The organism is Olsenella sp. An188 (assembly GCF_002160255.1).
Classification (GTDB): Bacteria; Actinomycetota; Coriobacteriia; order Coriobacteriales; family Atopobiaceae; genus Thermophilibacter; species Thermophilibacter avistercoris.
Genome location: NZ_NFKF01000003.1, coordinates 1 through 56004 on the forward strand (window position 1 = coordinate 1; position 56004 = coordinate 56004).

The 56004-nt window shown below is 67.6% G+C and carries 50 protein-coding genes and 3 pseudogenes (1 of these 53 only partly in view); 31 read left to right on the plus strand and 22 right to left on the minus strand.

The genetic code is table 11. The features are described 5' to 3' along the window. The 4 genes and pseudogenes from B5F23_RS09685 to B5F23_RS09920 form a co-directional block, all read left to right on the plus strand. Positions 1-266, plus strand: a pseudogene (locus B5F23_RS09685) (PTS sugar transporter subunit IIC); the annotation flags it as partial. 162 nt (positions 267-428) lie between these two features. Further along, positions 429-728: a PTS sugar transporter subunit IIB gene (locus tag B5F23_RS04070; protein ID WP_446723473.1), complete on the plus strand. Its 300-nt coding sequence runs from the start codon at positions 429-431 to the stop codon at positions 726-728. A 17-nt stretch (positions 729-745) separates the two neighbouring features. Beyond that, on the plus strand, positions 746-1090 hold the full coding sequence (locus tag B5F23_RS04075) for a PTS lactose/cellobiose transporter subunit IIA (protein ID WP_206392248.1): 345 nt from the start codon (positions 746-748) through the stop codon (positions 1088-1090). A 158-nt stretch (positions 1091-1248) separates the two neighbouring features. Continuing rightward, positions 1249-2300 (plus strand): annotated as a pseudogene (locus tag B5F23_RS09920) (DUF1848 domain-containing protein). A 3-nt stretch (positions 2301-2303) separates the two neighbouring features. Here B5F23_RS09920 and B5F23_RS04085 read toward each other — a convergent pair. Further along, complete coding sequence (locus tag B5F23_RS04085) at positions 2304-3188, minus strand: LysR family transcriptional regulator (protein WP_087352074.1); 885 nt, start codon at positions 3186-3188, stop codon at positions 2304-2306. A 114-nt stretch (positions 3189-3302) separates the two neighbouring features. Here B5F23_RS04085 and B5F23_RS04090 point away from each other — a divergent pair, with 114 nt between their 5' ends. After that, positions 3303-4355 carry a YeiH family protein gene (locus B5F23_RS04090; protein WP_087352076.1) on the plus strand — a complete coding sequence of 351 codons (1053 nt, stop codon included), beginning with the start codon at positions 3303-3305 and terminating at the stop codon, positions 4353-4355. Positions 4356-4447: 92 nt separating this feature from the next. On the opposite strand, the gene B5F23_RS04095 is transcribed toward B5F23_RS04090, so the two are convergent. The 3 genes from B5F23_RS04095 to B5F23_RS04105 form a co-directional block, all read right to left on the minus strand. After that, positions 4448-4891 (minus strand): MarR family winged helix-turn-helix transcriptional regulator, encoded by a 444-nt coding sequence (locus tag B5F23_RS04095; protein WP_087352078.1) that lies wholly within the window; start codon positions 4889-4891, stop codon positions 4448-4450. A gap of 143 nt (positions 4892-5034) precedes the next feature. Further along, positions 5035-5505: a flavodoxin gene (locus B5F23_RS04100; RefSeq protein WP_087352080.1), complete on the minus strand. Its 471-nt coding sequence runs from the start codon at positions 5503-5505 to the stop codon at positions 5035-5037. Positions 5506-5662: 157 nt separating this feature from the next. After that, on the minus strand, positions 5663-5920 hold the full coding sequence (locus tag B5F23_RS04105; protein ID WP_087352081.1) for a hypothetical protein: 258 nt from the start codon (positions 5918-5920) through the stop codon (positions 5663-5665). A gap of 121 nt (positions 5921-6041) precedes the next feature. Between B5F23_RS04105 and B5F23_RS10020 the strand changes: the two genes are divergently transcribed. Continuing rightward, a complete protein-coding gene (locus tag B5F23_RS10020; protein ID WP_087352083.1) occupies positions 6042-6890 on the plus strand; it encodes an ElyC/SanA/YdcF family protein in 849 nt (282 codons plus the stop codon). Between the two features lie 25 nt (positions 6891-6915). Here B5F23_RS10020 and B5F23_RS10025 read toward each other — a convergent pair whose 3' ends face one another. Further along, entirely contained in the window at positions 6916-7050 is a 135-nt protein-coding gene (locus B5F23_RS10025) for a hypothetical protein (protein WP_275083202.1), read from the minus strand. 194 nt (positions 7051-7244) lie between these two features. Then, a complete protein-coding gene (locus B5F23_RS04115) occupies positions 7245-7835 on the minus strand; it encodes a tRNA (cytidine(34)-2'-O)-methyltransferase (RefSeq protein WP_087352085.1) in 591 nt (196 codons plus the stop codon). Between the two features lie 362 nt (positions 7836-8197). Here B5F23_RS04115 and B5F23_RS04120 point away from each other — a divergent pair, with 362 nt between their 5' ends. Continuing rightward, on the plus strand, positions 8198-8617 hold the full coding sequence (locus B5F23_RS04120) for a peptide deformylase (protein WP_087352087.1): 420 nt from the start codon (positions 8198-8200) through the stop codon (positions 8615-8617). Between the two features lie 57 nt (positions 8618-8674). Here B5F23_RS04120 and nth read toward each other — a convergent pair whose 3' ends face one another. Continuing rightward, complete coding sequence (gene nth, locus B5F23_RS04125; RefSeq protein ID WP_087352089.1) at positions 8675-9337, minus strand: endonuclease III; 663 nt, start codon at positions 9335-9337, stop codon at positions 8675-8677. Between the two features lie 199 nt (positions 9338-9536). On the opposite strand from nth, the pseudogene B5F23_RS10075 reads away from it, so the two are divergent. The 3 genes and pseudogenes from B5F23_RS10075 to B5F23_RS04135 all read left to right on the plus strand — a co-directional run. Next, positions 9537-9779, plus strand: a pseudogene (locus B5F23_RS10075) (class I SAM-dependent methyltransferase); the annotation flags it as partial. Between the two features lie 34 nt (positions 9780-9813). Then, the gene (locus B5F23_RS09930; protein WP_241145788.1) at positions 9814-9957 is read left to right on the plus strand and encodes a hypothetical protein; all 144 of its coding nucleotides are present in this window, start codon (positions 9814-9816) and stop codon (positions 9955-9957) included. A 427-nt stretch (positions 9958-10384) separates the two neighbouring features. After that, entirely contained in the window at positions 10385-11908 is a 1524-nt protein-coding gene (locus tag B5F23_RS04135) for an aminotransferase class I/II-fold pyridoxal phosphate-dependent enzyme (RefSeq protein ID WP_087352094.1), read from the plus strand. A 2-nt stretch (positions 11909-11910) separates the two neighbouring features. Here B5F23_RS04135 and B5F23_RS04140 read toward each other — a convergent pair whose 3' ends face one another. Together B5F23_RS04140 and B5F23_RS04145 are read right to left on the minus strand one after the other, a co-directional pair. Further along, on the minus strand, positions 11911-12246 hold the full coding sequence (locus B5F23_RS04140) for a hypothetical protein (RefSeq protein WP_087352096.1): 336 nt from the start codon (positions 12244-12246) through the stop codon (positions 11911-11913). Further along, a complete protein-coding gene (locus tag B5F23_RS04145) occupies positions 12239-13573 on the minus strand; it encodes a Y-family DNA polymerase (RefSeq protein ID WP_087352098.1) in 1335 nt (444 codons plus the stop codon). The genes B5F23_RS04140 and B5F23_RS04145 overlap by 8 nt, the downstream gene beginning before the upstream one ends. 143 nt (positions 13574-13716) lie before the next feature. Between B5F23_RS04145 and thpR the strand changes: the two genes are divergently transcribed. Beyond that, complete coding sequence (gene thpR / locus B5F23_RS04150; RefSeq protein WP_087352099.1) at positions 13717-14244, plus strand: RNA 2',3'-cyclic phosphodiesterase; 528 nt, start codon at positions 13717-13719, stop codon at positions 14242-14244. A 131-nt stretch (positions 14245-14375) separates the two neighbouring features. Here thpR and recQ read toward each other — a convergent pair whose 3' ends face one another. Further along, on the minus strand, positions 14376-16286 hold the full coding sequence (gene recQ / locus B5F23_RS04155) for a DNA helicase RecQ (RefSeq protein ID WP_087352101.1): 1911 nt from the start codon (positions 16284-16286) through the stop codon (positions 14376-14378). A 450-nt stretch (positions 16287-16736) separates the two neighbouring features. On the opposite strand from recQ, the gene B5F23_RS04160 reads away from it, so the two are divergent. The 3 genes from B5F23_RS04160 to B5F23_RS04170 all read left to right on the plus strand — a co-directional run bounded on the left by B5F23_RS04160 (position 16737) and on the right by B5F23_RS04170 (position 19465). Beyond that, the gene (locus tag B5F23_RS04160; RefSeq protein WP_087352103.1) at positions 16737-17480 is read left to right on the plus strand and encodes a sigma factor; all 744 of its coding nucleotides are present in this window, start codon (positions 16737-16739) and stop codon (positions 17478-17480) included. Continuing rightward, positions 17477-18355 (plus strand): anti-sigma-I factor RsgI family protein, encoded by an 879-nt coding sequence (locus B5F23_RS04165; protein ID WP_087352105.1) that lies wholly within the window; start codon positions 17477-17479, stop codon positions 18353-18355. Before B5F23_RS04160 ends, B5F23_RS04165 begins: the two co-directional genes overlap by 4 nt. Positions 18356-18484: 129 nt before the next feature. Next, the gene (locus tag B5F23_RS04170) at positions 18485-19465 is read left to right on the plus strand and encodes a PepSY domain-containing protein (protein WP_087352106.1); all 981 of its coding nucleotides are present in this window, start codon (positions 18485-18487) and stop codon (positions 19463-19465) included. A 298-nt stretch (positions 19466-19763) separates the two neighbouring features. On the opposite strand, the gene B5F23_RS04175 is transcribed toward B5F23_RS04170, so the two are convergent. The 3 genes from B5F23_RS04175 to B5F23_RS04185 all read right to left on the minus strand — a co-directional run bounded on the left by B5F23_RS04175 (position 19764) and on the right by B5F23_RS04185 (position 22950). After that, the gene (locus B5F23_RS04175) at positions 19764-20510 is read right to left on the minus strand and encodes an energy-coupling factor transporter transmembrane component T family protein (protein WP_087352107.1); all 747 of its coding nucleotides are present in this window, start codon (positions 20508-20510) and stop codon (positions 19764-19766) included. After that, positions 20507-22303, minus strand: a complete 1797-nt coding sequence (locus B5F23_RS04180; protein ID WP_087352108.1) for an ABC transporter ATP-binding protein — start codon at positions 22301-22303, stop codon at positions 20507-20509. The genes B5F23_RS04175 and B5F23_RS04180 overlap by 4 nt, the downstream gene beginning before the upstream one ends. 80 nt (positions 22304-22383) lie before the next feature. Further along, the gene (locus tag B5F23_RS04185) at positions 22384-22950 is read right to left on the minus strand and encodes a hypothetical protein (RefSeq protein ID WP_087352110.1); all 567 of its coding nucleotides are present in this window, start codon (positions 22948-22950) and stop codon (positions 22384-22386) included. A 512-nt stretch (positions 22951-23462) separates the two neighbouring features. Here B5F23_RS04185 and B5F23_RS04190 point away from each other — a divergent pair. The 3 genes from B5F23_RS04190 to B5F23_RS04200 all read left to right on the plus strand — a co-directional run bounded on the left by B5F23_RS04190 (position 23463) and on the right by B5F23_RS04200 (position 26333). Then, positions 23463-24254, plus strand: a complete 792-nt coding sequence (locus B5F23_RS04190; RefSeq protein WP_087352111.1) for a 7beta-hydroxysteroid dehydrogenase — start codon at positions 23463-23465, stop codon at positions 24252-24254. A gap of 750 nt (positions 24255-25004) precedes the next feature. Continuing rightward, positions 25005-25454 carry a MarR family winged helix-turn-helix transcriptional regulator gene (locus B5F23_RS04195; RefSeq protein WP_087352113.1) on the plus strand — a complete coding sequence of 150 codons (450 nt, stop codon included), beginning with the start codon at positions 25005-25007 and terminating at the stop codon, positions 25452-25454. Positions 25455-25487: 33 nt separating this feature from the next. Beyond that, complete coding sequence (locus B5F23_RS04200) at positions 25488-26333, plus strand: DegV family protein (RefSeq protein ID WP_087352115.1); 846 nt, start codon at positions 25488-25490, stop codon at positions 26331-26333. A gap of 298 nt (positions 26334-26631) precedes the next feature. On the opposite strand, the gene B5F23_RS04205 is transcribed toward B5F23_RS04200, so the two are convergent. Next, positions 26632-27177, minus strand: a complete 546-nt coding sequence (locus tag B5F23_RS04205; RefSeq protein WP_087352117.1) for a TetR/AcrR family transcriptional regulator — start codon at positions 27175-27177, stop codon at positions 26632-26634. A gap of 136 nt (positions 27178-27313) precedes the next feature. Between B5F23_RS04205 and B5F23_RS04210 the strand changes: the two genes are divergently transcribed. Beyond that, positions 27314-28015, plus strand: coding sequence for an ABC transporter ATP-binding protein (locus B5F23_RS04210; RefSeq protein ID WP_087352119.1), 702 nt, complete (start codon positions 27314-27316; stop codon positions 28013-28015). A 3-nt stretch (positions 28016-28018) separates the two neighbouring features. Further along, complete coding sequence (locus tag B5F23_RS04215) at positions 28019-31522, plus strand: FtsX-like permease family protein (RefSeq protein WP_241145789.1); 3504 nt, start codon at positions 28019-28021, stop codon at positions 31520-31522. Positions 31523-31551: 29 nt separating this feature from the next. Here B5F23_RS04215 and B5F23_RS04220 read toward each other — a convergent pair whose 3' ends face one another. The 3 genes from B5F23_RS04220 to B5F23_RS04230 form a co-directional block, all read right to left on the minus strand. Continuing rightward, positions 31552-32325, minus strand: a complete 774-nt coding sequence (locus B5F23_RS04220) for an amino acid ABC transporter ATP-binding protein (RefSeq protein ID WP_087352121.1) — start codon at positions 32323-32325, stop codon at positions 31552-31554. Next, the gene (locus B5F23_RS04225) at positions 32318-32971 is read right to left on the minus strand and encodes an amino acid ABC transporter permease (RefSeq protein ID WP_241145790.1); all 654 of its coding nucleotides are present in this window, start codon (positions 32969-32971) and stop codon (positions 32318-32320) included. Before B5F23_RS04225 ends, B5F23_RS04220 begins: the two co-directional genes overlap by 8 nt. A 75-nt stretch (positions 32972-33046) precedes the next feature. Further along, positions 33047-33916: a transporter substrate-binding domain-containing protein gene (locus B5F23_RS04230; RefSeq protein WP_087352123.1), complete on the minus strand. Its 870-nt coding sequence runs from the start codon at positions 33914-33916 to the stop codon at positions 33047-33049. A gap of 313 nt (positions 33917-34229) precedes the next feature. Here B5F23_RS04230 and B5F23_RS04235 point away from each other — a divergent pair, with 313 nt between their 5' ends. Next, positions 34230-34808 carry a manganese efflux pump MntP gene (locus B5F23_RS04235; RefSeq protein WP_087352125.1) on the plus strand — a complete coding sequence of 193 codons (579 nt, stop codon included), beginning with the start codon at positions 34230-34232 and terminating at the stop codon, positions 34806-34808. Positions 34809-34837: 29 nt separating this feature from the next. On the opposite strand, the gene yihA is transcribed toward B5F23_RS04235, so the two are convergent. After that, positions 34838-35425: a ribosome biogenesis GTP-binding protein YihA/YsxC gene (yihA, locus tag B5F23_RS04240; protein WP_087352128.1), complete on the minus strand. Its 588-nt coding sequence runs from the start codon at positions 35423-35425 to the stop codon at positions 34838-34840. A 335-nt stretch (positions 35426-35760) separates the two neighbouring features. Here yihA and B5F23_RS04245 point away from each other — a divergent pair, with 335 nt between their 5' ends. Further along, complete coding sequence (locus B5F23_RS04245; protein ID WP_087352129.1) at positions 35761-36573, plus strand: fructosamine kinase family protein; 813 nt, start codon at positions 35761-35763, stop codon at positions 36571-36573. Between the two features lie 30 nt (positions 36574-36603). Here B5F23_RS04245 and B5F23_RS04250 read toward each other — a convergent pair whose 3' ends face one another. Continuing rightward, positions 36604-38259, minus strand: coding sequence for an OPT/YSL family transporter (locus tag B5F23_RS04250; protein ID WP_087352131.1), 1656 nt, complete (start codon positions 38257-38259; stop codon positions 36604-36606). A gap of 104 nt (positions 38260-38363) precedes the next feature. Here B5F23_RS04250 and B5F23_RS04255 point away from each other — a divergent pair, with 104 nt between their 5' ends. The 4 genes from B5F23_RS04255 to B5F23_RS04270 all read left to right on the plus strand — a co-directional run bounded on the left by B5F23_RS04255 (position 38364) and on the right by B5F23_RS04270 (position 44120). Beyond that, positions 38364-39164, plus strand: a complete 801-nt coding sequence (locus B5F23_RS04255; protein ID WP_087352133.1) for a type III pantothenate kinase — start codon at positions 38364-38366, stop codon at positions 39162-39164. Positions 39165-39172: 8 nt separating this feature from the next. Beyond that, the gene (locus tag B5F23_RS04260; protein WP_087352135.1) at positions 39173-40240 is read left to right on the plus strand and encodes a LacI family DNA-binding transcriptional regulator; all 1068 of its coding nucleotides are present in this window, start codon (positions 39173-39175) and stop codon (positions 40238-40240) included. A gap of 115 nt (positions 40241-40355) precedes the next feature. Beyond that, entirely contained in the window at positions 40356-42839 is a 2484-nt protein-coding gene (locus B5F23_RS04265; protein ID WP_087352137.1) for a phosphoketolase, read from the plus strand. 384 nt (positions 42840-43223) lie between these two features. Beyond that, positions 43224-44120 carry a ribokinase gene (locus B5F23_RS04270; RefSeq protein ID WP_087352139.1) on the plus strand — a complete coding sequence of 299 codons (897 nt, stop codon included), beginning with the start codon at positions 43224-43226 and terminating at the stop codon, positions 44118-44120. 400 nt (positions 44121-44520) lie between these two features. Here the strand turns inward: B5F23_RS04270 and B5F23_RS04275 are convergent, their stop codons facing one another. Together B5F23_RS04275 and B5F23_RS04280 are read right to left on the minus strand one after the other, a co-directional pair. Beyond that, on the minus strand, positions 44521-45501 hold the full coding sequence (locus B5F23_RS04275; RefSeq protein WP_087352141.1) for a serine hydrolase: 981 nt from the start codon (positions 45499-45501) through the stop codon (positions 44521-44523). Between the two features lie 72 nt (positions 45502-45573). Continuing rightward, positions 45574-46473 (minus strand): serine hydrolase, encoded by a 900-nt coding sequence (locus tag B5F23_RS04280; protein WP_158096115.1) that lies wholly within the window; start codon positions 46471-46473, stop codon positions 45574-45576. Positions 46474-47041: 568 nt separating this feature from the next. Between B5F23_RS04280 and B5F23_RS04285 the strand changes: the two genes are divergently transcribed. The 5 genes from B5F23_RS04285 to B5F23_RS04300 all read left to right on the plus strand — a co-directional run bounded on the left by B5F23_RS04285 (position 47042) and on the right by B5F23_RS04300 (position 54501). Then, positions 47042-47719, plus strand: a complete 678-nt coding sequence (locus B5F23_RS04285; RefSeq protein ID WP_087352145.1) for a TetR/AcrR family transcriptional regulator — start codon at positions 47042-47044, stop codon at positions 47717-47719. Beyond that, positions 47720-52438, plus strand: coding sequence for a 2-hydroxyacyl-CoA dehydratase (locus B5F23_RS04290; RefSeq protein WP_087352147.1), 4719 nt, complete (start codon positions 47720-47722; stop codon positions 52436-52438). It abuts the gene before it with no gap. Positions 52439-52790: 352 nt separating this feature from the next. Then, positions 52791-52976 (plus strand): hypothetical protein, encoded by a 186-nt coding sequence (locus tag B5F23_RS09810; protein ID WP_162607513.1) that lies wholly within the window; start codon positions 52791-52793, stop codon positions 52974-52976. A gap of 106 nt (positions 52977-53082) precedes the next feature. Beyond that, a complete protein-coding gene (locus tag B5F23_RS09935; RefSeq protein WP_241145791.1) occupies positions 53083-53457 on the plus strand; it encodes a hypothetical protein in 375 nt (124 codons plus the stop codon). Positions 53458-53682: 225 nt separating this feature from the next. Further along, the gene (locus B5F23_RS04300; RefSeq protein ID WP_158096116.1) at positions 53683-54501 is read left to right on the plus strand and encodes an HAD family hydrolase; all 819 of its coding nucleotides are present in this window, start codon (positions 53683-53685) and stop codon (positions 54499-54501) included. Positions 54502-54767: 266 nt separating this feature from the next. Here the strand turns inward: B5F23_RS04300 and B5F23_RS04305 are convergent, their stop codons facing one another. After that, on the minus strand, positions 54768-55373 hold the full coding sequence (locus tag B5F23_RS04305) for a helix-turn-helix transcriptional regulator (protein ID WP_158096117.1): 606 nt from the start codon (positions 55371-55373) through the stop codon (positions 54768-54770). 408 nt (positions 55374-55781) lie between these two features. Here B5F23_RS04305 and B5F23_RS04310 point away from each other — a divergent pair, with 408 nt between their 5' ends. Then, positions 55782-56004: the beginning of a bifunctional 4-hydroxy-2-oxoglutarate aldolase/2-dehydro-3-deoxy-phosphogluconate aldolase gene (locus B5F23_RS04310; RefSeq protein WP_087352152.1), read on the plus strand. The gene runs 398 nt beyond the window's last position; the window shows 223 of its 621 coding nt (coding positions 1-223); its start codon is at positions 55782-55784; the stop codon falls past the right edge of the window.

The window sequence follows — 56004 nt, forward strand, 5'->3', positions numbered from 1 at the left end:
CGCTCATGGTCCCGTTCGTGCTCAACACCGTCATCGGCATCCTCGTCGGCTACTTCGCCACGGTCGTCGGCCTCGTCAGCCCCACCTGCATCCAGGTGCCCTGGACCACGCCGATCGTCGCCTCGGGCGTCCTGTCCACGGGCGGCGACATCCGCGCGGGCGTTCTCCAGATCGTGCTGCTGGCGATCTTCACGCTGGTCTACCTGCCCTTCATGAAGGCGTCGGAGGCCGCGCAGCGCAAGCAGTTCGAGATAGCTCAGGAGTAGCCGCGTAGTTCCCCCTGCCCTCTGCGGACGGGCCATACCGGCTCGTCCGCAGAGGGTGCCCCCCGGGAGGTGTCCCGAGGGGGTCCCATGTCAAGAAGCGGTGACCGTCATCTGGCGGTCGTCGGATGCAAGGACCGGTATGCCGGTCGGAAAGGACAGATCATGAAGATCATGCTGTGCTGCAACGCGGGCATGTCCACGAGCCTGCTCGTCCAGAAGATGCAGAAGGAGGCCGCCTCTCGCGGCACGGACGTGGCCATCGAGGCCCGTCCCATGAACGAGGCCATGGACCACATCGGCGAGGCCGACGTCATCCTCCTCGGGCCCCAGATCGGCTACGCCAAGGGCGACTTCGAGAAGGCCGTCGAGGGCCGCGTCCCCGTCGCCGTCATCCCGATGGTCGACTACGGCCGCATGAACGCCGCCAAGATTCTCGACGACGTCAAGAAGATGCTCGGCTAGTCAGCTAGGAGGCTGAGATGGAAGACATGAACGAGCTCGAGCAGATCTGCTTCGAAATCATCAGCTACGTGGGCACCGCCAAGTCCTGCTACGTCAACTCGATCGCCAAGGCCAAGGAGGGCGACTTCGACGCGGCGGCCGAGCTGGTCAAGCAGGGCGACGAGGCGTACAACGGCGGCCATGAGGTTCACATGAGGCTGCTTCAGGCCGAGGCGTCCGGAGCGGGCAAGAAGACGCTGCCGCTGCTGCTCCTCCACGCCGAGGATCAGATGGCGAGCGCCGAGACCTGCAAGCTCATGGCGCTGAACTTCGCTGACACCTATCGTGAGCTGCTCTCCCTCAAGGAGAAGCTCGGCTCGTAGGCGTGGCGAGACGTGACCTGCGGGCCGGGGCTGCCGATAACGGCGGTCCCGGCCTTTTCGTGATCCCTGCCCCCTTCGGACGTTTCCGACGGCCAGCCGTTTGGCGCACAATAGGCGACGATACGTTGCGTACTGACCCGACCACGAGGGGCAGAGTCATGGAGTATCGCGAGCTGCCGCACGGCGGAGAGAAGTTCGACGTCATCGGCTTGGGCACCGCACAGCTGGGCGCCACGCAGTCGCCGTTCGGCCAGGCGCTCATCCGCTACCAGTGCCTGCAGCACGCGCTTGACACCCCGGGCGTGGTCTGCGTGGTCCCAGGCGTGCGCGACCGTGCCGACCTGCGCGTCCTTCTTGGCTTCTTCGACGCGCCGGGTGCCGAGAAGGACTGTTTGGTGCTTAACGGCCTGGCTCCGGAGAAGGTGGCCGGGCGCGGCGTCTACTACACCCCGTGGCTGCTGCGTCGCTTTGAGGAGGGCTACGTGCTCGCGCGCAACCCTCTCTTCCCCAACAAGGTGACGCGCTACGAGCTGGATCCCGCCGTCGTGGACTGCGTGGTCTTCTGCTCCAAGGACTACGCGCCCATCCTGCCGCACCTGCACAAGATCACGGACCGTTTCAACACGTACTTCTACTACACGATCACCGCCTACGGGCGCGACATCGAGCCCGGCGTGCCGAGCATCGAGCGGAGCATGGAGACGCTGATCGCACTGGCCGAGCAGGTGGGGCCGCAGCGCGTCGCGTGGCGCTACGACCCGGTGCTGCTCACGCCCACCTACACGCTTGAGCGCCACCGAGAGACGTTCTCGCGTATGTGCAACGTGCTCACGCCGCACATGGACCGCTGCATCTTCTCGTTCGTGGAGATGTACAAGAAGCTCCGCCTCAACATGTCCGAGCTCATGCCGCTTTCGGTGGAGGACATGGACGCGCTCGCGCGGATGCTCGGTGGCATCGCGGCATGCGCGCTGGCTGTCACTGCTTCGAGGCGCGCGACATCGGCGCCTACGACACCTGCCCCAACGGCTGCCGCTACTGCTACGCCAACAAGGACCACCGTCGCGCGGCCGAGAACTACCGCCTGCACGATCCGGAAAGCCCACTGCACATAGGCCATCTGCGTCCGGAGGACACCGTCACGCAGGGCGTCCAGAAGAGTCTACTCGGGCGACCAGCGCACCCTCGGGCTGTATTTACCCTGTCCTAATTGTCACATGGAGCTGCGGCTCCACTCGCGAAGCAGCGCGCGATAGCGGCTTGCGTAGTGGCTGCCGCGCTGCCAGATGAGGGAAAAGTCGTGCTCAAGGGCAAAGTCGACGGGCGTGACGTCCACAAGCGTGCCCGCGGCCAGCTCGTCTGCCACGGCCACGCGGTAGAGAAAGCTCACGCCCGCGCCTGCCGCCACGCACGCCTTGATGGCGGGGATGCTTGCAATCTCTATGAATCCGGCAAAGTCGGTCACGCCAAGGTCGCGCGCTGCGAGATTGCGCTCCAGGATTTCCCGCGTGCCGGAGCCAGCCTCGCGCAGAATGAGGCGCGAGCCAAGGAGCTCCGTGACGCTTGCGGGGCGCTCGCCGGTGGCGGCCACGGCCACAAACGGCTCCGTCGAGAAGCGCTCGTTCTCAAAGACCTCTCGGTCAAACGAGCCCTCCACCAGCGCAAAGTCAAGCTCTCCGCAGTCGATGAGCCCCACGAGCTCTGCGGTGTTGCCGGTGCGCATGAGCAGCCGTTCGTTGGGGTGGCGACGCAGGTGTGCGGCAAGGAGGCCCGGCGCCACAAAGTCGGCCACGGTGCGCGTGCAGCCAAGATGCAGCGGCGGGCGCGCGGTGCCGGAGGGCTGCAGCGCGGCGAGCTCTTCTCGCAGGCGGTGCTCGTCGTTTACGAGTGCGTCAAGCTCGCGGTAGAGAAGGCGCCCGGCGGCGGTGGGCTCCACGCCGCGACCGGCCTTGGCAAAGAGCGCCTGGCCGTAGTGGCGCTCCAGCTGCCGGACGTGCTGCGAGACGGCGGGCTGTGTGATGTGGAGCTCCTGCGCCGCGCGGGTGAAGCTGCCCGTACGGCACACGGTCAGGAAGGTGTGGGTGCGGTAGTCGAGCATGTGGGTCCTTCTCGGCAGAAAAACTTATGGATGCATAAGCAATCGGTGGTAATAGATTATAACTGCAGCATGTAGCCTTGTTGGGAGTTGGAACCCGGCGAGAGGAACATCTGCATGGAGCTCATCAAGGATTTTAGGTCGCTCTGGAGGGGCGTGGCGTTTGCGCTGGCCGTCGCCGTGCCCGCGTGGCTGCTCGGCAAGCAGTTCGAGGTCGTGGGCGGCCCGGTCTTTGCCATCCTCATCGGCATGGCTCTTGCGCTCGTGGTTCCGGGCGAGAAGGGCGAGCCGCTGCAGGCCGGGGTGAAGTTCACGTCAAAGAAGGTGCTGCAGTGGGCGGTGATCCTGCTCGGCTTTGGCCTCAACCTCTCTCAGATCGCGCGGGTGGGCGCCACGTCGCTGCCCATCATCCTCTCTACGATCGCCACCTCGCTCGTCGTGGCCTTCGTGCTGTGCCGCGCGCTCAAGATTCCCGGGAAGATCGCCACGCTCGTCGGGGTGGGCTCCTCGATCTGCGGCGGCTCGGCCATCGCGGCCACGGCGCCGGTGATCGACGCCGACGACGAGGAGATCGCCCAGGCGATCAGCGTGATCTTCCTCTTCAACGTCATCGCCGCGCTCGTGTTTCCCACGCTCGGCGGCGTGCTCGGCCTCACCAACGAGGGCTTTGGGCTCTTTGCGGGGACCGCGGTCAACGACACCTCGTCGGTGACTGCCGCCGCGGCCGCGTGGGACGGCATGCACCCCGGCGCCAACACGCTCGACGCCGCGACCATCGTGAAGCTCACGCGCACGCTGGCGATCATCCCCATCACGCTCGCGCTCGCGCTCTGGCAGCTGCGCCTCGCGAGGCGCGCGGCGGCGGCCGGGGAGGGCTCCGGCGAGGCGGCGGGCACCTTCGACCTCAGGAGGATCTTCCCGTTCTTCATCGTGTTCTTCGTGCTGGCGAGCGTCGTGACCACGGTCTTCTCGCTTCCCGCTGAGGTCACGGCACCGATCAAGGAGCTCTCAAAGTTCCTCATCGTCATGGCGATGGCTGCGATTGGCTTCAACACCAACGTCGTCAAGCTGGTCCGCACGGGCGGCAAGCCCATCCTCATGGGGTTTACCTGCTGGGTCGCCATCGCGTGCGTGAGCCTGGGGATGCAGCACGTCCTGGGGATCTGGTAGGCGCGTCGCCGCCGGCGCCGTCGTCGGCGGCGCTACCGCAGCGAGCAGATTGCGCCCTCGCGCGCCCGGGGCCCTGCAACTCGACGGCGATCTCACTCATGCGCGCTCTCCCGCTCCGCGCGCTCGAAGTTGCCTATGATGCGCTCGAGCAGGCGCGAGAGCTCCTCGCACTCCTCCTCGCTCATGCCCGTGTGCGCGATCTCGTCGACCTCGGCGCCGCAGCGCGCGACGCACTCCGCGGCGTCCCAGCCGGCGTCGGTGAGCCAGATCTCGAGCGCGCGGCGGTCCCCCACCTTCGGGCGCCGCTCGACGAGCCCGAGGCTCTCCATGCGCGTAAGTAGGCCGGTGACCGTGGCGCGGTCCATCGCGCACGCCTCTGCTATGTCGCGCTGGAGGCATCCCTCGGCACCCGCCACGTACTCGAGCACCTTGGGGTGGCCCGGCAGAAGGCCGAACCCCCGCGTGCGCGTGACCATGGCGCGGTGCGACTTGCCAAACGCGACCAGGAGCTGGTGGTGGATCGTATCGAGCTGCACGCGACCTCCTCTTATTATTTTGATAGCAACAGTTAGTATACAAACAGAAGTCTCGAGAGTAAGAGTGGTCCCCTCCGCGCGTGGGCACGGAGGGGCCGTGGGGGCGCCTCGGGGGCGGCGCCCCGCGATCTATCTGGGGGTGTCTACAGGCTTGCGACCCAGTCGCGCAGCTCGTCGAGGCCGGGGTTGCCGTTGAGCATCCTGCCCTCTGCGACCCGGGCCCCGGGGGCGAGCTCGGCCATGCGCTGAGGCGCCCGCCCGAGGCCGCTCCCCCCGCTCGTGGCGAAGGGCACGACGGTCTTTCCGGCGAGGTCGTGGGCCTCGAGGAAGGTGTCCACGATGCGCGGCTCCACGTACCACCAGACGGGGAAGCCCACGTAGACGGTGTCGTAGTCGTCCATGTTGTCGACGAGGCTCGCGATCGCCGGTCGGCACGACTCGTTCGCCATCTCGACGGAGCTGCGGCTGGACTTGTCGTTCCAGTTGAGGTCGGCGGCGGAGTAGGGCCGCTCGGGCACGATCTCGAAGAGGTCCGCCCCTATGGCCTGCGCGAGCCTGGTGGCGGCGCGGGCGGTGGTTCCGGTTGCGGAGAAGTAGGCGACGAGAGAGCTCATGGTGCTCCTTTCCTGCGGGGGGTCGTCGACGTCGTTGCGGCGCCACGTTAGCTATGTACCCGGTTTGCACAATAGATAACGCAACGTCAACAAAATTGCTGACTCGCGACGGGCCGTTTTAGAGGCCGAGCCGAAGGAGAGGGCGGTGCGCCGGGTGTTAGCGCGTCATGAAAAAGAGGGCGACGTTGCTCAGCAGGGAGAGCACGGGCGCCAGGAAGCACAGCAGCGTCCCGGTGATGGAGCAGAGCATGCCGATGGCGGTGGTGAGGCTCTTGCGGTAGTCGGCCTTCTTGGCCTTGCGCGCAAGCACGATGCCGGCGATGCCCACGAAACCTCCCACGACCTGAAGCCAGATGAGCGGGGTGAACGCGGTGACCAGGGAGAGAACGCCGAGCACGATGGACAGGATGTCCATGGAGACCTCCAGTGAAGAGCGCCAGTGACGATCACATCATACGACATGCGCGCCAGTCGGTCGGCTTGCCGGACCTTACAATGGGGCCGACGGAACCCGAACGACGGCGGGGGAGGAAGGCATGACCAACGCTCGACTTGCGGAGGACCTCAACAGGATCGCGGCGTTTCTCGGCGTGCGTGACGTGGCGGAGCTCGTTCCCGACGAGCTCGAGCGGAGCCTCGGCTCCAGACGCGCGGACGTGATGGCGCTCTTTGGCGGGAGCATCCTTGCGGGGGGCGACGTCCTCGCGTCCGCGATGCGGGCCGGTGTGGCGCGCACGTACGTGATCGTCGGGGGAGCGGGCCACACGACGGGGTCGCTGCGCTCTCGCGCCCGGGCGCTCTGCCCGGAGCTCACCCTCGCTGACGACGCGCCCGAGGCGGACGTCTTTGCCGCCTACCTGGAGAGCCGGCACGGCCTCTCCGTCGACCTGCTCGAGCGGGAGTCGACCAACTGCGGGAACAACGTCACGCTGCTGCGGGACCTTCTCGCCCGGAACGGCGTGCGCTGCGACTCGCTCGTCCTTTCGCAGGACGCCACGATGCAGCGGCGCATGGACGCGGTCGCGCGCAGGGAGATGCCGGGCGTGGCGCTCGTCAACTTCGCGACGTACTCCGCGCTTCTCGCCCCGCGCCCAGGCGCGGAGGGGCTTCCCGCCGACGTCGACGACCTCGTGGTGGGGGACGCCCCGCTCGGGATGTGGGACGTGCGGCGCTACGCGACCCTGCTCATGGGGGAGGTGCCGCGCCTCGTTGACGACGAGAGGGGCTACGGCCCGCGCGGCAGGGGGTTCATCGCGCACGTGGATGTCCCGGACGAGGTGCGCGCGGCGCACGCGCGCGTCGCCGCCGCGGTGCCGGGTCTCGTGCGCGTCGCCAACCCCGCCTTCGCCACGAGCCGCGCGGAGGGCGAGGGCGGCCGCGCGTGACGACGTCCCGCGCGGGGCTGCGGCGCTAGCGCGGCACGCGGGCGAGGAGGTCGCGGTAGATGCGCTCGTCCGAGTCGAGGAACACGTCGAGCACCACCTTGAGCTGGCCCATGCGTCCGTTGGCGGCGACGACGGCGACCTTGAGGTTGCTGGTGGTCATTGCGGTTCCTCTCTCTTGCGGTTTTGTCGTCGTCGGTATAGTCTCCCCATTGGGCTCGATTTGAAAGTAGGCACAAAAAAGTGCTGTAAGTACCTAATGGTAACTATTGTCTTTTATCTTGCGGCTTGTTGGACGGAGAGGGGGTGTGGGGCGCTTTTGTCGGGCGCGCCGGCCGAGGCGACGGCCCCTGCGACTCACATCCCGGCAAAGCCGGTCTGACGCAGGGCCTCGTACAGGACGACCGCCGCCGCGTTAGAGAGGTTGAGCGCGCTGATGCGGTAGTCCTCGGGATTCACGAAGTTGCCGCACACGTCCTGAGCGAGGAGCGGCTCGTGCGCGCTCTTCTCGCCGGCGCGCGGGGCGCCCCAGGTCGTCGCGTTGGCGAGCGAGGCGGCGTCGGGGAGCATGGGTATGCGCTCGCAGCCCTCGGGATGGGAGGCGAGCAGCTCCTCCGGGAGGCCGACGCTCTCGCAGCCAAAGACGAGGTAGTCGCCGTCGGCGTAGCGGGCCTCGGCGTACGTGCGCCGCGCCTTCTTGGTGAGGAGGTGCAGGCGGGGGTCGCGCGGGGTCAGGCGGCTCCGTTCCATGAAGTCCGCCCAGCTGTCGTAGACGGTGACGTCGAGGCTCTCCCAGTAGCCCAGGCCCGCGCGTCGCAGCGCGCGCTCGTCGAGCGCAAAGCCGAGGGGGCCCACGAGGTGCAGGCGCGAGCCCGTGACCACGCAGGTGCGCCCGATGTTTCCCGTGTTGGCCGGGATCTCCGGCGCCACGAGCACGACGTTGAACATGGTGCAGCCTTCCTCTCCCAAAAAGGTGCGCATAGCGGGGCCGTCCTGTGCAAAACGGCCCTTCAATCCATGTTACGCGGTCTTTGCTGTGCAAAACCGCCCTTCGAGCCATGGACTTTTGCCCCTCGAGGACGAGACCGAGGAAAAGTATGCAGTGCGGACCGCTGGCAACTGCGGTTTCTCTGGAAAAAATACATTCAGATATTGATATCTTGGACGAGGCGGGGAAATCGCATGGACTGAGAGCGTCTTTTGCACACGGGATGGGGCCCGGCATGGCTCGAAGTCCCTTTTTGCACAGGCGTCGGGGCCGTTATACTGGTTGGCTGACGGAAAAGCCGCTTCTGCCGAAAGGAAGCCCCATGATCAAGGACCTGGTGACCGACGAGGCCATCCTCTCCACCCCCTGCGAGCCCGCCACCGCCGAGGACGCCCCCGTGGCGCAGGACCTCGCCGACACCCTCGCGTCCATCGAGGACGCGGCGTGCCTGGCCGCCAACCAGATCGGCGTGACCAAGGCCCTCTTCGTCTATCAGGACGACGCGGGTGAGGTCCACGCCATGTACAACCCCAAGATTCTCATGGCGCTCGGCGGCGCGAAGGTGGCGGAGAGCTGCCTCACCCACGAGGAGCCCAGCACGGTGACGCGCTTCGCCAAGATCAAGGTCTCCTTCGACGAGCTCGTTGACGGCCAGCTCAAGGCGCGCCGCCGCGACTTCACCGGCTGGGTCGCCCAGATGATCCAGCACATGGTCGACCACTGCAAGGGCAAGCTGGTCTAGCACCCGTCCGGTCGCGTCCGAGGTGCGGGCGCGGCCGGCCTCGCCTCCGACGCGCCCCTAGCAGCGGTGCGCGCTCGGGCAGATGTCCTCGAGGACGCAGCCGTCGCACCTGGGGCCACGCGCGGTGCAGGTGTCGCGCCCGTGCTTGATCCACTGGTGGTTGACCGGCCCCCACAGCTCGCGCGGCAGCAGCTTCAGCAGGTCCTGCTCGGTCTTGAGCGGCTCCTTGGCGTGCGTCTTGGGCGAGAGCGCCAGCCGGTGAGCGATGCGGTTGACGTGCGTGTCCACCGCGATGCCCTCCACGATGCCAAAGCCCACGTTCATCACGATGTTGGCCGTCTTACGGCCCACCCCCGGCAGACGCGTGAGCTCGTCCATCGTGTGGGGAACCTCGCCGCCGAACTCCGAGACGATCATCTGCGCGCACTCGACGCAGTGGCGCGCCTTGCTCTTGTAGAAGCCGAGGCTGTGGATGTACTCGGCCACCTCCTCGGGCGTGGCGGCGGCCATCGCCTCGGGGGTGGGGAAGCGCTCGAAGAGCGCGGGCGTCACCTTGTTGACCTGCGCGTCGGTGGTCTGCGCGGAGAGCAGCACGGCAATCGTCAGCCTAAACGGGTTCGCGTGGTCGAGGAAGCACTCGACGGGCCCGTACTTCTCGTCAAGGCGGCGGCACACCTCCACGGCGCGCTCCACCTTGGCCTGCTTGGTCTCTCGGGGCATGGGGACTCCTCTCTCGCTGCTACGATGATGGCACATCGTCTACTCAACGGCGAGGTTCGGCCTCCGGTTGCGTTCTTTTCGCCTGCCCCCGCGGTTGCGTATGCAAAGTCTCAAACGGCTTCGTGCGTAACCTCGCGATCGCCCCGCTTCGTGCCATACCGGGGTCCTGCGCGACTGGCGAGAAGAACCGGGGGCCTCCATGAACATCAGCTGGGACGCCGAGGGCTACGAGAGGGGCTTCTCCTTCGTTCCGGCCTACGGGGCCGGCGTGATCGACCTCATCGACGTGCGCCCCGGCGAGAAGTGCCTGGACCTGGGGTGCGGCAACGGGACGCTCACGGCGGAGCTCGCGGCCTGCGGGCTCGACGCGTCCGGCGTGGACGCCTCTCCCGAGATGGTCGCGCTGGCGCGGGAGCGTCATCCCGAGCTGCGCTTTGAGGTGGGCGGCGCCACGTCCTTCTCGCTGGACGAGCCCGTTGACGTGGTGTTTTCCAACGCTCTCGGACGAGCTGATCGCCGCGGCGGTGGACGAGCTGGGCGCAGACTCGGAGCTGCTGCGGGACGGTGCGTGGTATGCCGACTACGTGCGCCTGCGCATGCGTGCCGTCAAGGTGGCGTAGGCCGGCTTCAGGGCGCGTGTCCGCGCCGCGCGGCTTCGGCGCTTAACAATCTGGAGTTATGGCAATCGTTATGGCAATCCTGCGAGCGCGGCTGCTTAGGGATTCGGGGTTATGGCAGCAGCGAAGCATCTTCCGCGGGCGAGAAGTACCGTGGGCGGGCCTCTGACCAGGGGTTCTTCTCGCCACGCCCTTTTTGGCGCCTTGAGGGCTGCCTCCGGGCTGCCATAACCCGGCTTTTCTAAGCAGAAAAGTGACGCGTGCTGCCATAACCCCGTTTTCGTAAGCAGGCCGCCCCGTCATGGCCCCGGATGCCTCTGCCCGCCGCAAAAACCCTTGAGTTCAAATTTGGTTGTGGTAGAGTGACAACATTGAACTTTTCTTGGCAAGAAGTTCAATTTGAGTCCAAAATTGAACCAATGGAGGCAGGATGGGACAGGAGACCTTTGCCGACCGGCTGCGCGCCGCCATGTCGGAGCACTCCCTCAAGCAGGCGGACCTCATCCGCCTTGCCTCCGAGCGCGGCGCCAAACTCGGAAAGAGCCAGGTCAGCCAGTATGCGAGCGGCAAGGTTGAGCCGCGGGCGGACGCCTGCGCGCTCCTTGCCGACCTCCTGGGCGTCGACGCGTCCTGGCTTGCCACGGGGGAGGGGGCTCCCGGCGCGGCCCGAGCTGCCGCGCGGCCTGAGACCGCCCCCCGCCCGACCACAGCCCACACCACCCAAAGGAGTTCGACCATGCGCGAGTTCAAGAAGTCCTCAAAGCTCGAGAACGTTCTCTACGACGTCCGCGGCCCCGTCGTGGACGAGGCGGCCCGCATGGAGGCCGAGGGTCAGCGCATCCTGAAGCTCAACATCGGCAACCCCGCCCCCTTCGGCTTCCGCGCGCCCGACGAGGTGGTCCACGACATGCGCTCCCAGCTCACGGAGTGCGAGGGCTACTCGGACTCGCGCGGGCTCTTCTCGGCGCGCAAGGCCATCATGCAGTACGCGCAGCTCAAGCACCTTCCCAACGTGGACATGGACGGCATCTACACCGGCAACGGCGTCTCCGAGCTCATCCAGCTCTGCATGCAGGCGCTGCTGGACAACGGCGACGAGATCCTCATCCCCGCGCCCGACTACCCGCTCTGGACCGCATGCGCCACGCTCGCCGGCGGCACGCCCGTCCACTACCTCTGCGACGAGCAGGCCGACTGGTACCCCGACCTGGCCGACATGGAGTCCAAGGTGACGGAGCGCACCAAGGCGATCGTCATCATCAACCCCAACAACCCCACCGGTGCGGTCTACCCGCGCGAGGTGCTCGAGGGCATCGTGGAGATCGCGCGCCGCCACCAGCTCATGATCTTCTCGGACGAGATCTACGACCGCCTCTGCATGGACGGCGAGAAGCACGTGTCCATCGCGTCGCTCGCGCCGGACCTGTTCTGCGTCACCTTCTCCGGCCTCTCGAAGTCCCACATGGTCGCGGGCTACCGCGTGGGCTGGATGATCGTCTCGGGCAACAGGCGCTGCGCGCGCGACTTCATGTACGGCGTCAACATGCTCTCCAACATGCGCCTGTGCTCCAACGTGCCGGCGCAGTCCATCGTGCAGACCGCGCTCGGCGGCTACCAGAGCGTTGAGCGCTACGTGGAGCCGGGCGGGCGCATCTATGAGCAGCGCAACTATGTCTACGAGGCGCTCAACGCCATCGACGGCATCACGGCGGTCAAGCCCAAGGCGGCGTTCTACATCTTCCCCAAGATCGACGTGAAGAAGTTCAACATCACCGACGACGAGCAGTTCGCCCTGGACCTGCTGCACGAGAAGCGCATCCTCGTGACGCGCGGCGGCGGCTTCAACTGGGGCGAGCCGGACCACTTCCGGATCGTGTACCTGCCGCGCATGGAGGTCCTGCGCGAGTGCATGGAGGACCTGGCCGACTTCCTCTCGCACTATCGCCAGGGGTAGGGCTACGGCTCCAGGCGCACCACCTCCCAGAGGTCCTCAAAGCGGACGCGGGTCCGGACGACCTGGAGGACCCGCAGGTCGGGCTCGACGCAGGCGACGATTCCCTCGCGGGTGACGTAGGCGTCGTCGGCGTAGTACGTCACCCGCGCGAGGTCTCCCCTGCGCAGGCGCGCGAGCTCGGCGGATATCTCCGTCGCGCGCTCCTCGCCCACCTCGCGGCGCGGCTCCCTCATGCGCTCCTGCGCGCGCACGAGGTCGTAGAAGCCGGTGAGGGCCGCGAACGGCATGAACTGCGCGGCGCGGTCCGCGTGGCGACGTGGCGTGGCCCGCTCACTCATGGTGACCCCCGACCTGGCGGTTCCGTTCGCGGCCCGTTGCCCCGGGCCGGAAGCTGACGCCTCGGAGCAGCGCGTTTTTCCCAAAGCGCCGCTTGACGGCGTTGGTGGCCTGCGCGAGCCGCCGCTCCGCCGCCTGCGCCTCCACGTCCGTGAAGAGCGAGAGCTCCGCGTACTCCACGGGAACGAGCGCGCCAAAGGCTATGTTGACGCGCCTGATGGGACGGTTCGGGTCCACGACCTCGGAGAAGAGCCCCAGCAGCTGCGCGGTGAGCGCCTCGCGCGAGTCGGTCGCCTCCGGGAGCTTGCGCGATGCGCTCGCCCCGTCCGCCGTGCGCCCGAGCACGCGCGTGCCGTGCTCGCCGGTGAACGTCTGCGCCGGCGCGGGTGCGTCCCGCTCGTCCCAGGCGCGGCGCTCGCGCGCGTAGCCCGCGTACAGCGAGAGGTGTCCGCAGGCCAGGCCCTTGTCCACGAGGTCGAGCACGAGTGCGTCGGCCATCTCGCGCAGCACCACGCGTGCCTCCTCGAACTCGTAGTCCCTCGCGAGCACCTGGCCGCTCCCGATGGAGTGGGCGCGCGGCCGATACGCCTGGATCTCTGCGATGGTGCAGGGCTCGATTCCCCACGCATGGTCTATGAGCAGCTCGGCGTTGACGCCAAACTCGTCGTAGAGCGCGTCCTCGGGAAGTAGTGCCACCTCGCCCAGGCAGCTCGCCCCCATCGCCGCCAGGCGCCGTGCGATCCCCGGGCCTATGCCCCAGACGTCCGTGATGGGGCGGTGCGGCCAGATGAGGCACTTGAAGCTCCCCTCGTCGAGCTCCCCGATGTTGTCCGTGGCGTGCTTGGCCGTGACGTCGAGCGCCACCTTGGCGAGAAAGAGGTTGGGCCCGATGCCCGCCGTGGCGCAGACGCCGGTCTCGCGGCGCACGAGCGCGATGAGCTCGACCGCCAGCTCGCGCGGGGTCCGCCCGTAGAGGGCCAGGTAGGGACCTACGTCCACGAAGCACTCGTCCACGGAGTACACGTGGATGTCCTCTGGCGAGAAGTACCGCAGGTAGAGGGCATAGATCTGGGCGGACACCTCCATGTAGCGCCGCATGCGCGGCCGGGCCATCTCGTAGTCGATGCCGTCTGGGATCTCGAAGACGCGGCAGCGGTTGCGCACCCCGAGCGCCTTCATGGCGGGGGATATGGCCAGGCAGATGGTCTTCTCGCCGCGGGAGGGGTCCGCGACGACGAGGCGTGCCTCGAACGGGTCGTACCCGCGGTCCACGCACTCCACGGAGGCGTAGAAGCACTTGAGGTCTATGCAGAGATACGCGTGCGTCACGGTGCCTCCTCACAAACACCTGTTCTTGTCGTGAAACCATGATGCGCGTCCGGCCGGACAGAAATTCGCCCCGGCCGGCCCGTCACAAATACTGCAACACTTGTTCTGGTATAGTGGCGGGCAAAGAGAGGCGGGAGGTTATCATGCGCGCGTTCGTGGCCCTTGAGCTGCCGGAGGCGTTTGCCGACGAGGTGGGCGAGCTTGCGCGCGCCCTGGCGGCAACGTGCGAGGGGCGCTTTGTCCGACCCGGGAGTCACCATCTCACGCTGGCATTTCTCGGCGAGGTGGGGGAGGCGGAGGCGCGCCGGGCCATGGACGCGCTTGACGCGGCCTGCGCGGGTGCGGGCGCGGTGGAGCTCGCGTCGGCCGGCCTGGGGAGCTTCGGCCGCGGCCGCGACGCGACCCTCTGGCTGGGCGTCGAGAAGAACCCCGAGCTCGCGGCCCTGTCGGGGCGCCTGCGCGAGGAGCTTCTCGCCCGCGGGCTTGGCTTTGACGAGAAGCCCTTCCTGCCGCACGTGACGCTCGCGCGCCGCGCCCGCCTGCCGCGGGCGGCGCTGGAGGGGCTCGTCTTTCCGCGCCCCGACTCGGCCGCGCGCGTCACGCTCTACCGCAGCATCCTCGAGCCGGATGGCGCCCGGTACAAGCCGCTCTACACGGTTGCACTGGCCTGACGTGCGGCTTGCGGACGTTCTTCTCGCCCAAAGCGTCCAGAACCTGCGCGTTTCCCGGTGACGTGCAGGTTGCGGACGCCTCCGCGCGCCAAAGCGTCCGCAGGCCGCACGTCACTCGGCGGCGCGCGGCCTCACGCTCCGGCCCCCGTGGCCTCGGCGATCCGCGCGAGGAAGAGCTCGCCGTAGCGCTCGGCCTTCTTGGCACCCACGCCGGAGACCCCGAGCAGCCCGTCCACGTCGTGCGGCCGCTTGGCGCACATGTCCACGAGCGTGGCGTTGCTGAAGATGAAGTAGGCCGGGACGCCCTGCTCGCGCGCGAGCTCGCCGCGCAGGTCGGAGAGCTCGTCGTAGAGCGCCCTCCCCAGCTCGTCGAGCTCGGCGACGTCCGTGGCCGCGCGCGTCTTGTCCGGCGCGGCGGCGATGCGGGCCACCCGCGGCTCTCCGCGGGCGACCTTGAGCATGAACGGCTCGTCCCACGGCGCCTCCCTGCGCAGGAACGCGCCGGATGCCTCCGTGAGCTCGATCGTGGGGTAGTCGCCGGCCGTCCGCGCGAGAACGCCGCGAAACACCAGCTCGTCGAGGATGGCCCGCACTCGTCGCGCCGGCACGTCGGCCATGATGCCGTAGGTCGAGAGCGTGTCAAAGCCGCGGCGCAGGACCTTCTCGCCGCGCGACCCGCGCAGCACGTCCACGACCGTCGCCGCGCCCGCGCTCCGCCCGCGCTGGGCGATCCGCGCCACGCAGCTCACCACCTTGAGCGCGTCCGTGGTGGCGTCGACCTCCTCGAAGTCCGTGAGACAGTTGGAGCAGTTCCCGCAGTACGCGGGCGCCTCCTCGCCAAAGTAGCGCAGGATGTGGGCGCGCAGGCAGTCCGTCGTGGTTGCGTAGAAGACCATCTGGCGTAGGCGCTCGGCGTCGCGCTCGGCCAGCACGGCGCGCTGCTCGAGCGTGAGGTCCTCGCGCGGCTCGCTGCGCGACAGCAGGAACTCGGCGGTGTGGACGTCTCCGGGGGAGTAGAGCAGCAGGCACTCGGCGCGCGTCCCGTCGCGGCCGGCGCGCCCCGCCTCCTGGTAGTAGTTCTCCAGGGAAAGCGGCAGGTTGTAGTGGACCACGTAGCTCACGTTGGACTTGTCGATGCCCATGCCAAAGGCGTTGGTGGCTACCATCACGCGACTGCGGTCGTAGAGGAAGTCGTCCTGGTTGCGCTCGCGCTCCTCGGGCGTGAGGCCGGCGTGGTAGCGCGTGGCGAGAAGCCCCTCGTCGCGCAGCAGCTCGCAGACCTCCTCCACGGCCCGGCGGCTCGAGCAGTAGACGATTCCGCTCCTCTCGGCGCGCTGCCGGCAGAAGGCGACGAGCGTGCGGTCCTTCTCGGCTGCCCCGTGCGGGCGGGCCACGGCAAAGCTCAGGTTGGGTCGGTCAAAGCTGGCGAGAACCACGAGCGGGTCGCGAAGTCCCAGCGCCTCGTGGATGTCCCGGCGTACCGCACGCGTTGCCGTGGCCGTGAGCGCCATCACCGGCGGGCGCGCGGGCAGCCGGTCCACGAAGTCAATGATGCGCTGGTAGCTGGGCCTGAAGTCGTTGCCCCACTGGGAGATGCAGTGGGCCTCGTCCACGGCGAGCAGGCCCACGCCGCACGCGGAGACGCACTCCAGGAAGGCGGGGTCGTCCAGGCGCTCCGGGGCCACGTAGAGCAGCGCGAGCGCTCCCGAGGCCACGCCGTGCAGGACGCTCGCGCGCTCGGAGGCGCCGAGCGTGGAGTTGAGGAAGCTCGCGGCCACGCCCGCCTGGCGCAGCGCCCCTACCTGGTCGGCCATGAGCGAGATGAGCGGGGAGACCACGAGCGTGAGGCCAGTCCCGCGCGCGGCGAGCACAAGCGCGGGCACCTGGTAGCAGATGGACTTGCCCGCCGAGGTGGGCATCACGGCCAGCACGTCGCGACCGGCGAGCGCGGCGTCGACGATCTCGGCCTGGTGCGGCCGGAACGACCCGTATCCGAAGGTGGTCCTGAGCACGTCGAGGGGCGTGGGTGCGGGTGAGGTCATGGGGCTCCCAAGGTCACGGTTCTTCTCGCCCCATTATGCGCCTCGGACCGGACGGAGGGATGCGCCGTCGGGTACTTGCAGGTTGCGGACGGTTTGGGCCGTGGGACCGTCCGCAACCTGCACGTAAGCGGATGACGTGCGGCTTCCGGACGGTTTGGACCGTGAAACCGTCCGCAACCTGCACGTACCCAGACAACGTGCGGCTTCCGGACGCCCTGCCGAGAAGGACCGTCCGCAACCCGCACGTTCTTCTCGCCGCGCGGCCCCCCACAGCGACCCTCTCAGGCGTCGCCCCCCGCGTCCGAGTCGGTCACGAGGGACCTTTCGCCGCAGCTTACCAAGAGCTTACACACGGAGCCGGCCGGCCCGATACCTTTGTCTGCGTGTCCGTTTCCGCGCGACCCCGAAAACGGGCGGGCGTTGCGCGCACCCTATAGCGGAGGGGATGCGTTGAGGCAGGAGAGGGAGATAGTCGCTCGGGTCCGAGCGGCCAGGGATAGCGCCCGGGCCGCCGACGCCCTGGTGCGCGACTACTTGCCGTTCATCAAGGCGGAGACGGCCAAGTTCATGGGCCGACCCCCGCGGGAGGGACACGACGACGAGCTGGGGATAGCCATGTTCGCGTTTCACGAGGCGGTGCTGGCATACGACAGGTCCAAGGGGGCCTTCCTTCCCCTTGCGTCGCTGAGTATAAGAAATCGCCTGATAGACTTCAGGCGGCGAGAGCGTCGCCACGCAGACGTGGACTCTCTCGACGAGCGGCGTGGCGGGGACGAGCTGGACCCGGGGCGGGCCCTCGTGGACGAGCTCGCCTCGGAGCGAGACGAGATTGCCGAGAGTGACGCACGCCGCGCGAGCAGGGAGGAGATTGCCGAGTTCGCGCGGCAGCTCGAGGGGCTCGGCATCGCCCTTACCGACGTGGCGGAAAACTGCCCCCGTCAGCGCCGCACGCTCGAGGCGTGCCAGCGCGCCCTTGCGTATGCCCGCGAGGACCAGGCCCTTCTCGACCGGCTCGTAAAGACGGGGAAGCTGCCGATGTCGGACCTCGCGCGTGGGTCGGGCGTTGACCGCAAGACGCTCGAGCGCCATCGTCGCTACCTCGTGGCGCTGCTCGTTGCCTACACCAACGGCTACGAAATCATTCGCGGCCACCTTTGCAGGATCGTCTCCCCGGCGGGAGGTGACGCGAGATGAGCTACCTGATCATGGAGTGCGCCGACAGCTACGCCGTGGCGCTCGACGAGGAGGGGCGTTTCGTCAAGGTCCCCAACCTCGGCTACGAGGTGGGGCAGCGCGTTGATGATGTCATCGTTTTTGATGACGATGCCGATGGGGCCGAGGTCATCCCCTTCAAGGCGCCGGCGCAAAGAAGGTCGCGCGGTCGGGTGGCTGCCGTCATCGCGGCCGCGGCGTGCCTGTGCGCGCTGTTCGTCGGGGGCTTTGCCCTGTGGCAGACGCCTGTTGGGACCGTTCGGATGAGCATCAACCCGGACGTGAGCATGGAGGTGAACCGCCTCGACCGCGTAGTGAGCCTCACGGGAGACAACGCGGACGGCGTCGAGCTGGCGGACGGCTTCTCGTACTACGGGCGCACGGTCGACGAGGTCTCCGACGACCTTGCGACCCGCGCGGAGGGCATGGGGTTCCTTGCCGAGGGCGGGACAATCGAGCTGACGGTGGAGTCCGACGACGAGGAGTGGAGGGTGGCGACCGAGGACCGTCTTGTCGTGGAGCTTGAGGTCCACCTCGACAATCGCGTGAACGTGACGGGCTCGGCATCTGCTGGCGAGAAGGACGCGGACGACGGGGCGATTACGGTTGACCAGGACATCGTCGTGGAGATTGCGCCGCCCGTGACGACGGCCGAGCCCGAGAAGACACAGCCCGAGGCGACGCAGCCCGAGGCGAGCACGCCGGCTCCGTCAGCTCCCTCGTCTCCGACCACGACCTACGACGATGATGACGATTGGGACGATGACGCCGACGACGGCTGGGACGACGATGACGACGCCGACGACTGGGACGATGACGATGCCGACGACGGCTGGGACGAGGCCGACGACGACTAGAGCTGCGACGACGGCCGGTTTTTCTCGCTGTCAGAAAAAAATCTTCTGACGACCCCGATTTCTTGATCCTCGCCTACGCAACCTCTCACTGCAAGGGAAGGAAGTACCCCGAACAACGAGGAGGACGTCATGAGGAACACGAGGACGAGGGGCATCCTGGTCGCCGCAATCGCGGGCGCGGCTCTTGTTGCGACGCTGGGCGGATGTGGCGCCGCGGGGTCGGGCACCCAGCAGGGACAGGCGACGCACGACGGGACCGCGCAGGTCCAGACGGCCGGAACGCTGCTTTTGAGCGTCAACCCGGAGATCGAGGTCGACTACGACGACCAGGGTCTTGTCACCGAGGTCGAGGGGGTCAACGACGACGGGCGAAGCGTGGTGGGAGACTACTCGGGATACGAGGGCCGGGAGGCTCGCGAGGTGGTCTCGGAGCTCGTGGGAGAGATCTACCAGGACGGCTACTTCGACCAGACCGTTGACGGGCACGACCGAAACGTGGTGGTCAAGCTCGAGCAGGGATCGGCGTACCCGGGCGACGACTTCCTCCGGGGCATCGAGGACGACGTGCGCACGACGGTCAACGGATTTGGCCTTGAGTCCGACGCGCTCGCCGTGTCCACCGACCAGCTCGATGACCGCGGCTACATTGGTCTGGACGCCGCAAAGGACATCGTCCTCTCCCAGCTTGGCCTGACGGAGGCGACCTTCAACGATCACGAGTACGAGCTTGATGACGGCGTCTACGAGATGGGGTTCGTTGCGAACGGCGTCGAGTACGAGTATGAGGTCGACGCGCGCACGGGCAAGGTCCTTGAGGCGGACATCGACGGCAACGACGACTGGGACGACGCGGACGACTGGGACGACTGGCGCGACAACAGCTATGACCGAGACGATGACGACCTCTACGACGACGCCGACGACCGTTGGGACGACGCTGACGACCGGGACGACTGGGACGACGCGGACGACTGGGACGACGCGGACGACTGGGACGACGATGACGACTGGGACGATGCGGACGACGACTGGGATGACGACGCGGACGACGACTGGGACGACGACGATGACGACTGGGACGACGACGATGACGACTGGGACGATGACTAGCCGGGACGTCTGCGGTGGCGTGACGACCTGTCTGGAGTCCGAGAAACGCGCGAGTTTCAGACGGTCCTTTAGGTAAAAACGACCGCGGACAGCACGAATTAAGACTACTTGCAGGTTGCGGACGGTTTGGGCCTCCACATCGTCCGCAACCTGCACGTAAGCGGATGACGTGCGGCTTCCAGACGGTTTGGGCCGTGAAATCGTCCGCAACCTGCACGCACCCAGACAACGTGCGGCTTCCGGACGTCCTGTCGAGAAGAACCGTCCGCAACCCGCACGTTCTTCTCGCCGCGTGACCCTACAGGGCCACGCCCACCGCGACGAGTGCCGCGCAGGCCGCGAGCGCGCACCAGTCGCGCGCGACGAGCGGGTAGCGCTTGTAGCAGCTCTCGCGCGTGCGCAGGTAGAAGCCGCGCTGCTCGGCGGCGAGCGCGGTGGCGTCCGTCTTTCCGACGGAGCTCACCAGCAGCGGCACGCACAGCGGCAGCATGAGCCGCAGCTTGCGGAAGGGGTTGCGCGTGTCGTACTCCACGCCGCGGGCGGTCTGCGCCTCCATGATGGCGGTCATCTCCTGGCTGAACACCGGGACGAAGCGCAGCGCCGTGGTGAACGTGAACGCGTAGCGGTACGGCACGTGCAGCACCTCCACGCAGGCGTTGGCGAGGTCGCCCATCTTGGTCACGGAGAGCATCAAGATCAGCGGCATGGCCACGCCGAGCAGCCGCAGGCACGCCTTTGAGCCCGTGACCAGGCCGTCCGTGGTGACCCAGGCCGCGACCGGGGCGCCGGTGCGGACCACGGCGGTCTGGAGCGCGAGCATGATCACCGCCAGCGGCACCAGCACCTTGAGCAGCGACGCCAGCCTTCGCAGCGCCCCCGCGTACGCGCCGAGCGCCAGCGTCAGCACGATGAGGCCCACGAGCAGCGGGTAGGTGTCGGCTAGCAGCGTCGCCACGATCAGCGCGGCGGCGACGGCGAGCTTGGTCACGGGGTTCAGCCGGTGAAGCAGCGTGTTCCCGGGCACGTAGTCGATGACGCTCGTCACGGGCGCACCATCTCCTCAACAAGGTCGACGATCCCCGACACCTGGCTGATGCCGGCGAACTCCGCGGACGTGCTTCGCGCCAGCGCGCGGGAGAGCTGTGCCACCTGAGGCGCCTCGACGCTCGCAGCCGCCATGACGTCGGGCCGCGAGAAGACCTCCGCGGCGGGGCCGTCCGCGAGCACGCGCCCCCCGGCCATGACCACCACGCGCTCGGCAAAGTCCGAGACGACCTCCATGTCGTGGCAGACCATGATGACGGCGCAGCCGCGCTCGGCCATCTCGCGCACCGTCTCCATGACGGTCATGCACTCGCGGTAGTCGAGGCCGCTCGTGGGCTCGTCCAGCAGCACGACCTGCGGCTCCATCACCACCACGGAGGCGAGCGCCACCATCTGCCGCTGCCCGCGCGACAGCGAGAAGGGCGACTCGCCCGCCGGCAGGCCAAAGCGCTCGGCCGCCGCGGCTGCCCGCCTGAGCGCCTCGTCGCCGTCGACGCCCTGGAGCTCAAGCCCAAAGGCCACCTCGTCGAGTACGGTGTCCTTGCAGAGCTGGCGGTCGGGGTTCTGGAAGAGGGTGGCCACATGCGCGGCGATGCGGCTCACGGGGACCTCGCGCGTGTCGATCCCGGCGACGCGCACCTCGCCGGACGCTGGGCGCAGCAGCCCGTTGAGGAGCTTGGTGAGGGTGGTCTTGCCGGCGCCGTTCTGCCCGACCACCCCCACGAGCTCGCCGGGTCGCACGGTGAGGCTCACGTGGGACACGCCGTCGCCGGACCCGGGGTAGGCAAAGCCGACGTCGCGCAGCTCCACCACGGGGGCGGGGACGGGCTCGGCCTGGCGGGGGACGGGCGCGTGCGGCGAGGCCTGCGAGGAGGTGGTGCCCGGGGCGGCGCCGCATGGCGCGGTGTCTGCCGCGGGCAGAGGCACTTCTCCCCGCCCGGCGAGAAGGCCCCGGATGAGCTCCTCGGCCTCGCCCACGCTGAGGCAGGGCGGGCCGGGCTCGATGACGCCGTGCTCGGCGAGGCTGTTTGAGACGCGCGCCACCCGGGGGCTGTCCACGCCCATGCGTCTGAGCTCGGAGCCGTGCGCGAAGACCTCGCGCGGGGTGCCGTCGAGCGCGAGGCGGCCGCCGTCCATCACGAGGACGCGGCTGCAGAACTCGGAGAGCAGGGCAACCTTCTGCTCTATGACCACCACGGTTATGCCCTCGTCCCGGTTGAGCTGGGAGAGCGTCTGGAAGATGAGCTTGGAGCTGGCCGGGTCAAGCGCGGCGGTGGGCTCGTCGAGCACCAGGACGCGCGGGCGCAGGGCCAGGATCGCGGCCACGGCGACCTTCTGCTTCTGGCCGCCGGAGAGCGTGGCGATCTCTCGGTCGCGCAGCTCGGCGATGCCCACGGTCTCGAGCGCGCCGGAGAGCCGGCCCTCGACCTGGTCGTGGTCGACGCCGAAGTTCTCCAGGCCAAAGAGCAGCTCGTCCTCGACCACGGAGGCGACCATCTGGGCGTCGATGTCCTGCGTCACGCTTCCCACCGTGCGAGCGATGTCGGTGAGGCTGACCTCGCAGGTGTCGTGGCCGTCCACGAGGGCCGCGCCGTAGAGACGGCCGCGGTAGTGGTGCGGCACCGCGCCCGAGAGCACCGCGGCGAGCGTGGACTTGCCGGCTCCCGAGGGGCCGGTCACGCCCACGAACTCGCCGGGGAAGACCTCGAGCGAGATGCCGTCGAGGGCGCGCGCGTTCCGGTCCCCGTAGGAGAACGAGACGTCTTCGAGTCGGATGATGGCAGGCGAGCTCATGGGCGGCGGGGGTCCTTTCCGAGTGAGGGGCGTCGACCTCCCGGCCGGCGCCCCGACGTTGGTCTGCGGGCGGCCCCGCGCTAGTCGCTCAGGCCGAGCGCCTTGCGGATGGGCAGGTAGAGGGCGCTCACGAGGATGGCGTTGAAGACCGCGGTGAGCACCACCACGGGGAGCATCGCGGCGGCGAGCTCGGAGGCGGCGCCGACCATGGCGATGCGGATGAGCATGAAGACCGCGCCGGAGACCACGGTGGTGACGAAGGAGCCCACGAGCGGGACGAAGCGCTTGGCCGGGCCCTCGATGCCGGCGCGCACGATGACGGCCATGAGCATGGCGGCGATGCCCTCGGCCGCAAAGTCGACGAACGGCGAGGTGGTGGTGAGCTGGATGACGGCGGCGGAGATGAGGCCGATGATCAGGGCCTGGCCCACGTTGGGACGCACCACCAGGATGGTCAGGCAGAACGCGGAGATGATGAACTCGGGGCTGATGAGGCCGCCGGAGATGCTGGAGATCATGCGGCCCACGGTGAAGTTGAGGATGAAGCCGGCGGCCAGGAGCACGGCGAGAAGGACGAGGGCCTGGACGTCGAGCTTGCCGCGGTCGACGGAGACGACGGTGCGGGCGGCGGTGGTGTTCTCGGACATGGTGAGTTCCTTTCGGTGAAGGTTTTGGCTGGAATGGTGCCTGGGGCGTCTTGCCTGCGTTCGATGGCTGCGCTACGAAAAAGGGCCCCCGGTCCTCCGGGAGCCCCTCAGGCGCAAGAGGTATGGCGCGTGAGACTCACCATCGACCGAGCGAGGAGAAGTTGCGCCACCACCAGTTCATGGACGTGCGTGCGTTGCGGACGACGGTCTTGGTCATGGTGTGCGCTCCTCTCATCGGTCTGCCGCGGGGCGGCGGTTGGTGTTGGTGGACAAGATACGCGTCCGGGACGCGTCGCGCAAGGAAGTTTTTCTCGCGGAAACAATCGGGGGAATCGGCGTCAGATGGTGGGGCGCGATTGCGTTACCTGTGCAACGATTGTACACGCCCGGCCGGCCCATGTGCCCGCGTCGGCGGAACGTCTCGGCCCATCGGTGGGGAAATGCCCGCCTGAGCTGCTGGTTATTCTCGCTAAGATGCTCGTGTGACCAGTTGGGCAAAGAGAGGAGCACGCATGAGCCTGCGCGAGAAGTACGGTGAGTGGGGCGTCATCCTTGGTGCCACCGAGGGTGTCGGAAAGGCCTTCTGCGAGAAGATCGCGGCCGGTGGGATGAGCGTGGTGATGGTGGGCCGCCGCGAGGAGAAGCTTCGCGAGCTCGCCGCGCAGATCGAGGAGACCTATGGCGTCAAGACAAAGGTCGTGCGTGCGGACTTCTCGCAGCCGGATGCGGCCGAGACGGTCTTTGCCGCCACCGAGGGCCTGGACATGGGCTTCATGAGCTACGTCGCCTGCCTGCACTCTTTTGGGAAGATTCAGGACACCCCGTGGGAGAAGCACGAGGCGATGATCAACGTCAACGTCATCACCTTCATGAAGTGCTTCTACCACTACATGAAGATCTTCGCCGCCCAGGACCGCGGGGCCGTGATCAACGTCTCCTCCATGACGGGCGTCTCGAGCTCTCCGTGGAACGGGCAGTACGGCGCCGGCAAGGCCTACATCCTCAAGATGACCGAGGCCGTGGCCTGCGAGTGCGAGAACACCGGCGTGGACGTCGAGGTCATCACGCTGGGAACCACGCTCACCCCAAGCCTGCTCTCCAACCTGCCGGGCGGCCCGCAGGGCGAGGCGGTCATGAAGATTGCCCAGACGCCCGAGGAGGTTGTGGACGAGGCCTTCGAGAAGCTCGGCCGAGAGCTCTCCGTCATCGCAGGCGAGCGTAACAAGGCTTCCGTGCACGACTGGAAGGCCAACCACACCGAGGATGAGTACATTCGCTACATGGGTTCGTTCTATTCAAACTAGGTTGGCAATCTCGACCTCGTCTTTTGTCGGCCTGCGGCCCGCGATGCGCCCCGGTGCATTGCGGGCCGCGGCGTTTGTCGGGGGCGGCTTGGCGCTATGCGCTGCCGAGAAGCGCCGCTGTTCTTCTCGGCGTCCTTGCTCCCTGCCGAGCTGTGGCTTCATGCGTGAGCAGGCCGCGGTTGTTTGGGTTGCGTGACTGTGCGGCGCAGGGCGGGCGGCATGGTGCCGTACGCCATTGCTTGCAGCCGGAAGGGTCTCGGGCGTCTGTGCCATGCCGCTGCTTGCGCCAGCTGCTGCCTGCGCCAGCTTTTCGAGGTTGTGTGGGGGGTTGATACCTTGCGCTTTCCAAGGTGCCGTTTTCGTATCAGAATCCGGATTGTGTGACAAACAATTTATGCCTGCTGGCGAGAAGAGCCGCTAATCACGGACGTTTTTCCAAAATGGATTTTTTCTCGGTTGTGTGGGACATTTTTTATGTCAGGTAGTCCTTATCATCAAATGTATGCCACACAATCGATGATTTCTGACTCGGCGGCTACTTTGGCCGACGCGCCGCTTCCATTCTTGACGCCACGGCGTGATTTGGCGCGCTTGGGAATCGGTGGCGCGCGCCCCTTGGCCGCGGTCGACATCGCGTTCCTTGGCGGCCCCGCTGTCCGCGCTTGTGCTTATCACGTGACGGTCGGTCCGGGGACCCTCGTTCCTCTATCATGTTAACTCGTCAACAAGTTTGGGTGAGAGGGGGACTCGGTGCGGGAGGACACTCGCTTCGAGGACTTCGTGGGGCTCATCGACGCCCTGCACAAGGAGATTCAGCGCATCAAGGCCTCCGAGGCGGAGCGCCTGGGCTTCAAGGGCGCGGACGTCATGTGCCTCTACTACCTCACGAAGAACCACGAGGGCCTCACGGGCTCGGAGCTCGCGCGCCTCGTGGACGTGAGCCGCGCCGCGATGTCGCGCACCATCGCGCGCCTCGAGGCCGACGGCCTCGTCGAGACCGCTGCCGGCGGGGAGGAGACCAGATACCGAGTCCCCGTGCGTCTCACCGAGAAGGGCGTCGAGGTGGCCCGGCCCATCGAGGGAATCATCCAAGATGTCCTTGAAGAGACGGGGCGCGTGCTCGACGTGAGGCAGCGCGCCCAGATGTACGAGTCGCTCAACGTCATCCTCAGCCGTCTGAGGCAGATCGCTCGCGACTAGGCCCGCCGGGCACGAGGAAAGGAAAGACCAGACATGGCAGTCCGCATCATCACCGACTCAGGCTTCGACGTCCCCGACGCGAGCGACGCGCGCCTCACGGTGCTCCCGCTCAGCATCACCTTTGGCGACACCACCTACGCCGACGGCGTCGACCTCACTAACGACCGCTTCTTCGAGCTGCTCATCGAGAGCGACGAGCTGCCCAAGACGAGCCAGGCCACCCCGTACGCCTACACGCAGATCTTCGAGCAGGTCCGCGCGGCGGGCGACGAGGCCGTGGTGATTACGCTCTCCTCGGGCCTCTCCGGGACCTACCAGAGCGCGCTCACCGCTGCCGCCGACTACCCCGAGGTGCACGTGGTCGACAGCAAGAACGTCACGATCGCCCAGGGCATCCTCGTCCAGTACGCGCTGCGCCTGGTCGACGAGGGCCGCACCGCTGCCGAGGTTGCCTCGATGGTGGAGTCCGCCCGCGAGCGCCTGGTCCTGCTTGCCCTTCTCGACACACTCGAGTATCTCAAGCGCGGCGGGCGCATCCCCAAGAGCGTTGGCGCCATCGGTGAGCTGCTCTCCATCAAGCCCGTGGTCGGGGTGCGCGACGGCGAGGTCGTGATGCTGGGCAAGGCCCGCGGCTCCAAGAACGGCCGCAACCTGCTTCACCAGGAGGTCGAGAAGAATGGCATCGACTTCACGATGCCGGTGCTGATCGGCTACTCGGGCCTCTCCGACAAGCTGCTGCGCAAGTACCTCGAGGACAACCGCGCCATCTGGGAGGACAAGGTGGCCGAGGAGGACCTCCCGATCACTTCCGTGGGTGCCACGGTGGGCACGCACGTGGGGCCAAACGCCATCGCGCTCGCGTTCTTCCGTAGGGAGTAGGTCGCATCGGGCCCCGAGCTGTGCAATTTGGTCCTTCGGTCCATGAATCCGCGGGGCCCGAGTGCAGTTTGGGCCTTCGGTCCATGCGATTTCGCTCCCCAGGACGTAAAATAAAAATAGAAATGAATATAATGCGGCCGCCAACAGGAGAAACTCGCCCTGGAATGCATATTTTTCAGCGATGCCCGCCGCGGACGCCGGAATCGCATGGACTGAGAGGCCAAATTGCACGCCGACCCCCCCATCTTATGGACCGAAGGGCCAAATTGCACGGATTGCGCACGGGTCGGCGCCTGGGCTACAGCACTTCGCGCACGATGAGGTCTATGAGCTGGTCAATCGACATCGGGTCGGGCTCCGAGAGCCAGGTGCTCACGGCGGCGACGATTCCGGAGAGGTAGAACTCGAGCAGCACGTGGGACTCCTGCTGCGTGAGGCCCTCGGACGGCAGCACGAAGCGCTCGAGCAGCGGGGCCACCACCTCCTTGAACCGGCGCGAGAACGTGGGGTCACCCTTCTCGCCGATGAGCACCTCGAAGTAGCCGCGGTAGCGCTGGGCGAGCTGCAGGATGAGGCCCATGTGCTGGGAGAAGTCGAGCCTGTCGCCTTGGAGCAGGCGGTCGTTCACCAGACGGGCGAGGCCTCCTAGGAGGGCGTCCTCGATCTCCTCGAGGACCTCGTAGACGTCGTGGTAGTAGAGGTAGAAGGTGGCGCGGTTGTAGCCGGCGCGGTCCGTGATCTCGCGCACGGAGATTCTCTCGATCGGCCGCTCGGCGTAGAGGTTCCAGAACGCCTCGCGGAGGTTTGCGCGCGTCTGCTCGGTGACCTGCGGCTGCTTCTTCATGGTTGCCCCCAGATTTGTGGACGTGCCAAGGAGTGCTCGACAATTGCGGCCCGCGTGTCGAGAGGTTCACGCTCCGTTGACCTGGTGCCAGTATACTTCCGGTTAGACAACACGTTGTCGAGTAATCGGAGCTGTGATGGCCTACATCGAGTTCTCTGACGTCGTGCGCAGCTACGGCGCGGGGTCCACCAAGATAAACGCCCTGGACGGCGCAAGCTTCGTCGTCGAGAAGGGCGAGCTCGCCGTCATCCTGGGGGCGTCGGGCGCGGGCAAGACCACGGCGCTCAACATCCTCGGGGGCATGGACAGCGCCACCTCTGGGACGGTCTGCGTGGACGGGCGCGACATCAGCCACGCAAGCGAGAACGACCTCGTGCTGTACCGTCGCGCCGACGTGGGGTTTGTCTTCCAGTTCTACAACCTCGTGCCCAACCTCACGGCGCTCGAGAACGTCGAGCTGGCCACCCAGATTTGCCCGGACTCGCTCGATCCGACGGACATGCTCGCCAAGGTGGGCCTGTCCGAGCGCCTGGCCAACTTCCCCGCGCAGCTCTCCGGAGGCGAGCAGCAGCGCGTCTCCATCGCGCGCGCCCTGGCCAAGAACCCCAAGCTGCTGCTGTGCGACGAGCCCACGGGCGCGCTCGACTACCAGACGGGCAAGCAGATCCTGCAGCTCCTTCAGGACATGTGCCGTTCCGAGAAGATCACGGTGATCATCGTCACGCACAACGCGGCCCTGGCCGACATGGCGGACCGCCTCATCCGCTTCAAGAGCGGGCGCGTCACGAGCATGACCGTCAACGACAACCCCAAGCCCATCGCAGAGATCGAGTGGTAGCGCGTGGTCGGGCGCGGCAACAACCCGAGCGCCTTTGGCAGGGGCATCCTGCGCACGATGCGCGGGAGCCTCAAGCGCTTCGTCGCGCTCGCCACGATCACGGCGCTCGGCGTCACGATGCTCGTGGGGCTGCGCGCCGCCTGCGTTGACCTGCGCGCCTCCGCAGACGCCTTCTTTGACGAGCAGAACCTCTTTGACGTGCGGGTGCAGTCCACGCTCGGCCTCACCTCCGAGGACGTGGACGCGCTCGCCGCGCTTCCGGGCGTGGAGGCCGCCGAGGGCGGCTGGGTCGAGACGGTCTACACCACGGTCGGCTCCGCCTCGGAGAAGGTCGACGTCAAGGCGCTCTCGCCGGACGGGATGAACGAGCCGGCGGTGCTCGAGGGTCACCTCCCCGAGCGCGACGACCAGATCGCGGTGACCAAGCGCTTCCTGGAGGACTCCGGACTCTACGTGGGCGACACCGTCACCTTCCACGGGGCCGACGACGGCACCGACGGCGCCACGGAGGTCTTCGAGCGCAAGGAGTACACGATCATCGCCGTGGTCCTGGACCCGATGGAGATCAACGCGGGCGAGGGCACCATGTCCTTCCGCTCGAGCGGCGGCTCGCAGTACTCGTTCTTCGTGCTGCCCGAGTGCGTGAACGACCAGCAGACCTACACGGTGGCCTACCTGAGCGTGGAGGGCGCGGACGCGCCCCTGTGCTATTCCGCGGAGTACGAGGACATCGTCGACGAGGTGTACCAGGGCGTGGAGGACGCGCGCTCCGAGCGCGAGCGGGCGCGCGGCGAGGGCCTGCGCGCCGATGCGACGGCAGAGGTGGACGAGGCGGAGGCCGAGGCGCTCTCCGAGCTCGCCGACGCCCAGGCCCAGATTGACGACGGCCAGGCCGAGCTCGACAGCGGCCGCGCGGAGCTTTCCGAGCAGGAGAGCCAGGCGCACCGGGAGCTCGCCGAAGCCCAGGCCCAGATTGACGACGGGTACGCCCAGCTTGACGCCGCGCAGGCCGAGCTCGACGCGCAGAGCGCGCAGGTCGAGGACGGCCTCGCGCAGATCGCCTCCGGCCTGGGGACCACGGTGGACGGCATCCCGGCGGCCCTCTCCTCCACGCACGACACGCTCGTTTCGTCGCGCACGAGCCTGGAGACCACGGCCACGATGATCTCCTCTCTCGCGGGGGACGAGTGGCCTGCGGACGCGTGGGCCCAGATCGGCTCCGCTGCCACGCAGGCCGAGCGCGACGCCGCGGCCGCCACGGTGGACTCCTGGCTGTCCGGCTTCGTCACGGACGGCACCGCCGCCATCGACCAGATAATCGCCCTCGTCGAGTCCCTCCCGGACGCGGAGCGCGGCTGGGAGAGCCTGCCCGAGGACGTTCGCCAGCAGATCACGGCGATCCTCGACGGCCTGAGCCCGGAGCTTCGCCAGGCCATCCGGGACATCCTCTCCATGGACTCGAGCGCCATCGTCGGTCAGCTCACGTCGCTCAGGGCCATGCTCTCCCAAATGGGCGGCCTCGGCTCGGGCATGGCACAGGTGGTTGCCGGCGAGGCGCAGCTCGCGGAGGCCCAGAGCGGCTACGACGCGCTCGTCGACGCGCGCTCGCAGATCGCCGCGGGGCAGGCTCAGATCGACGCCGGCCGCGCGGAGCTCGACGCGGGTGCCATGGAGCTCTCCAGCCAGCGCTCGAGCGCGCTCGCCCAGATCGCCGACGGCTGGGCGCAGCTCGAGAGCGGTCAGGACGAGCTCGACGAGGCGCGTGCCACCTACGAGTCCGAGCGCGCCGACGCGCTCGACCAGATCGCGGACGCGCGGGCAGAGGTGGAGGACATCCCCGACGCCACCTGGTACGTGCAGGACCGCTCGAGCCTCTCGAGCTACGCCAGCGTCGACTCCGACGCCTCGTCCATCGAGGCCATCGGCACGGTGATACCGGTTGTCTTCTTCGTGGTGGCGGTGCTCATCAGCTTGACCACCATGACGCGTATGGTGGAGGAGGAGCGCGGCCTCATCGGCGTCTACAAGGCGCTCGGCTACGGGCGCGGGAAGATCCTCTCCAAGTACGCGCTCTACGCGCTTTCGGCCTGCCTGGTCGGCGGTCTGGTGGGCAACGTGCTCGGCTTCGTGGTGCTGCCAGCCATCATCTTCACGATCTTCTCGACCATGTACGCGCTGCCCGGCTTCCTCTACGGCTTTGACGCGCTCTGGGCGCTCGGCGCCACGGCCCTCTTCGCCCTGGGCATCGTGGGTGCCACGCTCGTCACCTGCTGGCGCGAGCTGCGCGAGTCCCCGGCAGAGCTCATGCTGCCCAAGGCCCCCAAGGCCGGCTCGCGCATCTTCCTCGAGCACGTTGGCCCCGTGTGGCGTCGGCTCAGCTTCCTGAACAAGGTCACGGCGCGCAACCTCCTGCGCTACAAGCGCCGCTTCCTCATGACGACGTTTGGCATCGCGGGCTGCGTGGCGCTGCTCGTCACGGGCTTTGGCATCCGCGACACCGTGCTCTCGCTCTCGCCTCGCCAGTACGGCGACGAGGGCGTCATGCGCTACGACCTCATGGCGGTGACGACGTCCGACGACCTCGCCGTCGTGACCGACGACCTCCTCTCCGGCGACGAGGTCGGCGACCTCGCGCGGATTTACGTGGACAGCGTGACCGTCACGTGGGGCGACACCAAGGAGAGCGCCCAGCTCTACGTGGTGCCCGACGGCGTTGACCTCCCCGCGTACGTGAGCCTGCGCGACGCCGCGGGCAACGAGATCGACCTCGGCTCCACGGGCGTCGTGGCGACCAAGGCCCTCGAGCAGGTCATGGGCCTCGCTGAGGGCGACGAGATCAGCCTGCAGGACTCCACGCTCGCCACGGGCAGCGCGCAGGTCGGCGCGGTGGGGGTGAGCTACCTCGGCGACGCCGTCTACATGAGCGAGAGCGCCTACGAGGAGGCGTTTGGGACGTCGCTCGAGCCCAACGCGCTTCTCGCCCACCTGACGGGCTCGGCGGACGAGCAGATCTCGTATGCCGAGGGGCTCACCGAGGACGGCCGCCTGCTGTCCGTCTCGGCAACGCAGAAGCTCGTGAACGACTTCTCGAGCGCGTTCACGCTCATCAACACCGTGGTCTACGTGGTCATCGTGCTGGCGGCGGCGCTCTCCTTCACGGTGGTGTTCACGCTCTCCAACACCAACATCTCCGAGCGCGAGCGCGAGCTCGCCACAATCAAGGTCCTCGGCTTCAAGCGCGCCGAGGTGCACCGTTACATCAACAAGGAGACGCTCATCCTCACGGCGATCGGCGTGGTGGCGGGCCTGCCGCTCGGCTACGCGCTCGCGCGCAGCCTCACGTGGATCCTGCGGATGCCGTCGCTGTACTTCGACGTCGTGGTGGACCCGCTCACGTACGTGATCTCGGCGGCGCTCGCCTTTGTGTTCACGGTGCTCGTGAACCTCATGACCAACCGCTCGCTCGACCGGATCGACATGGTTGGCGCCCTCAAGTCCGCGGAGTGACGTGACGAGTAGGGCAGGGTAGATTGTCGCTAGGCCCCGCGCTGGGCGAGAAACGCCCGCGTGCGGGCCTCGCGCGGGTGGTCGATGACCTGCTCGGCGCTGCCCTGCTCCACGATGACGCCACCGTCCATGAAGATCACGCGGTCGGCCACCTCGCGGGCGAAGGCCATCTCGTGGGTGACCACGACCATCGTCATGCTCTCGGCGGCGAGCTCCTTGATGACGCGCAGCACCTCGGCGGTGAGCTCGGGGTCGAGCGCGCTCGTGGGCTCGTCGAAGTAGAGGATCTGCGGGTGCATGGCCAGGGCGCGCGCGATGCTCGCCCGCTGCTGCTGGCCGCCCGAGAGCTGGCAGGGCACCTTGTCCTCGCAGCCGGCGAGCCCCATCTTGGCGAGAAGAGCCCGGGCCTCGGCCTCGGCCTCCTCGCGGGGGCGCCCCTGCACGCAGACCGGCGCGTCCATCACGTTGCGCAGCACCGAGAAGTGCGGGAACAGGTTGTAGCTCTGGAACACCAGGCCAAAGCGGGAGCGGGCCGCGGCGAGCGCGTTTTTGTCGCCGTACGCGCCGCCTGAGGCCACGGGGAGCTCGCCGTAGGAGAGGCTTCCGTCGTCCAGGCGCTCGAGCAGGGTGAGGCAGCGCAGCAGCGTGGACTTGCCGCCCCCGGAGGGGCCGATGATCGCGACGACCTCGCCGGGGCTGACGGAAAGCGAGATGTCGCGCAGGACCTCGGCCTCGCCGAAGCTCTTGCGCGCGTGCTCGAGCGAGACGACGGGGCGTGCCGCGTTCTTCTCGACGTCAGTCATGGTAGTAGCTCAGCTTTCTCTCGATGCGGCCGGCAAGGGCGTCAATGAGCAGGTTGAAGACCCAGTAGAACGCCGCGGCGATGGCGAACGGCACCATGGAGACCTGGCTCGCCACGAGCTGCTTGGCCACCGTGAACATCTCGATGACGCCGATGGAGAACGCGAGCGAGGTGTCCTTGACGAGCGTGATGACCTCGTTGGTCATGGCGGGCATGATGCGCTTGACCACCTGCGGCAGCACGATGCGCACGAAGGTCTGGGTGCGCGAGTAGCCGAGGACCTCGGCCGCCTCGTGCTGGCCGCGCGGGATGGACTGGATGCCGGAGCGGTAGATCTCGGCGAAGTAGGCCGCGTAGTTGACCACGAACGCCACGATCGTGGCGTACCACTTGGAGTCCGTGGTGAGGCGGATGCCAAACACGTAGAACGGGACAAAGTAGATCGCAAACATCTGCAGCATGAGCGGGGTGCCGCGCATGATGGAGATGTAGAACCGGGCGAGAAGGGCCAGCGGCTTGAAGCTGCTCATGCGCGCAAAGGCGACGAGCATCCCGAGCGGCAGCGACCCCACGAGCGTGAGGGCGAAGATCTGCAGGCTGACGAGGAACCCCTCGGCGAGCATCCCGGTCATGGTGAGTATGTCCACGCTGGTCCTTTCAGGGAGGTGGGCCAAAGGGGACGGACCCCTTTGGCCCACTGGGAGGAACGGGGAGGGAGGAGTCTACTCGAGGCACCAGTTCTCGTAGGAGATCCCCTGGTCGGCGTACTTCTCGCAGAGCTGCTCGACGAAGCCGTCCTCGTCCATGGCGCGCAGCGTGTCGCTCACGGTGCTCGCGGTGGCGTCGTCGCCGAGCTTGAAGCCCACGGCGTAGTGCTCCTCGGAGAGGGGCTCGTCGAGCTGGACGTAGGCGTCCGGGTTGGCGGCGAGCTGGTAGGCGGCGATGGACAGGTCGCAGGCCACCGCGTCGACGGCGCCGGACTCGAGCTGCATGAAGGCGGTGTTGTAGTCGCCGATGGTCTCGAGGCTGGCGAAGGTGGCGGCGAGGTCGGCCTGCGTGGCCTCCTCGCCGGCGAGCACGTTGTAGGCGGCGGAGTCGACCTGGGTGATCACGGCCTTGCCGGAGAGGTCGCCAAAGCCCGAGATGCCGGAGTCGGCGCGCACGACGACGACCTGGGCGTTGAGCATGTAGGGGTCGGAGAAGGTGTAGTCCTCCTCGCGCCCCTCCATGGTGAAGCCGTTCCAGATGCAGTTGATGGCGCCGCTGTCGAGCAGGGTGTCCTTGGCGTCCCAGTCCACGGGCTCGAACTGGACCTCCCAGCCGTTGCGGGAGGCCACCTCGGCGGCGAGCTCGAGGTCGAAGCCGGTGTACTCGCCGTCGTCGCCCACGTAGCCGTAGGGCGGGTAGGCGGAGTCAAAGCCCACGATGAGGGTGCCGGTGTCGACGGCGCCGGTCCCGGCCTCGGCGGAGGGGTCCGCGGAGTCGGCGGGGGCGTCGGAGGAGGGGGTGCCACCGCAGCCGACGAGCGTGCCGGCGGCGAGCAGCCATGCGGAGGCGAGCGAGGAGAGGACGAACGACCTTCTGGTGATCATGGGGCTTCCTTCCACGAGGTTCTTCTCGGCTAGGTGCTTTACTTTGCTAAAGCGTAGGGAGGAATATACGCTTTAGTTGGGTGGAGTGCAAGGCGCCGGCAAGGTGGTTTTCAGGCTGGAAACACGACGGCTGTGGTATGATGCGGCTCCACGAGGGAGTAGTGGCACGCCTGGTGCGTGCGGCGCGTCAACATGCTGGCCTTTGGCCTGGCGTGCCTTAATCAACGAGACTCGCGGCAAGGGAGGTAGAGGGCCCTTGCCGCGAGTTTTTTGTTTGACGGAGCCGGGTTCGCCCGGCGGGAGAGGGGACAACATGGGAATCGTCGAGCTGCTGCTGGTGGCCGTGGGCGTCTCGATGGACGCGTTTGCCGTCTCGATCTGCCGGGGGCTGGGGATGCGAAGGCTCAACCTGCGCACCGCGGCGGTGCTCGCGCTCTTCTTTGGCGGCTTCCAGGCGCTCATGCCGCTCATCGGGTGGGCGCTGGGCAGCCAGTTCATGGGTGTCATCGCGCCCGTTGACCACTGGGTCGCGTTTGTGCTGCTGACGTTCATAGGCGGCAAGATGCTCTGGGAGGCGGCGCACGAGGGGGAGGACGACTGTGGCTGCAAGGACACGAGCCGCATCGACCTGCGCGAGTTTCTCGTGCTTGCCGTGGCGACCTCGATCGACGCGCTCGCGGTCGGCATCTCGTTTGCCGCGCTCGCGGTTGACATCGTGCCCGCGGTGAGCCTGATCGGGCTCACGACCTTTGCCTTCTCGTTCGGGGGCGTGGCGGTGGGCCACTTCTTCGGCGCGCGCTACGAGCGTCCGGCGAGCGTCGTGGGCGGCGTGGTGCTCGTGCTGATCGGCGTCAAGATCTTGCTCGAGCACCTGGGCGTGCTCGCGATCTAGCGGTACCTGCGCTTGGCGGCCGTTACGCGTTACAGACAGGCCTCGGCGATACGACGGCGAAGCTCGTCGATGCCCTGGCCGGTCTCCGATGACGTGACGACGACCTGCTCGCGGTCGATGCCGAGCTGACGCGCGATGGTCGCGGCCTGCTGCGTCTGCTTCGAGCGGCCGAGCTTGTCCGCCTTGGTGAGCGCCACCACGAAGGGGAGCTCGCTCTCGCGCAGGAAGCCCACCATCTCGTGGTCGAGCTTCTGGGCGTCGTGGCGGATGTCCACGAGCGCGATCACGAGGTTGAAGCTGCGCTCCTGGGCAAAGTAGCCGGAGATGAGGTCGGCCCAGCGCTGCTTCTCCCTCTGCGAGACCTTGGCGAACCCGTATCCGGGCAGGTCGACGAAGCGGATGCCGTCGACGTCAAAGAAGTTGATGTTTGCGGTCTTGCCCGGGGTGCTCGAGACCTTGACGAGCCCCTTGCGGTTGAAGAGCTTGTTGAGCAGCGAGGACTTGCCCACGTTCGAGCGCCCCGCCACAGCTACCTCGGGCGTGGTGGAGGCGGGGAGCTGGGCCACGGTACCGTACGAGGCCTCGAAGCGCGCGGTCTGGTAGTTGATGGTGGCCATAGCAGTCCTTTCGGTGGTTGCGTTGAGCAAGTATTGTACGTGATGGCCCGCGAGGGCCGGGCGCGGCGTCGGCATTGTGTGCAGTTTGGCCCTTCAGTCCATGTAAACGCTGGTGTCGTGTGCAGTTTGACCTCTCAGTCCATGCAAAAATGGTCGTCTAAGCAGAAAGAGATTCAGGAGTTTATATATCCAACTGGGAAAACGCGGATGGAAGCCGGTTCAGACCGGGAAAACGCATGGACTGAGAGGCATAATTGCACACGCGAGTCGCGTTTTCATGGACTGAAGGTCCAAATTGCACGGCGCGGCGCCCTGATCGTGGATGGGAGGGCACGGTGGCGGACACCTTTGCAAAGACGGCGGGGTTCGGGGACAACCTGCCCGGCGAGGCGGCCGCGCTGCGCTGGCTGGCTGAGGCCGAGGCTGCGGGCGGCATCCGCGTCGTGCGCGTTCTGAGCGTGAGCGCCGAGGAGCTCGTGGAGGAGCACGTGGCGACGGGGGCGCCCACGGCCGCTGCGGCGCGACGCATCGGCGCCTCTCTTGCCCGGACGCACGCTGCCGGGGCGCCCTGGCTGGGATGCGCGCCGGAGGGCTGGGAGGGTGAGCCCTGGTGCGGCCGTGCGCGAACCCCGTACGTCGCGCGCGACGACGCGCCGTCGCGCTGGGGAGCCTTCTTCGCCGAGTACCGGATCATGAACTACGTGCGCACGCTCGTGGACGAGGGCGAATTCGGCCCATCCGAGCTGGCGCTCTTTGAGCGCGTGGCGTCGCGGCTGGAGGCGGGGGAGTTCGACGCCTCGCAGCCCGGCCTCGTGCGCGCGGCGGGCGTGACGTGCGCGCGCCTTCACGGCGACCTCTGGGCGGGCAACGTCCTCTGGGACGCGGACCGTGCCGCCCCGACCGGCGGAGTCCTCATAGACCCGATGGCGTACGGCGGCCATGCCGAGACCGACCTGGCAATGCTCGCGCTCTTTGGCTACCCGTACCTGGAGGAGGTCCTGCGCGGCTACGACGAGGCATCGCCGCTCGCCGACGGCTGGCGGGAGCGCGTGGGCCTGCATCAGCTCGCCCCGCTGCTGCTCCACTGCGTGCTCTTCGGCGGCTGGTACCTCGACGAGGCCGTGGGCGTGGCGCGTCGCTACGCGTAAGGCAGCCCCGCGCCACGCCCACGGGCGCGCCTAGCCCGCGAGCCCCGCGGCGACGGAGGCGAGCGCAATGATCACGCCCACGATCGACTCGCCGCCGAGCACGCCGGACGCAACGAGCACCCCGTTCTCCTCGCCGGCCTCACCCGCGTCCTCGCCACCGCGAGCACGGCGCACGCGGTCGTAGGCCCACTTGACGAGCGCGCCGAGCGCGGCCGTGGACGACATGTAGAACGGCAGGTAAACGCCAAGGCCAAACATCATCGCCGGAAGCCCCGCGGCGTAGAGCGCCACGCCGGCCACAAGGCCAACCACAAACGCCGGGATGCTCGGGATGCCCGAGACCATCGTGGCCACCACGCTCGCCTGTGTGGAGACGAACATCTGCCCCGGCCCGAACGCGTCCGTTCCGTAGGCGCTCGCCAGCGTGACGAGCACGCCTACGGCGACCACGGTCCCGAGCAGGGCGCCCACGGCCTGCCCCACCCACATGGCGCGCGGGCTCGTGCCGATGATGGCTCCGGTCTTGAAGTCGCTCATGACGTCGCCGGCAAGGCCGCACGTGACGGACACGACGCCGGCGACGTAGAAGAGCTGCACCTGGCTCACGTCGGCAAACGCGGCCACGGCGAGAAGCACGATCAGCCCGAAGATCTCCATTGGGTCGATGCCCGTCTGCCCGACCGACTGCGCGCTCATGACCGTGGTCACGAAGGCGAGAAGCACCACGACGACGGCGACGAGCGGGCCGAGCCCGAGCGCCATGCACACGAGCAACGCGGCGGCGGCCACCATGAGCGCGAGCACGCCGAGGTCGCGCCGCGAGCGCGGGCCCCTCTCGCCGCTTAGCGAGCCGCGGCCGCGCAGGTAGCCGGCCGCCTTGGGCAGGATGTCGCGCACGACGACCCCGACGCCCGAGCCCATCATGAGGCCCATGCCCAGGCTCGAGACGATGCCCTGTGCCGTGGACGTGTCCCAGAGGCCCGCCGCCGTGCCACCCACGACGATCCCGAAGTTGCCGAGCACGGCGCCGGCGAACCAGAAGGCCACGGCCGTGCCGCCCACGAGGAAGCCCACGGCCAGCATCTGCGGGGAATTGTAGATGCCAAAGCTCACGCCGGGCACGGGCAGCGCCGCCACGATCGAGGGCATGAGGCCCAGCGCGTCGCGCGCGACGCACCACAGGCCCGCCAGCCCCATCGAGCCGAAGAGGCGCCTGCCGGTGGCCCCGCCCGTCTTGGCGGCGAGCAGCGTCTCCGCGGCGGCGGTGCCGATGGGGTACTCGAGGTCGGACTCCTCCACAAAGCGCCTGCGGATCGCCGCGGTGCACACGAGGCCCAGCAGCGCGCCCGCGAGCGCCACGGCGAGCATCTCAACCCAGCTCACGCTGTCGGCGAGGCCGAGCATCCAGATGCCGGGGATGGTGAAGGCGAGGCCGCCGGCGACCATGGAGCCGGCGGACATGACGATCTGCGTGACGTTTGCCTCGTTGAGGCTGCGGTGCCCAAACGCGCGCAGCAAAAACAGCGCGACGATGGACGTGAAGATGGTGGGCCACGGGAGGGCGCCCAGCCTCAGGGCCGTGTAGACCGAGGACGCCGTGATGATGACGCAGCCGACGCACCCGATGGCAAGGCCAACGGGGCTCAGCTGCTCGCGCCACGCGGTGCGCGAGCCAGACTTGCTCATATGATCTCCTTCGTATATCCGCTCCCCCTGAGCGGGGAGTCGGGTTACTGCGGACTGCTAGAGTATATCCGAGAACACGCAAGACGAGCCCAACGGGAGCTGAGATGGCTGACCATCCCGAGACAAGAAGCGCCGGCGAGAAGAACGTCCTGGCTGTTGACGTGGGGAACACCACCACGCGCCTCGGGCTCTTCGCGGGCGGCGAGCTCGTGGGCACCTGGGAGCTCACCACGCCCGAGCGGCTCACTGCGGACGAGGCCCGCGCGCAGGTCGCGCAGGCGCTCTCGATGATGGGCTCCGGCGTTCCCGAGGACGCGATTCTCGCCTGCGTGGTGCCTTCGCTCACCGACGTGTGGCGCCGGGCCCTCGCGGCGAGCTGCCCCGGGCGCGCCTACGTGGTGGGGCCGGGGCTCAGGACCGGACTGAGGATGCGCTACGACGACCCGTCCGAGGTCGGCGCCGACCGCGTTGCGGACGTGGTGGCCGCGCGGGAGCGCTACGGCGCCCCGGTGGTCGTCGTGGACCTGGGCACCACCACGAACTTCGAGGTCGTGGACGCCGACGGCGCCTTTGCGGGCGGCATCATCGCGCCGGGCGTGGCCCTGGGCGCCCGCTCCCTCGCGGCGGCCGCGGCGCGCCTGCCGGTCATCGAGCTTCGCGCGCCGGGCAGCGTGGTCGGGCGCAACACGCGCGCGGCGATGCAGTCGGGCGTGGTGCTCGGCGAGGTCGCCCGCATCGACGGCCTGCTCGACATGATCGCGTCAGAGCTGGGCGGGCAGGCGGCGGTCGTGCTGACCGGGGAGGGCGCCGCGTCCATGGCGGCCCTGCTGCGCCACGAGGCGTGCGTGGACGACACGCTCACCCTGCGTGGCCTCTGGCAGCTCTGGCGCGCCAACGTGCGCTAGGGGGCCTCGTGGCGGGCAAGGTGACGCTCAAGGACATCGCGCGCGAGGTGGGCCTCTCGCCCACGGCGGTCTCGCTCGTGCTCAACGACCGGCCGTGCAAGATCTCGGCCGAGAGCCGGCGCCGCATCAAGGAGGTCGCGCGCCGCAAGCGCTACATCCCCAACCAGATAGCGCGCAGCCTCGTGACCCAGCACTCCCAGACGCTCGGGCTCGTGGTCCCCAACATCGAGAGCAGGTTCTTCTCGTCATTTGCGCGCAGCCTCGAGCGGGGGTGCCGCGAGCGGGGCTACGCGCTGTTCATCACGAGCTCGGACGACTCCGCGACCAACGACTCGGAGCTCGTCCGGCTGCTTGCCAACCGCGGGGCGGACGGCCTGTTCGTCGTTGCCTCGGATGAGCCGACGGCGGACCGCGCCCTGGCCTCGACGCTCTCGAGCCTGCCCATGCCCTACGTCATGGTCGACCGCCTGATCGAGGACCTCGCGTGCGACAAGGTCGCCTTCAACAACGAGGAGGGCGGCTACCTGGCGACGAGCCACCTGCTCAGGGCCGGACACCGGCGCGTGGCCTGCATCGTCAACGCCTCGTCCAACACGGGGCGCCGCCGGCTCGACGGCTACCTGCGCGCGCTCGCCGAGTGGGGCGTCGAGCCCGACCCGGGCCTCGTCTTCGTGAGCGCCTACTACATCGCCGACGCCTACGCCACCTCCGAGGCGCTTCTCGCCACGGACGCGACGGCGGTCTTTGCGAGCAGCGACAACATCGCGCTCGGGCTGCTCAAGCGGCTCTACGAGCGAGGCCTGCGCGTGCCGCGGGACTACTCCGTGGTGAGCTACGACAACTCCGCGGCAGACGTGCTCTTTGAGCCGGCGCTCACCTCGATCGAGCAGAACGTGGACGAGCTGGCCGCCGCCGCGCTCGAGATCCTGTTCCGGAGGCTCTCCGAGGAGGGCTCGGGGGAGCTGGGAGCCCCGGTCGAGCGGGTGCTCGAGCCGCGCCTGGTGATCAAGGACAGCGTGCGGGCCGCGAGGGCGCCGTTCTTCTCGCCGGGGGAGCAGCGCGGGGTAAGGGTTTAGTAAATCAGGCCCCGAAGACAATTCTCGGAAAGGTAAATCGTTTTACCCAATATACTGCAATCAGTTGGAAACAAGGCGCCCCGCAAGGGAGGGCGCACGAAGAAGGGAGAAAAGCATGGCTCAGCCCACCATTGGCACCCCGTGGCAGAAGCTCAACGGACCGGTGCCCGAGGAGGAGCTCAAGGGCGTCGACCGCTACTGGCGCGCCTCGAACTACCTCTCCGTCGGCCAGATCTACCTGCGCAGCAACCCGCTCATGCGCGAGGGCTTCTCCCGCGAGGACGTCAAGCACCGCCTTGTTGGCCACTGGGGCACCACGCCGGGCATCAACTTCCTCTTTGGCCACGTGAACCGCCTCATCGCCGACCACAAGCAGAACGCCATCTTCCTGATGGGCCCCGGCCACGGCGGCCCGGCCGGCACCGCGCAGTCCCTGCTTGACGGCACCTACCGTGAGGTTCGCCCCGACATCACCGACGACGAGGCCGGCCTCCAGAAGTTCTTCCGTCAGTTCTCCTACCCCGGCGGCATCCCCAGCCACTACGCGCCCGAGACCCCTGGCTCCATCCACGAGGGCGGCGAGCTCGGCTACACGCTCTCCCACGCCTACGGCGCCGTGCTCGACAACCCGAGCCTGCTCGCGGTGGCCGTGGTGGGCGACGGCGAGGCCGAGACCGGCCCGCTTGCCACCTCCTGGCAGACCAACAAGTTCATGGACCCGCTGACCGACGGCATCGTGCTGCCGATCCTGCACCTCAACGGCTACAAGATCGCCAACCCCACGATCCTGGCCCGCATCTCCGACGCCGAGCGCGACGAGTTCTTCCGCGGCATGGGCTACCACCCGTACAACTTCGTCGCCGGCTTTGACGACGAGGACGTCTCCTCCATCCACCGTCGCTTCGCGGCGCTGCTCGAGGCCGTCTTCGACGAGATCTGCGACATCAAGGCCCGCGTGGCGGCCGGCGAGGCCTCCCGCCCGTTCTACCCGATGATCGTCTTCCGCACCCCGAAGGGCTGGACGTGCCCGAAGGAGATCGACGGCAAGAAGACCGAGGGCTCCTGGCGTGCCCACCAGGTGCCGCTGGCCAGCGCCCGCGACACCGAGGCCCACTTCGAGGTCCTCAAGGGCTGGCTCGAGTCCTACAGGCCCGAGGAGCTCTTCGACGAGAACGGCGCCATCCGCCCCGAGGTCACCGCGTTCATGCCCGAGGGCGAGCTGCGCCTGGGCGCCAACCCCAACGCCAACGGCGGCATCCTGCACGCCGCCAACCCGCTCGAGCTGCCCGACGTCCGCGAGTTCGAGGTGCCGGTCGCCGAGAAGGGCCACGGCTTCGGCGCCGTGGAGGCCACGCGCGTGCTCGGCGAGTACACCGCCAAGCTCATCAACGCCAACCGCGACAAGTTCCGCATCTTCGGCCCGGACGAGACGGCTTCCAACCGCCTGCAGCCGTCCTACCAGGTGACCGACAAGCAGTGGTTTGGCGGCGGCGTCTACGACGACCCGGCCAACGACGAGCACCTCTCGCCCGTGGGCAACGTCATCGAGCAGCTCTCCGAGCACCAGTGCGAGGGCCTGCTCGAGGGCTACGTCCTGACCGGCCGCAACGGCCTCTGGAGCTCCTACGAGTCCTTCGTGCACATCGTTGACTCCATGGTCAACCAGCACTGCAAGTGGCTCGAGGCCACCGTGCGCCACATCGACTGGCGCAAGCCCATCGCCGGCCTCAACATGCTGCTCTCCAGCCACGTCTGGCGTCAGGACCACAACGGCTTCTCCCACCAGGACCCCGGCTTCGTTGACGTCCTGCTCAACAAGAACTTCAACAACGACCACGTGGTGAACATCTACTACCCGGCCGACGCCAACCTGCTGCTGGCCGTGGCCGAGCGCGCCTACGTGTCCACCAACTGCGTCAACGCGATCTTCGCCGGCAAGCAGCCCGCCCCGACGTGGCTGACGCTCGACGAGGCCCGCGAGGAGCTCTCCGCCGGCGCCGCCGAGTGGAAGTGGGCCTCCAACACCGCCGACGGCGAGGAGCCCGACGTGGTTCTCGCCTGCTGCGGCGACGTGCCCACCGGCGAGGCCATGGCCGCGCTCGACCTGCTCGACAAGCTCGGCGTCAAGGTGCGCCTGGTGAACGTGGTCGACCTCCTGAGCATCCAGAACGTCTCCGAGAACGACCACGCCATGTCCGACGAGAAGTTCGTCGAGCTCTTCACCGCGGACAAGCCCGTGCTCTTTGCGTTCCACGCGTACCCCGGCACGATCCGCCGCCTCATCTGGGACCGTCCGAACCACGACAACTTCAACGTCCACGGCTACCAGGAGCAGGGCTCCACGACCACGCCGTTCGACATGGTCCGCGTGAACGACATGGACCGCTGGGCCCTTGCCGCCGACGCCCTGCGCATGGTCGACGCCGAGAAGTGGGCCGACCAGATCGACGAGTGGGAGAAGTTCCGCGTCGAGGCGTTCCAGTTCGCCGTTGACAACGGCTACGACCACCCGGCCTTCACCGACTGGAAGTGGCGTGACGCGAGCGACGCCGACTCCGCCATGAGCGCCACGCAGGCCACCGCGGGCGACAACGAGTAAGTAGCGCTCGCCTGATTCACCTGTAAGCGCCCTGGCCCCTCTCCTCGGCTCACTGAGCAAGCTCAGAAATCGCCGAGCGAGAGGGGCCGGGGCGCAGTCGTATCGGCCGAAGGTCGCGGCAGCGAAGAGGGCCGCCTCTGGCGAGAAGTGCGGGCGATTGGGCGCCCCGGCATCAAACATGCCGCCCAATCGCGCGGGCTTTGCGCCGCGGAGAGGGTGTGCGGGCACCAGGGAGCCGCTCGCGCCGGATCAATGATATTCTCGGGTCGACGCGGGGCGATGCACTCCGTTGACCTTGAGGGCCTCGCGTTGACGGCGTCGCGAGCGACGCCGCGGATGGGCAACGGCCCTCTCCAAGGCCCTGAGCGGGAGCAGGTGATTCCCATGGCGCGCATTCTGAACTTCGGCTCGTTCAACATCGACTACGTCTACGGGGTGAGCCACATGGTCACGCCCGGGGAAACCCTCGCCGCGCGCGACCGCAGCGTCTATCCCGGCGGCAAGGGGCTCAACCAGTCCGTGGCGCTCGCCCGCGCGGGTGCGGCGGTCTGGCACGCGGGCATGGTCGGCCCCGAGGGGGACTTTCTCCTCGACGTGTGCCGCGAGTCCGGCGTGGGGGTCGAGTTCGTGCGTCGCACCGAGGTGCCGACCGGGCACACCGTCATCCAGGTGGATGACGAGGGTCAGAACTCGATCCTGCTCTTCGGCGGCGCAAACCGGGAGATTGACGAGCCCTTTGCCGACGAGGTCCTCTCGCGCTTCGGGGCCGGCGACTACATCGTGCTGCAGAACGAGACCTCGTGCCTGGCGCACATCGTGGACGTCGCACACGAGAGGGGGCTCGTCGTCGTTCTCAACCCGTCCCCCTACAACTCCGACCTCGATGCCGTTGACATGGGGAAGGTCTCCCTCTTCCTGCTCAACGAGATCGAGGGCGCGCAGATGGCCGGAGGGTCCGCGGACCCCGAGGACGTGCTGGGCGCGCTCGCGGCGCTCTACCCCAGCGCCCGGGTCGTTCTCACCCTTGGGACGCGCGGCTCGATCTACCAGGGGCCGGGCGGGAGCGATTGCCACGTCCAGCCGATCTATCACGTCTCGGCCGTCGATACCACGGCGGCGGGGGACACCTTCACGGGATACTTCGTCGCGTCGATAAGCGCGGGGGAGCCGGTGGAGGTCGCGCTTGACCGTGCCGCCCGCGCCTCGGCGATCGCCGTCACGCACCACGGCGCCGTCCCCTCCATCCCCACTGCCGACGAGGTCGCTGCCTACGTCTTCTAGCGACTCGTCCATATCGTTGCGGGCCGGGAGTCCCCTCTACTTTTCCTTCCTGGCTCCCGGCCCGTCTACGCTTTCCCGGGATGTCATCTCTGGCGCAAAACCCGTGCGATTGGGTGCCGGCCGGCGCCCGCGCTTCCCGGGATGCCGCCTTTGGCAGGAACCGCGTGCGATTGGGTGGCATGTTTGATGTTGCGGGCGCGACGGGGCGATCGGTCACGCCTGTGAGCTGCGGCTTTGCTGGCAGGTTCTTCTCGCCTGGCGAGAAGTGCGGGCGATTGGGTGCCCCGGCATCAAACATGCCGCCCAATCGCGCGGGTTTTGCGCCGCGGGGCGCCGAGGGAGATGCGCGGGTTTTGCGCTGCGGGGTCGTACGTGCCAGGGTCGTGCATGCCGGGGTCGTCTACTGCGGCGACCCGCCCCCGCACATCACGTGGTGTGCCGCGTCGAGCGCGTCGATGAGCGGCGTGAGGCCGTCGAGGTTGGCGCTCATGTCCGTCATCACCGCAAAGACGTACGGCCCGCTCTCCGAGAAGACCACGCCCGCGTCGTTGGTGGCCACGAGCTCGCCGTTGTCAGGAAACCACCCTGGCTTGGCCCACACCTCGCACTCGTCGCGCAGGAGCGCCCCCGCCGGCGTGTAGTTGGTGCGCGCGAGGTAGCCGGCCAGCTCGGCGCCGCCCGCCTCGCCCGACGTGCCAAAGCGGTAGATCTCCTGCCAGCACGCGGCCAGCTCGCCTGCGGAGATGTCGGGGTAGTACCAGATGGAGCCGTCGTAGGCCGCCTCCGTCGCGCCGTGCGCGCCCAGCCACGCGCCAAACGCCGGCATCCCGTACGCCCCGATGAGCGCCTCGTAGTCCTCGTTCGAAGAGTCCACGAGGCAGCGCTCCATCACGTCCGCCATCCCGCCCGAGCCGCCGCTCGTCTCGCACACCATCGCGCAGTAGAGGGCCTTGATGGAGCTGGCCGGATAGAGCCGCTCGTCGGCATTGTAGGAGATGCTTCGGCCCGTCCGCAGGTCGACCAGGGACACGCCCACGGAGTACCCCTGGTCGCGAAGCGCCGCAATCTCTGCGTCCACCCGCGCAAACGCCTCCGTGGCGAGAAACCCCTCGGGTGCGGTGACGCTCACACCGCTCTCGGACGTGGCGGAAACGACGGGCGCGTCGGCGAGGAGCTCGGCCTCGGTGGGCTCCGGCGCGGGCTCCGGTTCCGGCTCGGCCGCCGGCTCTGCTACGGGGTCGGTGATCTTCATCGGCTCTGGCTCCGCAACGTCCGCGTCCCGCGCCCGCCCGTCGGGCGCAACGCCCCGCCACACGGCAAACGCCCCTCCCGCCACCACGGCGAGAAGAACCACCGACACCACAACGACGCGTGCCCTCATGGCAACCTCCCCACGACGGCTCCATTCTGCCACGTGGGAGCGCGCAGTCGCACGGTCTTCTCGCCAGACGCGCTATCCCACGTAGCCGGGGATGGTCGTCTCCTCGCTGAGCTGGGACTCCGTACTGCCCCCACACATGGCCCCGTGCGCCGCGTTGAGACTGTCGAGCAGCGGCAGCAGTCCCGGCAGGTCGCCGTTGAGGTCGGTCATGACGGCGACCACGTACGGCCCGCAGTCGGAGAAGACCACGCCTGCGTCGTTCGTGCTGGTGATGTCGTAGCTGTCCTGGAAGTACCAGCCCGGCTTGCTCCACACCTCGTACTCGTCGCGCAGCAGGCCGCCGAGCACGGAGTAGTTGGTCTGCGAGAGGCTGTCCACCAGCTCCTGCGCGCCCGCCTCCCCCGAGGTGCCGAAGCGATAGATCTCCTCCCAGACGGTCTCGAGCTCGGCTGCGGAGATCATGGGGTAGCTGTGGCTGTCGCCGGTCCTCGAGCTCTGCGCCGCGCCGTGTGCGCCGACCTCGTCGAGCCAACTGGCAAACGAGTCGAGTCCAAAGGCAAGGATGAGCGAATCGTAGGCGTCGTTTGAGGAGTTGACCAGGCAGTTCTGCATCGCAGAGGGATACTGGCCCGAACCGCCGTAGGTCTCGCAGACCATCGCGCAGTACGCCGCCTTCGCGCAGCTTGAGGGGTAGCGCGCCACGTCGTCGTTGTACGAGAGGGTATTTCCGGTCTGGACGTCCACGAGGGTGAAGCTCACGCTCAGCCCCTCTGCCTCGAGCGTTGCCACCTCATCCTCAAGCTGCGCGAGCGCGTCCGACGAGAAGAACGAGTTTGGGGCCGTGGCAGCTATGCCCAACTCGGTGCTCTGCGCGACGATCTCTTTGGGGTCTACCTGGACCTCTTCCACGGCAGGCTCGACCGGCGCGGGAGCGGCGAGGTGCGTGAGCGCCACCGCGGCCAGCGCTATCACGAGCGCGCCCGCAAGCAGCAGCGCTGGGAGAGGAGGCAGGTGTCGGGAAGACCTGGGCCGGCGACCGCGAAGGTACATTGCTCTCTGCGGGGCTGGGTGGGTGTGGCGCTGCGTGGGCCGTGAGGCGGGGCGAGAAGGACGCCGGGTCGGCTGCGCATCGCGTGTGCGCGGCGTGGGATGGCGAGACGTCTGGGACACGCGCGCCGGCGCACTCCTGCGCGCCTGGGGTGTGCGGGGCGTGCCGTAGCGGCTGGGGTCGCGCGGTGTGGGCCGGCGCCGGCCGCGCGCACCCGGTTCGTGGTCCTTCTCGTCCATCGGTTCTCCCGTGCAGCTTGCTGAACGCTTGCTTATTATCCAACCACGTAAACAGAGGTTGCTAGGTGATTTCACTGTTTAGAAACTGTGACGGGAGACGTCGGATCCGGAGTGCTCTCGGCCCGTTGCCGCTCCGTGAAGAACTTGTGCCGAGCGCATCCGTGTCAAGTTTCTGCACAGGTTGTGCAATACTACGCAGGCTGTGAAGAAACGGGGCAACGCGCCCCGGACACGACGAAAGGCACCGCGCCACATGCAGGAATGCGTGCTCAGCACCGACCGCCGGAGCGTGCGCACCAGACGCGCCCTGCGCCAGGCCCTCGCGGAGGAGATTTGCTCCACCGGGGACCTCTCCCGCGTCACCGTCACGGCGGTGACCGAGCGCGCCGGCGTCACCCGGCGCACGTTCTACTCCCACTTCCGTGACATCCCTGACCTCGTGAACCAGATCGAGGAGGAGACGCTCTCCGAGCTGCGCGCCCCGCTCGCGCGCCTGGCGGCGTGCCACCTCGACGACCTGCGCCGCGCGCTCGACCACGGCGACCCGGCCCCGGGCGCCCCCGAGCTGCTCTCGGCGGTCCGCGAGCGCCGCGACTACCTGCGCGCGCTTCTCGGCAACGGGGGAGACCCGGCCTTTGCCGAGCGCATCAAGGCGCTCGCCCACGAGGTCATCGGAATGCGCGCGCTCGACGGGCTCGACCTGCGCGCGCTCGGCCCCTTCTTTGACTACTACCTCACCTTCGCGATCTCCGCCGAAGTGGGCGTGCTGCTGCGCTGGCTCGAGTCGGGCTGCCGCGAGAGCGTGCCCACGATGGCGCGCCTCATGACGGCCCTCATGTTCGTGCGCCCCGGCGACCTCTATGACAACCCCATCGACCTCGACATCCCGAGCTTTGCCCTGGCTGCCATGTGCTCCGAGGAGGAAAACTAGATGACCGACAAGACCGCCGCTTCCATCCAGGCCGAGAAGGACGCCCGCAAGGCCCTGGAGCTCACCCAGGACGGCGCCGAGCTCTCCCCGGCGCACCGCACGGACTTCAGCCACGCGCACCTGCGCCTGGGCATCGACGTGGGGTCCACCACCGTCAAGCTCGCCGTCATCGACGACAACGACAACCTCGTCTACGCCAACTACGAGCGCCACCACACCGACATCCGCGCCACGGCCAAGGAGCTTTTCGCCCGCGCGCGCAAGGTGATCGGCTCCGCCCCGATGCGCGTCTCCATCACCGGCTCGGGCGGCATGCTGCTCGCCAGCTGGCTCGACCTCGAGTTCGTGCAGGAGGTCATCGCCTCCAAGCGCGCCGTGGAGACCCTCATCCCGCAGACCGACTGCGCCATCGAGCTCGGCGGCGAGGACGCCAAGATCATCTACTTCGACAACGGCATCGAGCAGCGCATGAACGGCACCTGCGCCGGCGGCACGGGCGCCTTCATCGACCAGATGGCGAGCCTGCTGCACACCGACGCCGCCGGCCTCAACGAGCTCGCCAAGGGCTCCACGCAGATCCACCCGATCGCCAGCCGCTGTGGCGTCTTTGCCAAGTCCGACGTCCAGCCGCTGCTCAACGAGGGCGCCCGCCCGGAGGACATCGCCGCCTCCATCTTCCAGGCCGTTGCCAACCAGACCGTCTCGGGCCTCGCGTGCGGCCACCCCATCCGCGGCCACGTGGCGTTTCTCGGCGGCCCGCTCCAGTACCTCTCGGAGCTCCGCAAGCGCTTCTACCTCACGCTCAACCTCGACGACGAGCACATCATCGTGCCGGAGAACGCCCACCTCTTCGTGGCCACCGGCGCGGCGCTCGCCGGCGAGTCCGACAAGTACGTCACCTTCGACGAGGTCATCGCCGCGCTCGAGGGCCTGCACGACGTCCAGGGCTCCGAGGTCGAGCGCCTCGACCCGCTCTTCGAGACCGAGGAGGACTACCGGGAGTTCAAGGAGCGCCACGACGCCCAGGTGGTGCCCAAGGGCGAGCTCGCGAGCTACCACGGGCGCGTGTTCATCGGCATCGACGCCGGCTCCACCACGATGAAGGCGGCCGTGGTCGGCGGGGGCGGCGAGCTGCTCTACACCTGGTACGGCAACAACAACGGCGACGTCCTCGGCACCGCCCGCACCATCATGGACGACATCTACGACAAGATGCCCTCCGACTGCGTGATCGGCCACGTGACCACCACCGGCTACGGCGAGCAGATCCTCATCGAGGCCCTGCGCGCCGACTCCGGCGAGATCGAGACCGTCGCCCACCTGCGCGGCGCCAAGGCCTTTGTCCCGGACGTCGAGTTCATCCTGGACATCGGCGGCCAGGACATGAAGTGCCTCCAGGTCAAGGACGGCGTCATCGAGCACATCATGCTCAACGAGGCGTGCTCCTCGGGCTGCGGCTCCTTCATCGAGAGCTTCGCGGTGTCCATGAACATGTCCGTGCAGGAGTTCGCGGCCGCGGCCGTGGGCGCCAAGAGCCCCGTCGACCTCGGATCGCGCTGCACCGTCTTCATGAACTCCCGCGTCAAGCAGGCCCAGAAGGAGGGCGCGACCATCGGCGACGTGGCGGCCGGCCTCTCCTACTCCGTCATCAAGAACGCCCTGTTCAAGGTCATCAAGCTGCGCGACTTCGACGAGATCGGCACGTACTGCGTGGTCCAGGGCGGCACCTTCATGTCCGACGCCACCCTGCGCGCCTTCGAGCTGCTCACCGGGCGTGACGTCATCCGCCCGGACATCGCCGGCACGATGGGCGCCTACGGCGCGGCCCTTCTCGCCCGCGACCGCGCCGGCGCGTACGGAACCTCCACGCTGCTCTCCCGCGAGGACATCGACAACCTCAAGGTCAAGCACACCAACGTCCACTGCGGCCGCTGCTCCAACAACTGCCTGCTGACGATCAACGACTTTGGCGGCGGGCGCCGCTTCATCACGGGCAACCGCTGCGAGAAGGGCGCGGGTGGCTCGCGCGCAAAGAAAAACGACGCCCCCAACCTCTTTGACTTCAAGAACAAGCTGCTCTTCGACCGCCCGGTGCTCTCGCCCGACGAGGCCCCGCGCGGCACGGTGGGCATCCCGCGCGCGCTCAACATGTACGAGAACTACCCGTTCTGGCACGCGTTCTTCACCAAGCTGGGCTTCTCGGTGGTGCTCTCCGACCAGACCTCCGCGGCAACCTATGACGCCGGCATCGAGTCCATGCCGTCCGAGAGCGTGTGCTACCCGGCCAAGCTCTCCCACGGCCACATCATGAACCTCATCGAGAAGGACCCGGACTTCATCTGGATGCCCTGCATCCGCTGGGAGCGCCAGGAGGACGACGGGGCGACCAACCACTACAACTGCCCGATCGTCATGAGCTACCCGCAGGCCCTCGGCCTCAACGTCGACGAGCTGGGCGCGGGCTCCAAGATCGAGTACCTCTCGCCGTTCATCCCCTACGACAAGAAGAAGGAGCTCAAGCGTCGCCTCTACGAGCTCGTGAGCGAGCAGCGCGAGAAGGACGCCGCCGAGGGCCGTGGCCGCGTGCGCGGCGAGCACATCACCCGCGCCGAGATCGACGCCGCGGTCAACGCCGCCTGGGAGGCCGACCTCGAGTTCAAGGACGCCATGCACCGTGCCGGCGACGAGGCGCTGCGCTGGATCGAGGAGCACGACGCCCACGGCATCGTGCTCGCCGGGCGCCCCTACCACAACGACCCGGAGATCAACCACGCCATCCCGTCGCTCGTGCACTCCTTCGGCTTTGCCGTGCTCACCGAGGACTCCGTCGCGCACAAGATGGCGCCGGAGCGCCCGATCCGCGTGATCGACCAGTGGATGTTCCACAGCCGCCTGTACCGTGCGGCGCGCTTCGTGGCGTCCCGCAACGACCTCGACCTCATCCAGCTCTTCTCGTTTGGCTGCGGGCTCGACGCCCTCACCACCGACCAGGTCCAGGAGATCCTCGAGGCCTCCGGCAAGATCTACACCGTGCTCAAGATCGACCAGGTGTCCAACCTGGGCGCCGCGCGCATCCGCATCCGCTCGCTCATGGCCGCCCTCTCGGAGCAGCGCGAGGAGCTTCGCCGCGCCGCGAGCCAGGGCAGGGTCCACGAGGTCGAGCCCGTGGGCGTGCGCCAGGCGGACGGCTCGCTCGAGCGCGCCCGTCACACGCAGGAGGGCCGCGTGCCCGTCTACCGCGAGGCCGCGAGCGCCGCGTTCGAGAAGGTGCGCTACACCGAGGACATGCAGAGGGCCGGCTACACCATCCTCGTCCCGCAGATGGCGCCGATTCACTTTGACCTGCTCGAGGAGCTGCTCAAGAGCGCCGGCTACAACGTGGTGCTGCTGCCCTCCGTTGACCAGGGCGCCGTGGAGGCGGGCCTCAAGTACGTCAACAACGACATCTGCTACCCGTCCATCCTCGTGACGGGCCAGATCATGGAGGCGGTCCTCTCCGGCAAGTACGACCTCTCGCGCCTGGCCGTCATCATCACGCAGACCGGCGGCGGCTGCCGCGCCACCAACTACATCGCCCTCATCCGCAAGGCGCTCAAGGACTCCGGCCACCCGGACATCCCGGTGATCTCCCTCACCGCCGCGTCCGGCCTGGACGAGAAGAACCCCGGCTTCAACATCTTCAAGCAGCCGGACGTGCTCATCAAGGCCGTCAACGCCCTGCTCTACGGCGACCTCATCATGCAGCTGCTCTACCGCGTGCGCCCCTACGAGGCGGAGGCCGGCGCGGCCGACACGCTCTACGACCGCATGATGGCGGAGGCCAAGGGCACGATCGTGGCCGGCGGGCGCAAGCGCTTCTACGACCTCTGCCAGCGTACCGTGGACGCCTTCGAGGCGCTGCCGCTCGTGAACGACCGCTCCAAGCCGCGCGTGGGCGTGGTCGGCGAGATCCTCGTCAAGTTCCACCCCACGGCCAACAACCAGGTGGTCAAGGTCATCGAGCAGGAGGGCTGCGAGGCCAACGTGCCGGGTCTCGTGGACTTCTTCCTCTTTGGCATGACCAACGCCATCAACACCAACGCCGAGCTCGGGACCAAGGCCACGAGCCGCCTCTCGCACATGGCCGGCATCAAGCTCATCGAGGGGATGCGCGAGCCCATCAACCGGATGCTCGAGAAGACCACGCGCTTCCAGGCGTACCCCGACATCTTCGAGCTGGCCTCCAAGGCCGAGCAGGTGCTCTCCCTCTGCAACACGATGGGCGAGGGCTGGCTGCTCACGGCCGAGATGTGCGACCTCATCGAGACCGGCACGCCCAACATCGTGTGCTGCTCGCCGTTTGCGTGCCTGCCCAACCACGTGGTGGGCAAGTCGGTCATCAAGCGCCTGCGCCAGATGCACCCGGAGAGCAACATCGTGGCCGTTGACTACGACCCGGGCGCGTCCGAGGTCAACCAGCTCAACCGCATCAAGCTCATGATCTCCGTGGCCAAGGAGAACTACCGGACCAACCGCGAGGGCGGCTTCCACCTGGAGAACCCGGCCGACCCGGTGACCAATGACGCCGTGGCTCCCTACACGGGCAGCCACCGCTTCGAGGACTCCGTGGCCCGCGGCGACGGCTCCGCGTGCGGCGTGCACGGCGGCGCCGGCATCCAGCTCACGCCCGAGCAGCTCGCCCAGATCGAGGAGGCCAAGCGCAAGGCCGGCGTGAAGTAGGCCTCACGGCACAGACCGCGCTGCTCGCCCGCGCCCCGGTTACGTTTGGGGCGCGGGCGTTCTTCTCGCCCGTCGATTCTCTTCTGGCGAGAAGAACGTGCAGGTTGCGGACGTTCTTCTCGGCGGAAGCGTCCGTAACCTGCACGTGCCCCGCGAGCGTGCAGGTTGTGGACGGTTTCTACCTCCAGACCGTCCGGAAGCAGCACGTAAGGTCGCGGCTCAAATCCACCGCACTTCTCGACCCGTTTTGTCCGTCCAGTTGTGACAAAACGGACCTTAAGCCGAAAACACCCCCTTGTTAAGCTCACCTATGTAGAGCACGTGAAGGCGATAAGCCCGGAGGGAGGTTACCATGGCACTCTTTGCGAAGGACCACATGCTCGGGACCATCGAGGTCTCGAGCCAGTCCGATGCGTTCGAGGCGCTCGCGGCCGCGGCCGTGCGCCTGGGCGCTGCCACGGACCAGGCGGCGGTCGTGGCCGACTACAAGGAGCGCGACGGAGCTCGCGAACCCGCAGTACGTGGCGAAGTACCTTGATCTTGTAGATGCCAACAACGGCAATGTTTGGCTGAGGTCAAGCGCGCCAGTCACGGTATACTGGCCGTATCCGGAAGGCACCGACCAGAGCACGGAGTTCCACCTCGTGCACTTCGAGGGTCTCGATCGCGAGATGGCGAACGGTGACATCTCGAGCAGCATCGAGTCGGCCAACACGCAGTACGTTGAGGTCGAGAACACCGAGCACGGCATCAAGTTCACGACCACGGGCTTCTCGCCCTTCGTCCTGATGTGGGATGCCGGGTCGGACACCCCGGATACTCCGGATACTCCGGACACGCCGGATACCCCGGAGGAGCCTGCGGACACCACCAAGCCCGCAGGTGACGTCACCAAGCCCGCCGACAACGGCGAGCTGCCTGACGCCGGCGACGCAACCAACGTCGCCCTCCCGATCGCGGTCCTCTGCGGAGGGGCCGCCCTCGTTGTCGCTGCCCTCCGCGTTGCGCGCAAGCGCTAGCACGGGGGAAGCGTTTTCCTTTTGACGGGGCGCGCGGGTCGAGGTTCTTCTCGCCCGCGCGCTCGCGCTTTTCTTCTGGCGAGAAGTACGTGCGGGCTGCGGACGGTTTTGGACTCCAGACCGACCGCGGCCCGCACGTAAGGCGGCGCGGTCCAGCTGCGAGGCACTTCTCGCCCAGTGCGCGCTATCATGGGGCGCGGACGTTTGCAAAGGGGAGGAGCGCTCATGACAAGGCTGGTCTTCGTTGACATGGACGACACGTTTCTCTCGCCGGACAAGAGCGTCTCGGCGGAGAACATGGCCATCCTCGACGAGGCGCTCAGGCGCGGCGTGCAGTTCGTCCCCTGCACGGGCCGCAACGTGACCGGCGTGCCGCGCGAGCTCTCCGAGCACCCGAGCGTACGCTACGCGGTCTGCTGCAACGGTGCGCTCGTCTGCGACGTGCGCACCCACGAGGTCCTGCGCGAGGTCGACATCGACAAGGGCCTCGTGCGCTCGCTCTACGCCGACGTGCGCGACCTGCCCATCACCTTCGACCTCTTTGCCGACGGCATCGTCTACACCGCGTCGGACCGCTGGCCGCTGCTGGACCGCCTCTGCCTGACCCCGGAGGGCCTCGCCCCCATCAAGCGGGTCCGCACCTGCTTTGACGGCACGGTCGACGAGATGATCGGCGCGGTGGGGGACATCTGCCGCATCAACGTCTTCTACCTTGACGAGAAGGACGCGCGCTCCGTGTGGGCCGCCGTCGACGCGCGCCCTGAGCTCATCCGCTCGAGCTCGCTTCCCTGCAACGTTGAGATCACCTGCGCGGAGGCCCACAAGGGCTCCGGCCTGAGGTGGCTCTGCGACCATCTTGGCGTCGACCTCTCCGACGTGGTCGCCTTCGGGGACTCGAGCAACGACCTCACGATGCTCGAGGTCGCCGGCGACGGCGTGGCCATGGCCAACGCGAGCGACGAGTGCAAGGCGGTGGCCGACCACGTCTGCGGTAGCTGCGCCGAGTCCGGCGTGGCCCGCTACCTGCGCTCGCTCTGGGCGTAGGGGGCCGCGGGCCGGCCGGCTTGCCCCCCGCTTGGTGCACAATTCCGGAATTGTGCGAAAACCGCCCCGGACGACTTGGCTTTTCTAAGCGCGAGAAGAACCTCAACTGGCGTTTTTCCTCCAAGTGCGTCGCCCCCGCCGCACAATTCCGGAATTGTGCGCGAGTGGCCTGCGGGCCAAGGCCCCCGCAACATGACGACGGGGCGGGGCTTGCTCAAGGCCCCGCCCCGCCTGCTAAAAGGAGGAATGCGTCTTTCCCGTCGCCGCTAGAGCATCACCCAGGGCAGGCGCGACTCCGGCACGATGACGCCGAGCAGCACTATGAGGGTGACGGCGATGACGGCGCCGAGGACGAACTGGAGCACCACGTTGCGGGTGTTTCTCCCGGCCCGGCGCTTGAGGACGAAGTTGGTCTGCGATCCGTCGGCTGCCTCGAGCGCGTTACGGAAGGCCTTTGCGCGCCGCGCCGTCGGGCTGCGGCGCATGAACAGCAGGACGAGAAGGCCGATAAGAACGACGGCCTCCGTGATGCGCACTGCGAGCTGCGTTGACTCGGGTGCCGTGCTCGAGACTGCGACGAGTGCCACGGCGCAGGTCGCCGTGACGACCGAGACGAGGGCCATGACGGCGGTCTCGTAGGTCTCCGTTCCGTCTATGACCCTGAGCATCAGCTCCTCGTCCTTCTCGACGAGGCGCCCTATCTTGACCTTGAGGGCAACGGCAAGGGCGAGCAGCTGCTCCTGTGAGGGAAACTCGTCCCCCGTCTCCCATGCCGCCACGGTCTCGGGGCTGACCCCCGCCTTCGCGGCAAGCTTGGCCTGCGTGAGGCCCCGTCCCTCCCGCAGCCGGGCAACCGTGCTTCCAAACTCCATGCTGACTCCCGTCGAAGAGCGTGCAGGGCTAACGACCGGGACCATTCTTGAACAATAATATGGAGAAATAATGAAGAATTTTAACCTATTCCAAAATAATATACAAATCACGACAAATAATATGCATAAACAAATGTGATGAAATAACTAGCAGATTTGTCTGCACACTTAAATCATTTTGTCTAAATTATGAACGCTAATTCATATAAATCAAATAATCTGCAGATAAGACCCATAATTTGTAAACTGCGAAAACAGAGGAATGAGAACGAACTGGGAAAATGCCGCCGACAACAAGCAAAGATAATCCCTAACAATATGTAGAAAATATGTAGCATGCTCAGCATTTTGAAAACAAAATATGCAGACATAAAATCGGGCCAACAAGACCAGGACAGAGGAGGTCCCATGAGCGAGCTCGTTCTTCCCAAAGTGACGGTCATTCTCCGCGGATACGAGACGAAGCAGGTTCTGAGTGTCGTCGAGCAGCTCGTGGGCACGAGGGTCAACTCCATCGAGGTGGCGAGCAACTCCCCCCACGCCATGGAGTCCATCTCCGCCGCGCGCCACGAGTTCGGCGACGAGGTCCACGTGGGCGCCGGCACCGTCAAGAACGCGGAGATTGCCCGCC

What these genes read in the sequence shown, in the direction of transcription:
- B5F23_RS04070 (WP_446723473.1), top strand. Translation starts at nt 429, where the DNA reads ATGAAGATCATGCTGTGCTGCAACGCGGGCATGTCCACGAGCCTGCTC.
- B5F23_RS04075 (WP_206392248.1), top strand. Translation starts at nt 746, where the DNA reads ATGGAAGACATGAACGAGCTCGAGCAGATCTGCTTCGAAATCATCAGC.
- B5F23_RS04085 (WP_087352074.1), bottom strand. Translation starts at nt 3,188, where the DNA reads ATGCTCGACTACCGCACCCACACCTTCCTGACCGTGTGCCGTACGGGC.
- B5F23_RS04090 (WP_087352076.1), top strand. Translation starts at nt 3,303, where the DNA reads ATGGAGCTCATCAAGGATTTTAGGTCGCTCTGGAGGGGCGTGGCGTTT.
- B5F23_RS04100 (WP_087352080.1), bottom strand. Translation starts at nt 5,505, where the DNA reads ATGAGCTCTCTCGTCGCCTACTTCTCCGCAACCGGAACCACCGCCCGC.
- B5F23_RS04105 (WP_087352081.1), bottom strand. Translation starts at nt 5,920, where the DNA reads ATGGACATCCTGTCCATCGTGCTCGGCGTTCTCTCCCTGGTCACCGCG.
- B5F23_RS10020 (WP_087352083.1), top strand. Translation starts at nt 6,042, where the DNA reads ATGACCAACGCTCGACTTGCGGAGGACCTCAACAGGATCGCGGCGTTT.
- B5F23_RS10025 (WP_275083202.1), bottom strand. Translation starts at nt 7,050, where the DNA reads ATGACCACCAGCAACCTCAAGGTCGCCGTCGTCGCCGCCAACGGACGC.
- B5F23_RS04115 (WP_087352085.1), bottom strand. Translation starts at nt 7,835, where the DNA reads ATGTTCAACGTCGTGCTCGTGGCGCCGGAGATCCCGGCCAACACGGGA.
- B5F23_RS04120 (WP_087352087.1), top strand. Translation starts at nt 8,198, where the DNA reads ATGATCAAGGACCTGGTGACCGACGAGGCCATCCTCTCCACCCCCTGC.
- nth (WP_087352089.1), bottom strand. Translation starts at nt 9,337, where the DNA reads ATGCCCCGAGAGACCAAGCAGGCCAAGGTGGAGCGCGCCGTGGAGGTG.
- B5F23_RS04135 (WP_087352094.1), top strand. Translation starts at nt 10,385, where the DNA reads ATGGGACAGGAGACCTTTGCCGACCGGCTGCGCGCCGCCATGTCGGAG.
- B5F23_RS04140 (WP_087352096.1), bottom strand. Translation starts at nt 12,246, where the DNA reads ATGAGTGAGCGGGCCACGCCACGTCGCCACGCGGACCGCGCCGCGCAG.
- thpR (WP_087352099.1), top strand. Translation starts at nt 13,717, where the DNA reads ATGCGCGCGTTCGTGGCCCTTGAGCTGCCGGAGGCGTTTGCCGACGAG.
- recQ (WP_087352101.1), bottom strand. Translation starts at nt 16,286, where the DNA reads ATGACCTCACCCGCACCCACGCCCCTCGACGTGCTCAGGACCACCTTC.
- B5F23_RS04165 (WP_087352105.1), top strand. Translation starts at nt 17,477, where the DNA reads ATGAGCTACCTGATCATGGAGTGCGCCGACAGCTACGCCGTGGCGCTC.
- B5F23_RS04170 (WP_087352106.1), top strand. Translation starts at nt 18,485, where the DNA reads ATGAGGAACACGAGGACGAGGGGCATCCTGGTCGCCGCAATCGCGGGC.
- B5F23_RS04180 (WP_087352108.1), bottom strand. Translation starts at nt 22,303, where the DNA reads ATGAGCTCGCCTGCCATCATCCGACTCGAAGACGTCTCGTTCTCCTAC.
- B5F23_RS04185 (WP_087352110.1), bottom strand. Translation starts at nt 22,950, where the DNA reads ATGTCCGAGAACACCACCGCCGCCCGCACCGTCGTCTCCGTCGACCGC.
- B5F23_RS04190 (WP_087352111.1), top strand. Translation starts at nt 23,463, where the DNA reads ATGAGCCTGCGCGAGAAGTACGGTGAGTGGGGCGTCATCCTTGGTGCC.
- B5F23_RS04200 (WP_087352115.1), top strand. Translation starts at nt 25,488, where the DNA reads ATGGCAGTCCGCATCATCACCGACTCAGGCTTCGACGTCCCCGACGCG.
- B5F23_RS04205 (WP_087352117.1), bottom strand. Translation starts at nt 27,177, where the DNA reads ATGAAGAAGCAGCCGCAGGTCACCGAGCAGACGCGCGCAAACCTCCGC.
- B5F23_RS04210 (WP_087352119.1), top strand. Translation starts at nt 27,314, where the DNA reads ATGGCCTACATCGAGTTCTCTGACGTCGTGCGCAGCTACGGCGCGGGG.
- B5F23_RS04220 (WP_087352121.1), bottom strand. Translation starts at nt 32,325, where the DNA reads ATGACTGACGTCGAGAAGAACGCGGCACGCCCCGTCGTCTCGCTCGAG.
- B5F23_RS04230 (WP_087352123.1), bottom strand. Translation starts at nt 33,916, where the DNA reads ATGATCACCAGAAGGTCGTTCGTCCTCTCCTCGCTCGCCTCCGCATGG.
- B5F23_RS04235 (WP_087352125.1), top strand. Translation starts at nt 34,230, where the DNA reads ATGGGAATCGTCGAGCTGCTGCTGGTGGCCGTGGGCGTCTCGATGGAC.
- yihA (WP_087352128.1), bottom strand. Translation starts at nt 35,425, where the DNA reads ATGGCCACCATCAACTACCAGACCGCGCGCTTCGAGGCCTCGTACGGT.
- B5F23_RS04250 (WP_087352131.1), bottom strand. Translation starts at nt 38,259, where the DNA reads ATGAGCAAGTCTGGCTCGCGCACCGCGTGGCGCGAGCAGCTGAGCCCC.
- B5F23_RS04255 (WP_087352133.1), top strand. Translation starts at nt 38,364, where the DNA reads ATGGCTGACCATCCCGAGACAAGAAGCGCCGGCGAGAAGAACGTCCTG.
- B5F23_RS04265 (WP_087352137.1), top strand. Translation starts at nt 40,356, where the DNA reads ATGGCTCAGCCCACCATTGGCACCCCGTGGCAGAAGCTCAACGGACCG.
- B5F23_RS04270 (WP_087352139.1), top strand. Translation starts at nt 43,224, where the DNA reads ATGGCGCGCATTCTGAACTTCGGCTCGTTCAACATCGACTACGTCTAC.
- B5F23_RS04275 (WP_087352141.1), bottom strand. Translation starts at nt 45,501, where the DNA reads ATGAGGGCACGCGTCGTTGTGGTGTCGGTGGTTCTTCTCGCCGTGGTG.
- B5F23_RS04285 (WP_087352145.1), top strand. Translation starts at nt 47,042, where the DNA reads ATGCAGGAATGCGTGCTCAGCACCGACCGCCGGAGCGTGCGCACCAGA.
- B5F23_RS04290 (WP_087352147.1), top strand. Translation starts at nt 47,720, where the DNA reads ATGACCGACAAGACCGCCGCTTCCATCCAGGCCGAGAAGGACGCCCGC.
- B5F23_RS09810 (WP_162607513.1), top strand. Translation starts at nt 52,791, where the DNA reads ATGGCACTCTTTGCGAAGGACCACATGCTCGGGACCATCGAGGTCTCG.
- B5F23_RS04300 (WP_158096116.1), top strand. Translation starts at nt 53,683, where the DNA reads ATGACAAGGCTGGTCTTCGTTGACATGGACGACACGTTTCTCTCGCCG.
- B5F23_RS04305 (WP_158096117.1), bottom strand. Translation starts at nt 55,373, where the DNA reads ATGGAGTTTGGAAGCACGGTTGCCCGGCTGCGGGAGGGACGGGGCCTC.